Source organism: Mesorhizobium sp. Cs1299R1N1 (assembly GCF_037179655.1).
GTDB classification, from domain to species: Bacteria; Pseudomonadota; Alphaproteobacteria; order Rhizobiales; family Rhizobiaceae; genus Mesorhizobium; species Mesorhizobium salmacidum.
The window spans coordinates 168,380-223,635 of the sequence record NZ_JAPYKR010000010.1 but is presented as its reverse complement, the minus strand read 5'-3'; the positions used below and the strand labels follow the sequence as shown (position 1 = coordinate 223,635).

At 64.0% G+C, this 55,256-nt stretch carries 59 protein-coding genes and 1 tRNA gene (2 of these 60 running past the window's edge); 33 read left to right on the top strand and 27 right to left on the bottom strand.

Translation table 11 applies throughout. The annotated features are described in order from the left end of the window. The 4 genes from O7A70_RS22760 to O7A70_RS22745 form a co-directional block, all read right to left on the bottom strand. A protein-coding gene (locus O7A70_RS22760) for an ABC transporter ATP-binding protein (protein WP_337142439.1) crosses the window boundary here: on the bottom strand, window positions 1–160 show its beginning. It extends 914 nt beyond the left edge of the window; 160 of the gene's 1,074 nt are visible here — the first part of the coding sequence; its start codon is at window positions 158–160; its stop codon lies beyond the left edge, outside the window. Next, entirely contained in the window at window positions 157–951 is a 795-nt protein-coding gene (locus O7A70_RS22755; protein ID WP_337142438.1) for an ABC transporter permease, read from the bottom strand. Before O7A70_RS22755 ends, O7A70_RS22760 begins: the two co-directional genes overlap by 4 nt. Further along, window positions 944–1,786 carry an ABC transporter permease gene (locus tag O7A70_RS22750; RefSeq protein ID WP_337142500.1) on the bottom strand — a complete coding sequence of 281 codons (843 nt, stop codon included), beginning with the start codon at window positions 1,784–1,786 and terminating at the stop codon, window positions 944–946. The genes O7A70_RS22755 and O7A70_RS22750 overlap by 8 nt, the downstream gene beginning before the upstream one ends. A 100-nt stretch (window positions 1,787–1,886) precedes the next feature. After that, window positions 1,887–2,951: a polyamine ABC transporter substrate-binding protein gene (locus O7A70_RS22745; protein WP_337142437.1), complete on the bottom strand. Its 1,065-nt coding sequence runs from the start codon at window positions 2,949–2,951 to the stop codon at window positions 1,887–1,889. Window positions 2,952–3,181: 230 nt separating this feature from the next. Between O7A70_RS22745 and O7A70_RS22740 the strand changes: the two genes are divergently transcribed. The 12 genes from O7A70_RS22740 to O7A70_RS22685 all read left to right on the top strand — a co-directional run bounded on the left by O7A70_RS22740 (window position 3,182) and on the right by O7A70_RS22685 (window position 16,201). After that, a complete protein-coding gene (locus O7A70_RS22740; protein ID WP_337142436.1) occupies window positions 3,182–4,120 on the top strand; it encodes a GntR family transcriptional regulator in 939 nt (312 codons plus the stop codon). A gap of 10 nt (window positions 4,121–4,130) precedes the next feature. Next, on the top strand, window positions 4,131–5,414 hold the full coding sequence (locus tag O7A70_RS22735) for a glycosyltransferase (RefSeq protein WP_337142435.1): 1,284 nt from the start codon (window positions 4,131–4,133) through the stop codon (window positions 5,412–5,414). Between the two features lie 5 nt (window positions 5,415–5,419). After that, complete coding sequence (locus O7A70_RS22730) at window positions 5,420–6,790, top strand: glutamine synthetase family protein (protein WP_337142499.1); 1,371 nt, start codon at window positions 5,420–5,422, stop codon at window positions 6,788–6,790. A gap of 2 nt (window positions 6,791–6,792) precedes the next feature. Next, window positions 6,793–8,091 (top strand): NAD(P)/FAD-dependent oxidoreductase, encoded by a 1,299-nt coding sequence (locus O7A70_RS22725; protein ID WP_027144566.1) that lies wholly within the window; start codon window positions 6,793–6,795, stop codon window positions 8,089–8,091. Continuing rightward, on the top strand, window positions 8,088–8,390 hold the full coding sequence (locus O7A70_RS22720) for a hypothetical protein (RefSeq protein WP_337142434.1): 303 nt from the start codon (window positions 8,088–8,090) through the stop codon (window positions 8,388–8,390). The genes O7A70_RS22725 and O7A70_RS22720 overlap by 4 nt, the downstream gene beginning before the upstream one ends. Before the next feature lie 11 nt (window positions 8,391–8,401). After that, window positions 8,402–9,259 (top strand): CoA transferase subunit A, encoded by an 858-nt coding sequence (locus tag O7A70_RS22715; protein ID WP_337142433.1) that lies wholly within the window; start codon window positions 8,402–8,404, stop codon window positions 9,257–9,259. Continuing rightward, window positions 9,256–10,050 carry a CoA-transferase subunit beta gene (locus O7A70_RS22710; RefSeq protein WP_337142432.1) on the top strand — a complete coding sequence of 265 codons (795 nt, stop codon included), beginning with the start codon at window positions 9,256–9,258 and terminating at the stop codon, window positions 10,048–10,050. Before O7A70_RS22715 ends, O7A70_RS22710 begins: the two co-directional genes overlap by 4 nt. Window position 10,051: 1 nt before the next feature. Continuing rightward, window positions 10,052–11,257: a 3-oxoadipyl-CoA thiolase gene (pcaF, locus tag O7A70_RS22705; RefSeq protein ID WP_337142498.1), complete on the top strand. Its 1,206-nt coding sequence runs from the start codon at window positions 10,052–10,054 to the stop codon at window positions 11,255–11,257. A 151-nt stretch (window positions 11,258–11,408) separates the two neighbouring features. Beyond that, a complete protein-coding gene (locus O7A70_RS22700; RefSeq protein ID WP_337142431.1) occupies window positions 11,409–12,440 on the top strand; it encodes a BMP family protein in 1,032 nt (343 codons plus the stop codon). A gap of 253 nt (window positions 12,441–12,693) precedes the next feature. Beyond that, window positions 12,694–14,205, top strand: coding sequence for an ABC transporter ATP-binding protein (locus O7A70_RS22695; RefSeq protein ID WP_337142430.1), 1,512 nt, complete (start codon window positions 12,694–12,696; stop codon window positions 14,203–14,205). Beyond that, a complete protein-coding gene (locus O7A70_RS22690) occupies window positions 14,205–15,260 on the top strand; it encodes an ABC transporter permease (protein ID WP_027144560.1) in 1,056 nt (351 codons plus the stop codon). The genes O7A70_RS22695 and O7A70_RS22690 overlap by 1 nt, the downstream gene beginning before the upstream one ends. After that, window positions 15,257–16,201 (top strand): ABC transporter permease, encoded by a 945-nt coding sequence (locus O7A70_RS22685; protein WP_027144559.1) that lies wholly within the window; start codon window positions 15,257–15,259, stop codon window positions 16,199–16,201. The genes O7A70_RS22690 and O7A70_RS22685 overlap by 4 nt, the downstream gene beginning before the upstream one ends. 97 nt (window positions 16,202–16,298) lie before the next feature. On the opposite strand, the gene O7A70_RS22680 is transcribed toward O7A70_RS22685, so the two are convergent. Further along, complete coding sequence (locus O7A70_RS22680; RefSeq protein ID WP_337142429.1) at window positions 16,299–17,066, bottom strand: SDR family NAD(P)-dependent oxidoreductase; 768 nt, start codon at window positions 17,064–17,066, stop codon at window positions 16,299–16,301. Window positions 17,067–17,364: 298 nt separating this feature from the next. Between O7A70_RS22680 and O7A70_RS22675 the strand changes: the two genes are divergently transcribed. Together O7A70_RS22675 and O7A70_RS22670 are read left to right on the top strand one after the other, a co-directional pair. After that, window positions 17,365–17,520, top strand: a complete 156-nt coding sequence (locus O7A70_RS22675) for a hypothetical protein (protein ID WP_140510795.1) — start codon at window positions 17,365–17,367, stop codon at window positions 17,518–17,520. 133 nt (window positions 17,521–17,653) lie between these two features. Further along, window positions 17,654–18,595 carry an LLM class flavin-dependent oxidoreductase gene (locus tag O7A70_RS22670; protein WP_337142428.1) on the top strand — a complete coding sequence of 314 codons (942 nt, stop codon included), beginning with the start codon at window positions 17,654–17,656 and terminating at the stop codon, window positions 18,593–18,595. Between the two features lie 6 nt (window positions 18,596–18,601). On the opposite strand, the gene O7A70_RS22665 is transcribed toward O7A70_RS22670, so the two are convergent. Beyond that, window positions 18,602–19,288 (bottom strand): cysteine hydrolase family protein, encoded by a 687-nt coding sequence (locus tag O7A70_RS22665; protein WP_337142427.1) that lies wholly within the window; start codon window positions 19,286–19,288, stop codon window positions 18,602–18,604. Between the two features lie 297 nt (window positions 19,289–19,585). Between O7A70_RS22665 and exbB the strand changes: the two genes are divergently transcribed. From exbB to O7A70_RS22650, 3 genes are read left to right on the top strand one after another with little or no spacing between them, the layout of a single operon-like run. Beyond that, window positions 19,586–20,527, top strand: coding sequence for a tonB-system energizer ExbB (exbB, locus tag O7A70_RS22660; RefSeq protein ID WP_337142426.1), 942 nt, complete (start codon window positions 19,586–19,588; stop codon window positions 20,525–20,527). A gap of 12 nt (window positions 20,528–20,539) precedes the next feature. Beyond that, on the top strand, window positions 20,540–21,007 hold the full coding sequence (exbD, locus tag O7A70_RS22655) for a TonB system transport protein ExbD (protein ID WP_337142425.1): 468 nt from the start codon (window positions 20,540–20,542) through the stop codon (window positions 21,005–21,007). After that, on the top strand, window positions 21,004–21,942 hold the full coding sequence (locus tag O7A70_RS22650) for an energy transducer TonB family protein (protein ID WP_337142424.1): 939 nt from the start codon (window positions 21,004–21,006) through the stop codon (window positions 21,940–21,942). The genes exbD and O7A70_RS22650 overlap by 4 nt, the downstream gene beginning before the upstream one ends. Window positions 21,943–21,967: 25 nt before the next feature. Here O7A70_RS22650 and O7A70_RS22645 read toward each other — a convergent pair whose 3' ends face one another. The 5 genes from O7A70_RS22645 to O7A70_RS22625 form a co-directional block, all read right to left on the bottom strand. Next, window positions 21,968–22,291 (bottom strand): hypothetical protein, encoded by a 324-nt coding sequence (locus O7A70_RS22645; protein ID WP_337142423.1) that lies wholly within the window; start codon window positions 22,289–22,291, stop codon window positions 21,968–21,970. Between the two features lie 116 nt (window positions 22,292–22,407). Continuing rightward, window positions 22,408–22,659, bottom strand: coding sequence for a hypothetical protein (locus O7A70_RS22640; RefSeq protein WP_140510785.1), 252 nt, complete (start codon window positions 22,657–22,659; stop codon window positions 22,408–22,410). A gap of 67 nt (window positions 22,660–22,726) precedes the next feature. Continuing rightward, on the bottom strand, window positions 22,727–23,785 hold the full coding sequence (locus tag O7A70_RS22635) for a SagB/ThcOx family dehydrogenase (RefSeq protein WP_337142422.1): 1,059 nt from the start codon (window positions 23,783–23,785) through the stop codon (window positions 22,727–22,729). A gap of 410 nt (window positions 23,786–24,195) precedes the next feature. Continuing rightward, window positions 24,196–24,945, bottom strand: a complete 750-nt coding sequence (locus O7A70_RS22630; RefSeq protein WP_337105570.1) for a helix-turn-helix transcriptional regulator — start codon at window positions 24,943–24,945, stop codon at window positions 24,196–24,198. Window positions 24,946–25,264: 319 nt separating this feature from the next. Then, a tRNA-Ala gene (locus tag O7A70_RS22625) sits at window positions 25,265–25,340 on the bottom strand. Window positions 25,341–25,487: 147 nt separating this feature from the next. On the opposite strand from O7A70_RS22625, the gene O7A70_RS22620 reads away from it, so the two are divergent. Then, window positions 25,488–25,781: a YggT family protein gene (locus O7A70_RS22620; protein WP_015315112.1), complete on the top strand. Its 294-nt coding sequence runs from the start codon at window positions 25,488–25,490 to the stop codon at window positions 25,779–25,781. 7 nt (window positions 25,782–25,788) lie between these two features. Then, a complete protein-coding gene (locus tag O7A70_RS22615; protein ID WP_337142421.1) occupies window positions 25,789–26,112 on the top strand; it encodes a DUF167 family protein in 324 nt (107 codons plus the stop codon). 7 nt (window positions 26,113–26,119) lie between these two features. Here O7A70_RS22615 and O7A70_RS22610 read toward each other — a convergent pair whose 3' ends face one another. From O7A70_RS22610 to O7A70_RS22600, 3 genes are read right to left on the bottom strand one after another with little or no spacing between them, the layout of a single operon-like run. Then, entirely contained in the window at window positions 26,120–27,001 is an 882-nt protein-coding gene (locus tag O7A70_RS22610) for a MurR/RpiR family transcriptional regulator (RefSeq protein WP_337142420.1), read from the bottom strand. Between the two features lie 16 nt (window positions 27,002–27,017). Then, window positions 27,018–28,088, bottom strand: coding sequence for an ABC transporter ATP-binding protein (locus O7A70_RS22605; RefSeq protein WP_337142419.1), 1,071 nt, complete (start codon window positions 28,086–28,088; stop codon window positions 27,018–27,020). A gap of 2 nt (window positions 28,089–28,090) precedes the next feature. Further along, complete coding sequence (locus tag O7A70_RS22600) at window positions 28,091–28,861, bottom strand: SDR family NAD(P)-dependent oxidoreductase (protein ID WP_337105573.1); 771 nt, start codon at window positions 28,859–28,861, stop codon at window positions 28,091–28,093. Between the two features lie 181 nt (window positions 28,862–29,042). On the opposite strand from O7A70_RS22600, the gene O7A70_RS22595 reads away from it, so the two are divergent. From O7A70_RS22595 to O7A70_RS22580, 4 genes are all read left to right on the top strand, one after another. Next, entirely contained in the window at window positions 29,043–30,269 is a 1,227-nt protein-coding gene (locus tag O7A70_RS22595) for an ABC transporter substrate-binding protein (protein ID WP_337142418.1), read from the top strand. A 139-nt stretch (window positions 30,270–30,408) separates the two neighbouring features. Continuing rightward, window positions 30,409–31,278 carry a carbohydrate ABC transporter permease gene (locus O7A70_RS22590; RefSeq protein WP_140510780.1) on the top strand — a complete coding sequence of 290 codons (870 nt, stop codon included), beginning with the start codon at window positions 30,409–30,411 and terminating at the stop codon, window positions 31,276–31,278. After that, on the top strand, window positions 31,275–32,099 hold the full coding sequence (locus tag O7A70_RS22585; protein ID WP_337142417.1) for a carbohydrate ABC transporter permease: 825 nt from the start codon (window positions 31,275–31,277) through the stop codon (window positions 32,097–32,099). Before O7A70_RS22590 ends, O7A70_RS22585 begins: the two co-directional genes overlap by 4 nt. Window positions 32,100–32,178: 79 nt before the next feature. After that, complete coding sequence (locus O7A70_RS22580) at window positions 32,179–33,738, top strand: M81 family metallopeptidase (protein ID WP_337142416.1); 1,560 nt, start codon at window positions 32,179–32,181, stop codon at window positions 33,736–33,738. A gap of 116 nt (window positions 33,739–33,854) precedes the next feature. Here O7A70_RS22580 and O7A70_RS22575 read toward each other — a convergent pair whose 3' ends face one another. The 6 genes from O7A70_RS22575 to O7A70_RS22550 form a co-directional block, all read right to left on the bottom strand. After that, on the bottom strand, window positions 33,855–35,909 hold the full coding sequence (locus O7A70_RS22575) for a M3 family metallopeptidase (protein ID WP_337142415.1): 2,055 nt from the start codon (window positions 35,907–35,909) through the stop codon (window positions 33,855–33,857). A gap of 90 nt (window positions 35,910–35,999) precedes the next feature. Further along, complete coding sequence (locus O7A70_RS22570) at window positions 36,000–36,434, bottom strand: nuclear transport factor 2 family protein (protein ID WP_337142414.1); 435 nt, start codon at window positions 36,432–36,434, stop codon at window positions 36,000–36,002. Further along, the gene (locus tag O7A70_RS22565; RefSeq protein ID WP_337131869.1) at window positions 36,431–37,075 is read right to left on the bottom strand and encodes a carbonic anhydrase; all 645 of its coding nucleotides are present in this window, start codon (window positions 37,073–37,075) and stop codon (window positions 36,431–36,433) included. Before O7A70_RS22565 ends, O7A70_RS22570 begins: the two co-directional genes overlap by 4 nt. A gap of 147 nt (window positions 37,076–37,222) precedes the next feature. Further along, the gene (locus O7A70_RS22560) at window positions 37,223–38,014 is read right to left on the bottom strand and encodes a DUF429 domain-containing protein (RefSeq protein ID WP_337142413.1); all 792 of its coding nucleotides are present in this window, start codon (window positions 38,012–38,014) and stop codon (window positions 37,223–37,225) included. Next, the gene (pdxY, locus tag O7A70_RS22555) at window positions 38,011–38,895 is read right to left on the bottom strand and encodes a pyridoxal kinase PdxY (protein WP_337142412.1); all 885 of its coding nucleotides are present in this window, start codon (window positions 38,893–38,895) and stop codon (window positions 38,011–38,013) included. Before pdxY ends, O7A70_RS22560 begins: the two co-directional genes overlap by 4 nt. Before the next feature lie 14 nt (window positions 38,896–38,909). Beyond that, window positions 38,910–39,161, bottom strand: a complete 252-nt coding sequence (locus O7A70_RS22550; RefSeq protein ID WP_337105581.1) for a hypothetical protein — start codon at window positions 39,159–39,161, stop codon at window positions 38,910–38,912. Between the two features lie 164 nt (window positions 39,162–39,325). Between O7A70_RS22550 and O7A70_RS22545 the strand changes: the two genes are divergently transcribed. From O7A70_RS22545 to ppa, 6 genes are all read left to right on the top strand, one after another. Next, window positions 39,326–39,964, top strand: a complete 639-nt coding sequence (locus O7A70_RS22545) for a LemA family protein (RefSeq protein WP_027144535.1) — start codon at window positions 39,326–39,328, stop codon at window positions 39,962–39,964. 228 nt (window positions 39,965–40,192) lie between these two features. Then, on the top strand, window positions 40,193–40,996 hold the full coding sequence (locus tag O7A70_RS22540) for a TPM domain-containing protein (RefSeq protein ID WP_337142497.1): 804 nt from the start codon (window positions 40,193–40,195) through the stop codon (window positions 40,994–40,996). A 4-nt stretch (window positions 40,997–41,000) separates the two neighbouring features. Further along, window positions 41,001–41,888: a TPM domain-containing protein gene (locus tag O7A70_RS22535; RefSeq protein WP_337142411.1), complete on the top strand. Its 888-nt coding sequence runs from the start codon at window positions 41,001–41,003 to the stop codon at window positions 41,886–41,888. 9 nt (window positions 41,889–41,897) lie between these two features. Continuing rightward, complete coding sequence (locus O7A70_RS22530; protein WP_337142410.1) at window positions 41,898–42,536, top strand: TPM domain-containing protein; 639 nt, start codon at window positions 41,898–41,900, stop codon at window positions 42,534–42,536. A gap of 143 nt (window positions 42,537–42,679) precedes the next feature. Continuing rightward, entirely contained in the window at window positions 42,680–43,186 is a 507-nt protein-coding gene (locus O7A70_RS22525) for a GNAT family N-acetyltransferase (protein WP_027146749.1), read from the top strand. Window positions 43,187–43,375: 189 nt separating this feature from the next. Then, window positions 43,376–43,909 carry an inorganic diphosphatase gene (gene ppa / locus O7A70_RS22520; RefSeq protein WP_140503932.1) on the top strand — a complete coding sequence of 178 codons (534 nt, stop codon included), beginning with the start codon at window positions 43,376–43,378 and terminating at the stop codon, window positions 43,907–43,909. A 61-nt stretch (window positions 43,910–43,970) separates the two neighbouring features. Here ppa and O7A70_RS22515 read toward each other — a convergent pair whose 3' ends face one another. Next, window positions 43,971–44,564, bottom strand: coding sequence for a hypothetical protein (locus tag O7A70_RS22515; RefSeq protein WP_337142409.1), 594 nt, complete (start codon window positions 44,562–44,564; stop codon window positions 43,971–43,973). 44 nt (window positions 44,565–44,608) lie between these two features. After that, window positions 44,609–45,226, bottom strand: a complete 618-nt coding sequence (locus O7A70_RS22510) for a TetR/AcrR family transcriptional regulator (RefSeq protein WP_337142408.1) — start codon at window positions 45,224–45,226, stop codon at window positions 44,609–44,611. A gap of 73 nt (window positions 45,227–45,299) precedes the next feature. Between O7A70_RS22510 and O7A70_RS22505 the strand changes: the two genes are divergently transcribed. Further along, entirely contained in the window at window positions 45,300–46,583 is a 1,284-nt protein-coding gene (locus tag O7A70_RS22505) for an MFS transporter (protein ID WP_337142407.1), read from the top strand. Between the two features lie 79 nt (window positions 46,584–46,662). Here O7A70_RS22505 and O7A70_RS22500 read toward each other — a convergent pair whose 3' ends face one another. Then, a complete protein-coding gene (locus O7A70_RS22500; protein ID WP_337142406.1) occupies window positions 46,663–46,944 on the bottom strand; it encodes a hypothetical protein in 282 nt (93 codons plus the stop codon). 198 nt (window positions 46,945–47,142) lie between these two features. Here O7A70_RS22500 and typA point away from each other — a divergent pair, with 198 nt between their 5' ends. Continuing rightward, window positions 47,143–48,972: a translational GTPase TypA gene (gene typA, locus O7A70_RS22495; RefSeq protein ID WP_027145159.1), complete on the top strand. Its 1,830-nt coding sequence runs from the start codon at window positions 47,143–47,145 to the stop codon at window positions 48,970–48,972. A gap of 57 nt (window positions 48,973–49,029) precedes the next feature. On the opposite strand, the gene O7A70_RS22490 is transcribed toward typA, so the two are convergent. Beyond that, complete coding sequence (locus O7A70_RS22490; protein WP_337142405.1) at window positions 49,030–49,656, bottom strand: DUF1062 domain-containing protein; 627 nt, start codon at window positions 49,654–49,656, stop codon at window positions 49,030–49,032. Window positions 49,657–50,090: 434 nt separating this feature from the next. Between O7A70_RS22490 and O7A70_RS22485 the strand changes: the two genes are divergently transcribed. After that, window positions 50,091–50,705, top strand: a complete 615-nt coding sequence (locus O7A70_RS22485; RefSeq protein ID WP_337142404.1) for a LysE family translocator — start codon at window positions 50,091–50,093, stop codon at window positions 50,703–50,705. Between the two features lie 128 nt (window positions 50,706–50,833). Here O7A70_RS22485 and O7A70_RS22480 read toward each other — a convergent pair whose 3' ends face one another. The 3 genes from O7A70_RS22480 to O7A70_RS22470 all read right to left on the bottom strand — a co-directional run bounded on the left by O7A70_RS22480 (window position 50,834) and on the right by O7A70_RS22470 (window position 53,839). After that, entirely contained in the window at window positions 50,834–51,160 is a 327-nt protein-coding gene (locus tag O7A70_RS22480; RefSeq protein WP_337142403.1) for a hypothetical protein, read from the bottom strand. Between the two features lie 154 nt (window positions 51,161–51,314). After that, window positions 51,315–53,135: an aromatic amino acid ammonia-lyase gene (locus O7A70_RS22475; RefSeq protein WP_337142402.1), complete on the bottom strand. Its 1,821-nt coding sequence runs from the start codon at window positions 53,133–53,135 to the stop codon at window positions 51,315–51,317. Window positions 53,136–53,275: 140 nt separating this feature from the next. Then, complete coding sequence (locus tag O7A70_RS22470; RefSeq protein WP_027145154.1) at window positions 53,276–53,839, bottom strand: peroxidase-related enzyme; 564 nt, start codon at window positions 53,837–53,839, stop codon at window positions 53,276–53,278. 137 nt (window positions 53,840–53,976) lie between these two features. Here O7A70_RS22470 and O7A70_RS22465 point away from each other — a divergent pair, with 137 nt between their 5' ends. Further along, window positions 53,977–55,256, top strand: the 5' portion of a protein-coding gene (locus O7A70_RS22465) for an NAD-glutamate dehydrogenase (RefSeq protein WP_337142401.1). The gene runs 3,580 nt beyond the window's last position; only the first 1,280 of its 4,860 coding nucleotides appear in the window; the start codon lies at window positions 53,977–53,979; the stop codon falls past the right edge of the window.

Below are 55,256 nucleotides of genomic sequence, written 5' to 3'. Positions count from 1 at the left end.
CCAGCATGCGCAAGAGCGTGGTCTTGCCGCAGCCCGAGGGACCGAGCAGCGCGAAGAACTCGTTCTCGCGGATATCCAGCGAGATGCCGTCGACGGCGGTGACCCGGCCGAAATTCTTCGACACGTGATCGATGGCCAGCAGCGTGCGCGGTTCGCTCATTGGCCAATGATCCCACGGTTGAGCCGCTGCGACAGGGTCAGCGCGGTGACGGAGACAGCCATGACGATGGTCGCCAGGGCGTTGATCTCCGGTGTGATTCCGAAGCGGATCATGGCGTAGATCTGCATCGGCAGCGTGGTCGAGGCGCGGCCGGCGCCCGCGGTGAAGAAGGCGATGATGAACTCGTCGACCGAGAGCGTGAAGGCAAGCAGCGCGCCGGCAATCACCGCCGGCAGGATCACCGGCAGTGTCACCCGCCGGAAGGTGGTGATGGCCGAGGCACCGAGGTCGGTGGAAGCCTCGACGATCGACCAGTCGAAGCTTTTCAATCGGGCACGCACCACCGAACAGACGAAGGCGAGATTGAACACGACATGGGCGAGGATGATGGTGTGCAGGCCCATGGTGAGGTTGAGCATCGAAAAGAACGACAGCAGCGCGATCGCCAGCACGATGTCGGGAATAATCATCGGCGCGAAGATCAGCGCCTCAAGCCCCTTGCCATATTGCCGGCGCATCTCGATGCCGATCGCCAGCAAGGTGCCGAGCAAGGTCGCGATGGCTGTGGAGACCAGTGCCACGATCAGCGTGTTGAGCGCTGCCGAGAGGATGGCGGAATTGCCGGCCAGCGAGACGTACCATTTCAAGGAAAAGCCGGACCATGCCGTCGGCAACCCGCCTTCGTTGAAGGACAGCGTCACCAGCACGGCGATCGGGATGTAGAGGAAGGCGAAGACGAGGGCGAGCACGAACCAGAGCGTGCGCCGCGTGGCAGGGGAGCGCTCAGCCATTGGCGTCGCTCCTGACTTCGGCGGCACTGCCAGAGGCGCGATTGGCGACCAACGCCTGCGCCATCAGCACCAAGAGCATGATGGCGATCAGCGCCATCGCCAAGGCCGCACCGAACGGCCAGTCATTGGCGGTCAGGAACTGGTCATAGACAAGGTTGCCGATCATCTGGAAACGGCCGCCGCCGAGCAGCGCCGGGGTGACGAAATTGCCGATCGACAGCACGAAGACGAAGACGGCGCCGGCGGCGATGCCGGGCACGGTCAGCGGCAGGATGACGCGGCGAAACGTCGTCATGGCGGACGCGCCGAGATCGCGCGAGGCTTCGGCCAGTTCCGGGTTGAGCCGCGACAGCGGCGCGTAGCAGGCGAGGATGACGAAGGGCAGATAGTTGTAGACCAGGCCGGCGATGACGGCGCCTTCGGTATAAAGCATCGAGGGCGGCTCACCGGTATAGCCGAACCAGCCCAGGAGCTGGGTGACAAGCCCTTCGCGATTGAGCAGCACGATCCAGGCGTAGGTGCGGATCAGGTAGTTCGACCAGAACGGCAGCACGGCGAAGAACAGGAACACCGGCTGCCAGCGGCGTGGGGCCGCCGCGATGGCATAGGCAGCGGCATAGCCGATCACCACCGCGACCAGCGTGGCGGTGCCGGCTATACGTGCCGAGTTGAGGAAGATGCCGGCATAGAGCGGGTCGAAGACCAGCCCGAAATTCTCCAGCGTGAAGGTGTACTCGATGCCGCCATAGATGCCGCGCCGGAAGAAGGCGAGCGCCAGCACCAGCGCGCACGGCACCACCATCAGCGCGGTCAGCCAGACCAGCGCCGGGGCCATCAGCAAGGAGGAGCGAAGTCGGGGCTGTGACAATCTTTAAGGCACCGTTCAGGGCCGGCGACGGAAGCGCCGTCGGCCGTGATCTCTGGTTTGGGGCCGCTTACTGCGCGGCCTTGATCTCGCTGACGATCTTGGAATAGTCGCGCTGGGCCTCGCCGACGTCGCGCAGTTGTTCGAATTTGACGAGGTCGGCCACCGGCATCGCCATGTTGGGGAATTTTGCCAGGAAGTCGGCCGGCAGGCTTTCCATGGCCGGTTTGTTCGGCACCTTGTAGTCGATGTTCTGGGCCGCCCAGGCGTGGTTCTTGGCGTCGAGCATGAAGTTGATGAACTGGAAGGCGGCGTCCTTATGCTCGGAGGCCTTCATCACCACCATCGTGTCGACCCAGAGGTCCGACCCTTCCTTCGGGATGACGTATTTGATCTCGGGCTTATCGGCGATGCCGTAATTGCACCAGCCGTCCCAGGCCTGCACCATCAGCGCTTCGCCCGAGACCAGCTTCGAATAGAATGTGGTGTCATCATAGGCGAGCAGGGTTTTCTTGGCCGAGATCAAGAGGTCCTTGACCTCGGCCATCTTGGCCGGGTCGGTCTCGTTGACGGAGAAACCCTTGTCTAGCTGGCCGGCGGCAAGCAGCCAGCGATCGGTCGCCAGCATGGTGGTCTTGCCCTTGAGCTCAGCGGACGGCGCCAGCAGGTCGCTCCAGCTCGTAGGGGCCGTCTTGACCAGGTCGGAGCGGTAGCAGAGGCCGGTCGTGCCCCAGGTATAAGGCACGGAGAAAATGTTGCCGACATCGTGCGGCAGCTTGGTCGCTTCCGGATAGAGGTTGGCGAGGTTGGGGATCCTGGCGTGGTCCATCGGCTCGGTCAGGCCGAGCTTGTTCAGCACCTCGGCGAAGGGCGAGGAGACGAAGACCACGTCGTAGCCCTTGCCGCCGGCGGCAATCAGCTTGCCCATGATCTCTTCATTGGTGGCGTGCACCACGACTTCGCCGGAGACGCCCGTCGCCGTCTTGAAAGACGCCATGGCGTCGGGCGCCATGTATCCGTCCCAGTTGGAAATGACGAGGTCGGCGGCCATCGCCTGCGCGGACAGCGCCATGGCAAACCCCAGGGCGATCGAAGGCATTCTCAGCGCATGGCGCCGCAGGCTGGTTGCAGTCATGGCGGACTCCCATTCCGGTTGGTTCGTCGAATTCATGCCGGACCCGCGACATGCGCCGCTGCATCGGTCCTGTTCCCTCGGTCTTTTTGTCGCCGATTGCGTGGACAGTACTATTGCAGAAAAAAGTACGTCAATCCATAATTTGCCAACAGGCCGAGGAATCTGGCCGATTGCGCTGCAAAGGCCGATCGGTCAAACCAGTGCTGTCACGTCCGTTCACGAGCCCAGCCATGCAAACCGCAGCCCGACGACCTCGCACCAACCATCTCGATCTGGCCCAGCGTATCCTGGATGTGGCGCGGCAGCGCGGCTTCGCGCCAGGCGCGCGCCTGCCCGAGCAGCAGATCGCCTCGCTCTGCAATGTTTCACGCACCCCGGTGCGGGCGGCGCTCAGCCTGCTCACGGAACAGGGTGTCGTGCGCTGGGAGGCCGACACCGGTTATGTCCTGGCGATCGACCTCGCCGCGCAGCCGACGATGTCAGCCGAATTGCCCGCCGCCGAGGAAGACGAGCTTGCCGAAGCCATCCTGCGTGACCGGTCGGCGCGGCGCCTGGACCAGACAGTGACCGTCGCCGGGCTGATGCGACGCTACAGTGCCGAACGGAAGACGGTACTAAAATCTCTGAACAGACTGACGGAAGAAAACTTTCTCGACCGTGCGCCGGGGCAATCCTGGCTGTTCCGCCGCGCGCCGGACGATCCGGGGGTGCAAGGCGAAAGCTACGAGTTCCGGCTTTTGCTGGAGCCGGCGGCGATCCTGATGCCGGGCTTCAGGCTGGACGGCGCGCGCGCCGCGATGTTGCGCCAGGGCATGGAGGCGCTTTCGGCGCTGCCCGACGCCGCCTTCGACACACGCGAATTCCAGCGGCTCGACATCGATTTCCACGGCATGATCGCCGAGGGCTGCGCCAACCGCTTCGTCGCCGACGCGCTGGCCGATCACCTCAGGCTGCGGCGGCTGCCGGGCATCTATGCCGGCGTCAACGTCTTCCGGCTGAAGCAATCGCTGCGCGAGCACCTGAACATACTCGACCATCTCGAAAGCCGGCAGTATGAGGTGGCTGCCGATCTGCTTCGCATCCACCTGCGGCTCTCCCGCAGCCAGCGACCGCAAGCTGCCAGCCGCGGCGCCCCGGCACTGTTCGGCATGATCAGCCGGCCGGAATGAAGAGGATTAATTGACGCGTAAGGCGAGCCCGACCATCGCGCTGTTTCCCGAAGCCAGTTTCGGGGCGGCGTTGAATTGCGTCGGCATCGCGCAGGCGCTACGCGCGAAGGGCGCGCGGCCGGTGTTCATTTGCCATGCCGGGTTTTCCGGTGTCTTTGCCGACTACGGTTTCCAGGAATACCAGCTACCGACCGAGGAGCCGCTGAGCGACAGCGAGCGCCAGAGCTACTGGCAGGCCTTCGTGCGCCGGCACCTGCCGCATTTCAGGCTGAGCCCGATCGACCAGCTCGAAACCTACGTCGCGCCGACCTGGCAGGCGATCGTCGACACGGCGGTCAATGCCGAGGCGCCGCTGCGCCAATTGCTGGCGCGGCTGAAGCCCGACGCCGTGGTGCTCGACAACGTCATCATGTTCCCGGCGATAGCCGCAGCCGGCTGCCCATGGGTGCGCGTCGTTTCCTGCGCCGAGACGGAGCTGCCCGACGCCGAAGTGCCGCCCTATCTGTCCGGGCTTGCCGCCGATGACCCGCAACGCGGGGCCTTCGAGGCCCGCTATCTCCAGGCCTCGGCTCCGGCGCATGACCGCTTCAACCGTTTTCGCGCGGATTGCGGCGTGGCGCCGCTGCCCAAGGGCCTTTTTCTGGAAACCTCGCCCGATCTCAATCTGCTCCTGACGCCTTCGATCGTGCGCCGCGAACGCGCCGAGCCGCTCGACCCCGAGCGCTTCGTCTATCTCGAAGGCTGCGTGCGTTCGGAGGGGCCCTTCGAGGTGCCGGTTTTCCCGCGCAATGGCGGGCCGCTGGTCTATGTCAGCTTCGGCAGTCTCGGCGCCATGGATGTCGGCCTGATCGAGCGCATGCTTGCCGTCTTCGACCGGCTGCCGGCGCGCTTCATCGTCAATGTCGGCGGCCTGCGTGACGCCTATCGGGCGGTGCCCGACAATGTCTATCTCGACGCCTGGTTTCCGCAGCCTTCCGTGGTGGCGAAGTCGGACCTGTTCATCCACCACGGCGGCAACAACAGCTTTTGCGAGGCGCTGCGTTTCGGCGTGCCGTCGCTGATCATGCCCTATTGCTGGGACGGACACGACAATGCGCAACGCGCCGGAGAGACCGGCGTCGGCGACCATATCGGCCGTGACGGCTGGACCGAAGGAGGATTGGAGAGAGTCATTCTCGGCCTGCTGGCCGATGACGCCATGCGCGCCCGCCTCAGGAACAATGCAGCCGAGATGGCGCTGAAACCCGGAACGGACGTGGCCGCGCAAGCCATACTCTCCCTGATACGGACATGAACGAAATGCTCGATAAGAACACGAATACCGCAATCAACGACCCCAAGGCCTGGCTCACGCAGCACGGCATCAACGAGGTCGAGTGCCTGGTGCCGGACATGAATGGCGTGCTGCGCGGCAAGGCGCTGCCGACGGCCAAATTCCTCAAGGCGCTGGAAGACCGCGCGCTCTATTTGCCGAGCAGCGCCTTCCTGGTCAGCATCGATGGCCGCTATTCCGGCTCTATCGACGAGGGTTTTGCCTATTCGGACCCCGACATGCGCATGGTGCCCGATGTCTCGACGCTGTGCCTGGCGCCGGGCGCTGGCGCTGGCAAGGCCTATGTCTTTGCCGACGCCTTCCACATGGACGGCAGGCCGTGGATGGCCTCGCCACGCCATGTGCTGCGCGCCGTGCTCGATCTCTACCGCAAGCGCGGCTGGCGCGCGGTGGTGGCGCCGGAGCTCGAATTCTACCTCACCGCGCGCAATCCCGATCCGGACAGACCGCTGACCGCCCCGCTCGGCGCCAATGGCCGCGCCGAGGGCGTGCAGCATCCCTATGACATGGCGGCGCTCGAGGAGTTCGAGCCGGTGATCCGGCGTATCTATGATTATTCAGCGGCGGCCGGCCTGCCGCTCGACACGCTGATTCATGAATCGGGCACGGCGCAGCTGGAAATCAACCTGCTGCATGGCGACGCGCTGCCGCTGGCCGACCAGGTGCTTTTGTTCAAGCGGTTTACGCGCCAGGCCGCGCAGCAATGCGGCATGCATGCGACCTTCATGGCCAAGCCGATCGCGGCCCAGGCCGGCAGTTCGATGCACCTCCACATGTCCGTCGTCGACGAGGCCGGCAACGCGCTTTTCGCCAGCGCTGACGATGCCGACACCACGATGTTCGGCCACTTCATCGGCGGTCTGCAGAAATACATTCCCGAAATCATGCCACTGTTCGCGCCCAACGTGAACTCGTTCCGCCGCATCCGGCCCAACCACAGCGCGCCGGCCAACATCGAGTGGTCGCATGACAACCGGTCCTGCGGGCTGCGCGTGCCGGCGGGAGGGCGCGCCGCAAGGCGGGTGGAGAACCGGTTGCCGGGCGCTGATTGCAATCCCTATCTGGCGATCGCCGGCTCGCTGCTTGCCGGCTATCTCGGCGTCGAGCAGAAGCTGGCGCGCTCGGCCGAAGCCTCGGGCAACGCCTACAAGATCAGGAGCACGCTGCCGAAGACCATGGAGGAAGCGCTCGACCGCTTCACCGCCTGCGACCCGGTGCGTGAATTGCTCGGCGAGGACTTCTTCCAGACCTATCTGCGCGTCAAGAGTGTCGAGCTCGACCTGTTCCAGAGCGTGGTGACGAGCTGGGAGCGCGACCACCTCTTGCTGAAGGTGTGACCGTGGCATCTTCAACGGGTTTCAATTCCGGTCTCGATATCGGCAAATCCTACTACGTCGCCACCGCCAATCCGGCACCGGACCATCCGGCGCTCGCCGGCGATGTCGATGCGGACCTAGTCGTCGTCGGTGGCGGCTGCACCGGGCTGTCGGCCGCCCTTCACGCCGCCGAGCGCGGCCTGAAGGTGGTGCTGCTCGAAGGCGGCAGGATCGGTTGGGGTGCGTCGGGGCGCAATGGCGGCCAGATGATCCCCGGCCTGCGCAAGGGCGCCAAGGGTCTGGTCAAGCTCTATGGGCCTGAGCGGGCCAAGGTGCTGTTCGACCTTGCCTTCGAGGCGCGCGGACTGGTGCTCGACATCATCGAGCGCAACGCCATCGATTGCGATCTCAGGCTGACCGGCCATCTGGTCGGCGCGGTCAATGGCTCCGACCTCAGGGATCTGGAAGAGGAGGCCAAGTGCCTCGAGAGCGTGATGAAATTCCGCGATGTCGAGATACTCTCGGCGGCGGAGGCGCGGGCCAAGGTCGACACGCCTTATCATGGCGCCATGTACGAGCCGCTCGGCGGCCACATGCATCCCTTGAACTACACGCTCGGGCTTGCCCGCGCGGCCGTCGCGGCCGGCGTCACCATCCACGAGAATTCAGTGGCCGTGAAGCTGGAGCGGGAGCCGTCGATCCGGGTTTCGACGGCAAAGGGATCGGTCCGTGCCAGACATGTCGTGCTGGCGGGCGATGCGCTGCTCAACGGGCTGGAGCCGCGCGTCAACAGCCGCATCATGCCGGTCGGCAACTACATCGTCGCCACCGAGCCGCTGGAGGGCGCTCGCAACGTCATCCCCGCCAATGTCGCGGTGTCCGACACACGCTTCGTCGTCAACTATTACCGCATGTCGGCGGATGGACGCCTGCTGTTCGGCGGCGGCGAGCGCTATACGCCGTCACCGCCGGCCGACATTGCCGGCTTCGTGCGACCGCACATGGAAAGCACCTTCCCGCAGTTGAAGGGATGCCGCATCGACCACGCCTGGGGCGGACTGGTGTCGGTGACAACGTCGCGGCTGCCGCATGTCGGGCACTATGGCGAGGTCTATTTCGCGCATGGCTATTCCGGCAAAGGCGTCATCCTGTCTACGCTGTCGGGCAAGCTGCTCGCCGAAGCGATCACCGGCGATGCGTCGCGGCTCGACCTGTTCTCGACGCTGACACCAATGCCGTTCCCAGGTGGGACGGCCTTGCGCGGGCCGCTCTATGTGCTGGGAATGCTGTGGTACGCGATGCGGGATAGGCTCAAGCATTGAGGGGCGCTTATTTAGAAGCTGGCGGGCCGGCGCCCCCCTCTGTCCTGCCGGACATCTCCCCCTCAAGGGGGGAGATTGGCAGTTTTGACTTCAGCGCCTCTTCTTCGGCGGTGAAAATTGGCGAGGCGATCGCGACATCCGATCTCCCCCTTGAGGGGGAGATGCCCGGCAGGGCAGAGGGGGGCGCTGACCCGCCGACTTTGGAAGTTCAACAAGGCCCCTTAGACCACAAAGAAATCCTGCTAGAAAATATCACCTACGGTACTTTTGTTCGCGATGCGAACTTTGTTGAATCCTGAGGGCCGCTGTGATGGTCAAGTTCCTGCCGCTAAAACAAGCCGTGGCCGAGAACCTCAGCAATGGCGACACGGTTGCCTTCGAAGGCTTCACCCATCTGATCCCGACAGCCGCCGCGCATGAGGCGATCCGCCAGGGCTTTCGCGACCTGACGCTGATTCGCATGACGCCCGACCTGATCTACGACCAGATGATCGGCATGGGCATGGCGAAAAAAATCGTCTTCTCCTATGTCGGCAACCCCGGCGTCGGCCTGCTGCGGCGCGCCCGCGATGCGATCGAGAACGGTTTCCCCCGGTCGATCGAGATCGAGGAACACAGCCATGCCGGCATGGCCAACGCCTATGAAGCGGGTGCCGCCGGCCTGCCCTGTGCCGTGTTTCGCGGCTATCGCGGTGCGGGGCTGGCTGACGTCAATCCCAACATCAGGTCGGTCACCTGTCCGTTCACCGGCGAGGTGCTGGCGGCGGTGCCTTCGATCCGGCCCGACGTCACCTTCATCCATGCGCAGAAGGCCGACAGGAAAGGCAATGTGCTGGTCGAGGGCATCATCGGCATCCAGAAGGAAGCCGTGCTGGCGGCGAGGCGCGCTGTGGTGACGGTCGAGGAAGTCGTCGACAATTTCGACGACCTGCACCCCAATTTGACCGTGCTGCCGCGCTGGACGATTTCGGCGATCTCGGTCGTGCCCGGCGGCTCGCATCCGTCCTATGCGCACGGCTACTACGTCAGGGACAATACCGCCTATCTCGAATGGGACGAGATTGCCGCCGACCGCGAAAAGTTCCAGGCGTGGATGCAGGCGAACGTCATCGAAAGAACCGCCGACGATTTCGCGGCCCGCGTCGAACATCTGAGGAAATCGGCATGAGCGAGGTTGCCTTTACCCCCAACGAGATGATGACGATCGCCGCCAGCCGGGCGTTGAAGAACGACGATGTCTGTTTCGTCGGCATCGGCGCGCCGTCGGCCGCCTGCAACGTCGCGCGGCTGACGCATGCGCCTGATATAACGCTGATCTATGAGAGCGGCACGATCGGCACCGCGCCCGACGTGTTGCCGCTTTCGATCGGCGACGGCGAATTGTGCGAAACCGCCGTCACCACCGTCGCGGTGCCGGAGATGTTCCGCTACTGGCTGCAGGGCGGCCGCATTTCCATAGGTTTCCTCGGTGCCGCTCAGCTCGACAAATTCGGCAACATCAACACCACCGTCATCGGCGACTATTTCCATCCCAAGACGCGTCTGCCCGGCGGCGGCGGCGCACCGGAGATCGCGACATCGTCGAAGGAGATCTACATAACCATGGCGCAGACCAAGCGCGGCATGGTCGAAAAGATCGACTTCTTCACCTCCTTCGGCCATGGCGAGGGTGGCGACCACCGCAAGCGGCTCGGCATCGACACAGCTGGCCCGACATTGCTCATCACCGATCTCGCCATCTGGAAGCCGGATCCGGTGACCAAGGAATTCACGGTCGTTTCGCTGCATCCCGGTGTCACCCGCAAGCAGGTGCAGGAGAGCTGTGGCTGGGTGGTTAAGTTCGCCGAGGCGCTTGACGAAACACCGGCGCCAAGCGAACTCGAACTCAAGACATTGCGCGACCTGCAGGCCCGCACCAAGGCGGCGCATGAAGGAACCGGAAAAGGGAAGGCTGCCTGACATGGCCGAGGCCTATATCTGCGACTACATTCGCACGCCGATCGGTCGCTTCGGCGGTTCGCTATCTTCGGTACGGACCGACGACCTCGCCGCAATCCCGCTGAAGGCTTTGCTTGAGCGCAATCCCGGCATCGACTGGCAGGCGGTCAATGACGTCGTCTATGGCTGCGCTAACCAGGCCGGCGAGGACAACCGCAACGTCGCGCGCATGGCGCTACTGCTGGCCGGCCTGCCCAAGGAAGTCCCCGGCTCGACCGTCAATCGGCTGTGCGGCTCGGGCATGGATGCGCTGACCATCGCCGCGCGTGCCATCAAGGCCGGCGAAGCGGAGCTGATGATCGCGGGCGGGGTGGAATCGATGAGCCGTGCGCCTTTCGTCATGCCCAAGGCCGACACCGCGTTTTCGCGCAATGCCGAGATTTACGACACCACCATCGGCTGGCGCTTCGTCAATCCGCTGATGAAGAAGCAGTATGGCGTGGATTCCATGCCGGAAACGGGCGAGAACGTGGCGGAAGACTTCGCTGTTTCCCGCGCGGACCAGGATGCCTTTGCCGTGCGCAGCCAGGACAAGGCGGTCGCGGCCCAAGCCAATGGCCGGCTGTCGAAGGAGATCACCCCGGTGACGATCCCGCAGCGCAAGGGCGATCCGGTCGTGGCCTCGAAGGATGAACATCCCCGCGCCGGCACCACGGCCGAGACCCTGGCCAAATTGCCGACGCCGTTCCGGCAAGGCGGCACGGTGACGGCGGGCAATGCCTCCGGCGTCAATGACGGCGCGGCGGCACTGATCGTTGCCTCGGAAGCGGCTGTCAGGAAATACGGGCTGACGCCGATCGCCCGTATCCTTGGTGGGGCCGCCGCCGGGGTCGCGCCGCGCATCATGGGCATCGGCCCGGCGCCGGCGACGCAGAAGCTGTGCGCGCGACTTGGCCTGACGCCAAGACAGTTCGATGTCATCGAACTCAACGAAGCCTTCGCCTCGCAAGGCATCGCCGTGCTGCGCGAGCTCGGCATCGCCGAGGATGCGCCGCACGTCAACCCGAATGGCGGCGCCATCGCACTTGGCCATCCCCTGGGCATGTCAGGCGCCCGCATTTCGGGGACGGCGGCACTGGAGCTTCGGGAGCGCGACGGCCGCTATGCGCTGGCCACCATGTGCATCGGCGTCGGCCAAGGCATTGCCGTCGCGCTCGAACGGGCCTGATCGTCGGTTCTCGGCTCGACAAGACCATGGTCAGATTCGGCGCTCCGCCAAATTTGACCATGTGGACAAAAGTGCTGACCCGTTCCATAGTTCCCCGTCTGATTTTTGGAACAGCCGGCTCGACACGGCTGTCGAACAGAGGGGCACTTCAATGGAAAACCGGAAGAACAAATCCCAATCGACGCGTGAAGGACTTTCGCGGCGCAACGTGCTGGAGCTGGGCGCTCTTGGCCTGGCGGCGGCGATGCTGCCCAGTGCGGCCTTCGCGGCGGGCAAAAAACTGAAGGTGGCGGCGATCTTCGCCACGCCGATCGAGGAGCCTTGGGACAACCAGATCCACGTCGCGCTGCAGAAGGCCGAGAAGGAACTCGGTATCGAATACAAATGGTCCGAGAAGGTGCAGACCGCCGACTTCAGCCGCGTCATGCGCGAATATGCGCAAGGCGGCTACCAGCTGGTGCTGGGCGATGCCTTCGCCGCCGAGCGTGAATCGCGCCGCACCGCCAAGCAGTTCCCCAAGACTGCCTGGCTGTTCGGCTCGGGTGCCGGGCCGGCCGAACCCAATTTCGGCGTGTTCGACAACTGGATCCATGAGCCGGCTTATCTCTCAGGCATGATCGCCGGCAAGATGTCGAAGTCGGGCACGGTCGGCGCGGTGGCGGCGATGGGCATCCCGGAAGTGAACCGGCTGGTCAACGCCTTCTTCGCCGGGGCCAAGGAGGTCAATCCGAACGTCAAGAAGAAGGTCGCCTTCATCGGCTCCTTCTTCGACCCGCCGAAGGCCAAGGAGGCCGCGGTGGCGCAGATCGATGCCGGCGTCGACGTCATCTATGCAGAACGCTTCGGCGTCATCGAGGCGGCGGTGGAGAAGAAGATCTTCGCCATTTCCAACATGTCCGACCAGTCGAGCCTCGGTCCCGACACGGTCATCACCGGCCCGGTCTGGGACATGTACCCGACGGTCGAGCAAGCGATCAAGCTGGTCAAGGCCGGCGTCTACACGGCGCAGGATTACGGCGATTTCTCGCGCATGGCCAAGGGCGGCTCGTATCTGGCGCCCTTGCACAAGTTCGACAAGACCTTGCCCGCCGAGGTCAAGGATCTGGTCGAGAAGAAGAAGGCCGAGATCCTGGAAGGCAATTTCCGGGTGGATGTGGACGAGAACACGCCGGTTTCGGATTGAGGGTTGGTTGCGAGGGGCCGGTGCGTGGCGCCCCCTCTGTCCTGCCGGACGCTGGTCACTCCTCAACCTCTCTAGGGGGAGATCGGCGGTTTCTCCGGCAGTGCTTGTTCTTAGAGGTTGGAGATTGGCGAAAGCCGAAATGACATCCGATCTCCCCCCTTGAGGGGGAGATGGGCGGCAGGCCAGAGGGGGGTGCAGCGCATCCCTCTCAATCAAAGCTGCCATGGTAAAGCCAATCCTCTCAGGAGCGCCCTTGTCCGCCCCCCTCATCGAAATGCGCGGCATCACCAAGACCTTCGGCGCCCTCAAGGCGAACGAGGCCGTGGATCTCAGCGTGGCGCCGGGCGAAATCCTCGGTCTGCTCGGCGAGAACGGCGCCGGCAAGACGACATTGATGAACGTGCTGTTCGGCGCTTACGCGCCGGATGCCGGCGAGATCCTGATCCAGGGCCGGCCGGTACGGATCACGAGCTCGGCCGATGCGCTGGCCGCCGGCATCGGCATGGTGCACCAGCATTTCCATCTGGCGCCACGGCTGACGGTGCTGGAAAACCTGCTCATCGGTATTCCGGGCAAGTCGGGGCGGATCGATCGCGCCGGCGGGCTGGCCCGGCTTGCTGAAATCAGCAGCCAGCACGGGCTGACGCTTGATCCCGATCTGCCGGTCTCGGCGCTGTCGGTCGGCGAGCAGCAGCGGCTGGAAATCGTCAAGGCGCTGTTTCGCGGCGCCAGGCTCTTGATCCTCGACGAACCGACGGCGGTGCTGGCGCCGAGCGAGGTCGACGGTTTGTTTTCGGCGTTGCGGTCGATGGCGGCGCAAGGGCTCGGCATCATCTTCATCTCGCACAAGCTCAACGAGGTGCGGGCACTGACGCATCGCTGCACCGTACTGCGGCATGGCCGCGTCGCCGGCCGTGTCGACGATCCGGCCAACACGACGTCGGCCGAAATGGCGCAATTGATGTGCGGCCATGAGATCGTGCCGCCGGCGAGGGGGCCGTCGACGCCCGGCGCCGGTGTGCTGACGCTCGATGGCATTTCAACCTCGCGGCATTCCGGCACGGCGCTGCGCGATGTGTCGCTTGCGGTTCGTGCCGGCGAAATCCTCGGCATTGCCGGCGTCTCCGGCAATGGCCAGCGGGCGCTGGCGGAGGTCATCTCCGGTGTGCGCGCGCCCGATGCCGGCCGGATGACCATCGCCGGCCAGACCGTATCGCGGTTCTCGCCGCGCGAGGTGCAGGCGCTGGGCCTTGGCCGCATCCCGGAGGACCGCATGACGACGGGGCTGGTCACCAATCTGCCGCTCGCCGATTCCATGGTGCTGCCGCGCATCGGCACATCGGCCTTCTCCGCCAGGGGGCTGCTCAAGGCGGATGCGATCCGCGCTTTCGCCGAAGAACAGATCAAGGCCTATGATATCAGATGTCCCGGGCCGATGACGCGCGCCGGTGCGCTGTCCGGCGGCAATCTGCAGAAGGCGCTGCTGGCGCGCGAGCTTGCCTTCGACCCAAAGGTGCTGATCGTGTCGCAGCCGACGCGTGGCCTCGACATTGGCGCCGCCCGTTTCATCCACGAAAAATTCCTCGACATGCGCGCCAAGGGGTGCGGCATCATCGTCATCGGCGAGGATCTGGAAGAACTGCTGGTGCTCTGCGACCGCATCGCGGTGATGTATGAGGGCCGCATCGCCGGCACGCTGGACAGCGCCGACGCGACCGTCGCGCGGCTCGGCCTGCTGATGACCGGCGCGGAGGGGCACAGCTGATGTTCCGCCTCGAAGTCCGCACCTCGACACCCGCCTGGTTCAACCTCGCCCTACCGCTGCTGGCGATCGCCGCCACGCTCATCCTGTGCAGCGGGCTGATCGCGCTGGCCGGCGCGGGTGTCCTCGAATCCTACGGGGTTATGTTCACGGCTTCGCTCGGCGACAGCTATGCCATCACCGAAACACTAGTGCGGGCCGCACCGATGATCTTCACCGGGCTGGCGGTGGCTGTCGCCTTCCGTGCCAAATTCTGGAACATCGGCGCCGAGGGGCAATTGCTTGCCGGCGCGGTGGCGAGCTGTTTTGTTGGCGCCATCCCCATGCCGGGGCCGCTCGCCATGCTGCTGATGGCGCTGGCGGGTGCGGCCGCAGGCGCCGCGGTCGCGCTGGTGCCGGCGACGCTGCGCGTAAAATTCAAGGTCGATGATGTGGTGAGCTCCTTGTTGCTCAACTCGGTCATCTACTACGCCTTGATGGCGTTGATCGAAGGGCCGTGGAAGGATAGCTTCAGCGGCTACCCGATTTCGCCGCCGATCGAGGATTCGGCGAACTTTCCGGTGTTGATCGAAGGCACGCGACTGCATCTCGGTGTCGTCGCGGCGCTGGTCGCGGCCCCATTGATCTGGTTCCTGATCGTGCGCACGACGCTCGGCTTCCGGATCAGGGTTACCGGCGAAAACCCGGAAGCGGCCAGATATGGCGGCATCCATGTCGAGCGAGTGCTGATCTCGACGGCGCTGCTGTCGGGCGCGCTGGCTGGTCTTGCCGGCGTCGGCGAGGTCGGCGGCGTGCACTTCCAGGTGATGAGCGACATCTCGCCGGGCTACGGCTATTCCGGCATCGTCGTCGCCATGCTGGCGCGGCTCAACCCGCTCGGCGTCGTGCCTGCGGCGATCTTCCTGGCCGCCGTGATGACCGGCGCCGAGGCGATGTCGCGGGCGACCGGCGTGCCGGCCTTCCTCAGCGACGTCATCCAGGGCACGGCGCTGCTCGCCATGCTGGTGGCGCTGCTGTTCACCGCCTATCGCATCCGCCGCGTTGGAGCCATCGGATGAGCGCGGTGTTCGAACAGATTTTTCAGGTCGGCTTTCTCGCCGCCATCATCCGCATCGCCACGCCGCTGGCCTTTGCCACGCTCGGCGAAATGTTCTCCGAACGGGCCGGCGTGCTCAATCTCGGCATCGAAGGCATCATGCTGCTCTGCGCGATGACCGGCTTCACCGCCACCAGCCTCAGTGGCAGCCTGTGGCTCGGCGTGCTGGTGGCGGTGCTGACCGGCATGCTGATGGGCGCGCTGCATGCGCTGTTCACGGTGGCGCTCGGCCTCAGCCAGCATGTCTGCGGCATCGGCGTCACGCTGTTCTCGTCGGGCCTTGCCTATTTCCTCTACCGGCTGATCTTCGGCCAGCAATCGGTGCCGCCGAGCATCAAGGGTTTTCAGACGCTGCCGATCCCGGTCCTCTCAGATATTCCAGTGCTGGGACCTGCGGTGTTCAACCAGTTCGCGCTGGTCTACATGGCGATCATTGCCATCCCGCTCGCCGCCTTCGTGCTCTACCGCACGCCCTGGGGCCTGTCGGTGCGCATGGTCGGTGAAAACCCGCGCGCCGCCGATTCGGCCGGCGTCAGCGTCATTGCCACGCGTTTCCAGGCCGTCATTCTCGGCGGCGCCCTGATGGGGCTAGCCGGCGCCTTCCTGTCGATGGCGCAATTCAATGCGTTCACCTTCGGCGTGGTGTCCGGGCGCGGCTGGGTGGCGATCGCGCTGGTCGTGTTCGGCCGCTGGGACCCGTGGCGCTCAGCCGGGGCCGCGCTGCTGTTCGCCTTCGTCGATGCCTTGCAACTCCGCATGCAGGCGAGCGGTTTGGGGCATATCCCCTACGAGGCGTTCCTGATGCTGCCGTTCATCTTTACCATAGTCGCCATGGCGGTCATGTCGCGCAACGCGGTGGCACCCTCGGCACTGCTGAAGCCGTTTCGGCGGGAAGAGCGGTAAGCGAATAGGACTTGGCATCCTTTCCTCTCCCCCGATCGACGGGGTAGAGGAAGGGCGCCAGGCTGTCCCTGGGTCGAAGACCCAAAACCCGAACCCCTCACATCGCGGTAAACCCATTGTCCACGAACAGATGCGTGCCGTTGACGAAACTGGACTCGTCGCTCGCCAGGTAAAGCGCTGCCTTCGCGACTTCCTCCGGCTCGCCGATGCGGCCCTGCTGCGCGGCCAGTGCGGCGTCCGAGACATCGACGCCGAGCCTGCCAAGGTCGGCGACCTCGCGCAGGCCGTGCGGCGTTCTGATGAAGCCGGGACAGACCGCGTTGCAACGGATGTTGCGGTCACGGAACTCCACCGCGATGGCGCGCGCGAACATGTGGCAGCCGCCCTTGGTGGTGTCGTAGAGCACTTCATTCGGCGTCGCCGCTACCGCCGAGATCGACGAGGTGCAGACGATCGATCCGCCGCCGGCGGCGATCATGCCGGGCAGCACGGCGCGTGTCATCAGGAACATCGAACGCACATTGACGGCGTGCAGCCAATCCCATTCCTGCAGCGTCGTCTCCAGGAACGGCTTTATCACGATGGTGCCGGCATGGTTGAACAGCACGGTGACGGGCCCGAGTTTTTCGGTCGCCCCTATAACCGCAGCTGCGACCTGGGCCTCATCAGAGACGTCGGCCACCCAGTGTTCGGCTATGTGTCCCCGCGCGCGTATCGCGGCCGCGGTTGCAGCGGCTGCTTCACCGTTGCGGTCGATGATCGCGACCCTGGCGCCTTCGGCGGCGAACAGTTCCGAAGCCGCGCCGCCCATTCCCGTCGCGCCGCCCGAAATGATGGCGACCTTGCCGGCCAGTCGTTCGCCCATTTTTCTGCTCCCAACGTCCTGTTGGACGATTTCATGTTGCCACCGGCAGCGATGCTATCCTTCCTGCATCGAGTGGCCAATGCAGGAAATAGGCGCAGCGGCGACAAGCACATAGGTTCATTCAAAGCGCGTGAAGCGATGCCGCCATCCATTTCCGTCGATCGCCTGGATTTGCCTCCACAGCAATTTCGTACCAATTTTCGGCGATCGATCAGAAAATAATTCTGCCCATGGCGCAAAAATAGCAATCGACAAAGTCTACAAGTTTTATAGATTAACCGGCGAGACGGAGGTCGATATGTCCTATATCCAGAACGCCCAGACCGACAGCAACGGCCAGAAGCTGGCCAATGCCCAGGGCTTTCGCCCGGCCTATGCCGGCGCTTTCGCTTATCTCGTCTTTGCCCTCGCGTTCGTGTTCACCGGGGCAGTCGTGCTGGGCCTTATTCCCTAAGGGATCGACAGGGGCTGTTGCCCCACAGCTTTCAGGCAATCGGAGTTGAATGAACCGGATCCCGGAGCGCTTTCGCGCGCCTGAGGGGCCGCATTTCACAGCATCAGTGATTCCAGAGATGGAGGAGATGACAATGCCGATAGAATTCACGCATATTCCCGGCAAGACCGCCGACGCGGCGGTTCCTTTTTTCTATGACTTCGCCGAGACCGCGACGAAACTCGGGCTGATCGAGGACAGCGGTTTCCAGAAGATCGTCGTCGACGATTCGGCCGGGCTGCTGACCAACATGGATCTTGCGTCCCAGGTGCTCAACCGCACCGCTTCGCTGGAAGTGGTGCTCACTCATTGGGCCGGGGTGATCGACCCGACGGTGGCTGCCCGCCAGCTGGCGTCCATCGACAGGGAGAGCGGCGGACGGCTGGCGCTCAGGATGATCAGCGAGCCGCTGAACGATGACGATGCCGAGACACGGCCGGTCGGCCATGGCGTCGTCTGGCAGCGCATCGATGAATATCTGGTGCTGTTGAAGCGGCTGTGGTCGAACGACCGGCCCTTCGATCACGAAGGCGCGTTCTACAGCGTCAAGGGCGGTTACGTGCCGCGCAAGGGTCCGCATGGCGCCGACCTCGTGATCCGCATGGGCGGGCAATCCGGAACGGCGCTGAAGGTGGCCGGCCGGCATGCCGATCTCTTCGAGCTGGCGCCCGGCCCGATCGACGATATCAGGCAATTGATGGAGCGGGCGCGTGGCGCCGCAGCCGAATATGGCCGTGCCGGCAAACTGCGCTTCGCGCTTCCGGTCAGGATCCACCAAGGTGTTTCCGCCGCTGGCCACAAGGCGGTCGACCTCTCCGGGCCACCGGCCCAGGTCGCGCTGTCGTTGCTTGCCTATGCGGCTCTCGGCATCGATGAGTTCATGGTCGTCGGCGTCGACACGCCACACGAGATCGCGACAGTTGGCCGGGAAACACTGGCGCTGCTGCGCAACTCCCTGGCGCGCCGGGAGGCCTGCGAATTCCAGCCTGGAGCTTATGCGCCTGGCGCAAGGTTGGAGACGCGGGCAGTGGGCTGAGACCCGTCAATCGTCTGTTGCTTCATGTCTGCCGGAAAGCCGCGACAGCCCTTCTATGACGGCGTCCGAATCGGCCAGCACGCCGAAGACGCCGTCCTCGACCGTCACCATGTGCAACGCCGCTTCATGCGCTTGCCTGTCGCCGCTGGCGCAGGCGTCGGAGATCGTCAGGCACTGGAAATTGCGGTCACAGGCTTCGCGCAACGTGGTGTGAACGCAGACATCCGTCGTGCACCCGGAAAACATCAGATGGGTGATGCCTTGCGCGCGCAGCACAAGCTCGAAATCCGTATAGGTGAAAGCGCTGTTGCAGGTTTTGTCGACGATGATGTCGCGCGGGACGACATCGATCTCCGGAACGATCTGGAACCCTGCGCCCGAGCGCAGCAGGACGTCGGTGCCGTCGAGGCCGGCGCGCTTGCGGCGCCATTTCTCGTAGGGCGTCATGTCGGCCATGTCGGCGCGGTAGCCCTGTCTGGTGTGGATGACCGTGACGCCGGCTTCGCGTGCGGCCGCGATCAGGCGGTTCACCGTCGGCAGGATCGCCCGCAGCGGCGAGGGGTCATACCCTTTCCTGGCGAAATAGCCCGATGTCGATAGGAAATCCTGTTGCAGGTCGATGACGATCAACGCAGTGTTTTCGGCAACCAGCCTGCCGTCATAGGGGTAGTCGAAAGGTATTGCCTTGATCATCCGGAACTCCTTGCTGCCGGATCAGTATAGCGAGTCCGCATCGACACAGCGACACCGGATGCCTGTCATCGTATAGCCCGGGGCGGATATCGCAGACCACCGGCGCCGTAGCGTTTCAGGGATTTTGCGGCGCATTCCCAAATTGTTGAGCATTGCAGTCATCTTTAATGTTGACTAATAAGTTCATGTTTCATAGTCAGCCGGGCAGCTTGCCTGGCGCAGCCGGGGTTGGAATGCGGCGGCCGCGCTGGAGAAATGCCATGACCGGGGGCCGCTGTGAGGACAAGGAAGAAGCTCGTGTCGAGACATGGTTTGTTGGTGGCATTTGTCGCATCGCTGATCCTGGCGGCGACCGGCGCGATGGCCCAGGAGCAACCGGCCGGCGCTGCTCCAGCAGTCGAGGCACCAGCCGCGGCGACCGAAGCGGCACAAGCTGCTCCAGCCGCACCGGCACCCGCCACGACGGCCGCACCGGCGACGCCTGCGCCCGCGCTGCCGGCGGGGGCGGCACCTGCGGGGGCGATGGAGTTGAACCTGCCGCACGACCTGTCGCCATGGGGCATGTTCATGGCCGCCGACAGCATCGTGAAGGCGGTGATGATCGGATTGGCCTTCGCGTCGCTCGTCACCTGGACGATATGGCTGGCCAAATCGCTGGAGATTTTCGGCGGCAAGCTGCGCATCCGTCGTGCCGTTCGCGCGATCGGCGATGCCGCGACGCTGAAGCAGGCGAGCCGTGCGCTCGACAGCGGTGGCGGCCCCGGCGCGCTCCTGGTGCGGGCGGCGGAGGAAGAGACCGCGCTTTCGGCCGGTGCGCTCGACCATGTCGGGGGAGACGGCCTGAAGGAACGGGTCAATTCGCGCCTGTCGCGCATCGAGGCGGCGGCGTCGCGGCGGATGTCGCGCGGCACCGGCCTGCTGGCGACGATCGGTTCCACCGCGCCTTTCGTCGGCCTGTTCGGCACCGTCTGGGGTATCATGAACGCCTTCATTGGCATTTCGCAGGCGCAGACCACCAATCTCGCCGTGGTCGCGCCAGGCATCGCCGAGGCGCTGCTGGCCACCGCGATGGGTCTGGTCGCGGCGATTCCGGCGGTGGTGATCTACAACGTCTTCGCCCGCTCCATAGCCGGCTACCGGCAGATCCTGGCCGACGCCTCGGCGGGCGTCGAACGGCTAGTCAGCCGCGACCTCGATTTCCGCTCCGTCGCATCCGCGACGGCGCTGGCGGCCGAATAGCGGAGCAAGACCATGGGCAGCCGGATCCGCCAGACCGTGGATGACGACCTCGAGGAGAGCCACGAGATCAACGTCACGCCGTTCATCGATGTCATCCTGGTGCTCCTGATCATCTTCATGGTCGCGGCGCCGCTGGCGACGGTGGATGTCAATGTCGACCTGCCCGGGTCGACCGCGACACCGGCGCCGCGGCCGGAGACCCCGCTTTTCCTGACATTGAAGGATGATCTCACTCTCTCGATCGGCAATGACACCGTGCCGCGCCCGGCTTTTGCCGCCACACTCGACAGCCGCACCAAGGGCGACAAGCAGACGCGCATCTTCCTGCGCGCCGACAAGGCGGTCGCCTATGGCGACCTGATGGAGGCGATGAACCTGCTGCGTACAGCCGGCTATCTGAAGGTCGCCCTGGTCGGCCTGGAGGCCGCTCCCGCCGGTGATGCCGCCGCACCGGTGCCTGGCGCGACGGCTGCCCCATGACATGCTCCGCCGCCTCGCCCACGATGGTCCTGTCGCGCTTCGGCTGGTGCGATCTTGGCCTGTGGGCATGTGCGGCCGTGCTGATGCTTGGGGCGCATGTCGCGGTCGCCTATGCCGTGCAGAATTTCAGTCCAGCCGACCTGCCGGATGGCGGACCGCCGCCAGCCCTGATGATCGAAATGGCGCCGATGATGGTGACGCCGGCGTTACCTGAACAGGCCGCGATGCTCGGTGCGGCCATTCCCCACCAGACCGAGCCGGTTGAAGAGACCGAAAAGGTCACCAAAGCCGAACCCGACAAGGTGATCGAGCAAGCGGAGCCTGCTTCCGAGCCGGAGACGGTGCCGCCGGACGAGCCAACGGAGATGACGAAAGTCGAACCAGTCGACCAGCCGCCGCTGGACGAGGTCGTCCCCGATATCGTCGAGACCGTCGCGCCGGAGGTTGTCGTTCCGCTGCCGCAGGCAAAGCCGACGGAGCGGCGCAAGGAAAAGGAACCGGCCGAAGCCAAGGTCAAAAGGCCTGTCGACATGCCCAAGCCAAAGCCGAAGAAGCAAAAGGCGGAACCGCCGAAGACGGCAAGTGCCGCGAGCGCCGAGATCAAGCCCGCCGCCAAGACAGCGACGCCGGCGGCCGGGATTTCGGGTGTCGGCCCAGCCAAATGGGAATCGCGGCTGACGGCGTGGATCAACCGCCACAAGCGCTACCCGAGTGCCGCGAAATCACGACGCGCGCAGGGCAATGCCAATGTGGCCTTCACCGTGGATGCCTCAGGCCGGGTGATCTCGGCGCACGTGGTCCGTTCGTCAGGCGATGCCGAACTCGACCGTGCCGCGCTCGCGGTGCTGCAGGGCGCCACCGTGCCGGCGCCGCCGTCGGAACTAGGCTCGCGCGTCAGCCGTACGGCGCCATTTGTGTTCAGTTTGCGGGACTAGCAGCCGCCCAGGAGTTGAACGGTGTCTATCGCCGGCTCATCGACTGGCAGAGCGCCTCGACCTGTTCCAGGTAGAAGCGGCATTTGGTGCGCAGGATTCTAAGGTTGGGATCGCCAGCGCCATTGATGTCGATGGTCTGCATCATGAAGTCGAAATGGACGTGAAAGGCATCCGCCGCACCCCAGAGGCTGTCGGCCTGCCAGGTATCGGCCATTGCCATGGAAATCAGCTGCCGGGCCTCGAAGCGGGCAGCATCCGGCGAGGCCGGCCGGCTGGAGATCAGGGCCTTCAGCCGGGCAAAGATGCTTTCGCCGGCGTCGGCGCTCCTGATGGTCGCGATCATGTTCATTTGCTGGTTCCCCTCAAATCTGTGCGCATGAATGTCGGTGTCGCGGGCTGCCGGCGATCAGGCCGAGGTCCGCGGCGACCTTTTCCAGCAGCGGCAGCAAGTCTTGCAGCACCGCGCTAGGCTGTCCTTGGCTGAGCGTGGTTGCCTTTCGCGTGTGCCTTGGGGTGCATAGGGTTGCCGCTGAGCTGCGCATGTCTGGCCGGCCGTGCACCGCGCAAGACATCGAAGGCCTCGGCATAGGCCATGCCGAGCAGATAGGAGATCATGGGAAAACGGCTTGCTTCGGCCATCTGCACCAGCTCATTGGTCATCGTCGCGATATATTGGAGACTATCGAGCTCTGACTGACGTAAGGAATGATTTGACACGTGCTGCTCCTGTCATCGGATGGAACTCTGGGAAGGCGTATTGGCTACATCGGACATGTTAAGTCGGCTAATTGATCGACCAAGCCGCCGAATGCGGATCAAGTTCCGGGGTTGAGAGGGTCAACGCATAGATGGGCGCGTCGGTGAGACGGTCGAGGCCCAGAAGGCGCTTGATCGCCGAATGGCTCAGCGCCGCTGTCGGGCAGGCCGACAGGCCATGCCTGGTCGCCGCGAGCATCATGTTCTGGCCGATATGGCCGGCCTCGATCAGCACGACGCGGTAGGCGTTGGCGTCCTCATATTTCCACATGGTGCGGTCGAGCCTGGCGCAAAGCAGAATGAGGCACGGCATGGCGTCAGCCCATTCCTGTCCGCCGATCAGTTCCGAAATCTTCGGCATATGGTTGGCCGAGATCCTGCCGAGGTCATGATCGGCGGCGGAATAGTGATAGACGCCGGGCTCCAGCCCTTCGACGCCGAGTGCAACCACATAGGCCTCGTAGGGGTTTCGCGCACCGCCCGAAGGGGTCATGCCGAGCGGCAGGGCGCCGACGCAGTTGCCGGTCTCGCCGGTAATGCCCATGCCCGCGAACAGGCAATCGGAGAGCTGCCGCGAGGTGATGGTGGGTGCGGCCGCGGTGCGGTTGGTGCGGCGGCGGGCCATCAGGGCCAGAAGGTCGTTGTCTGCCAGCGCGTCCGGCAGCCGGATGGCGCCCGGATCATTCCTCAGCAGCAGGTCTGGCTGCGCGACATGGCCGGCGCGTTCGATCTGCCGAGCCTCCGCTTGTTCGATGGTCATGAACTCTGAGTCCTGGACGCAGAAATGCATCAGCGCGGTCGGCAGGCCCCAACCCCATTGCCCGGAGAATTGTGTTTCCTGTTCGGCCAGCGGCGAGCCGGCGGTGACGAGGGCGGAGAAATCGAGCAGTTGCGGGACGACGGCATTCAGGTCGGCCTTCGACCAGCCGTGGGCGCGCGCGATCTCCGCGGGGGAAGCCCATTCATCCCAGGAAGCGAGGAGGCCGACCACTTCGGGGCTGCATTCGAAGACGCTTCTGGTCAGGAAGTTGCAGGCCGTGACCTTGTTGGTCCCAGGGTAGAAGACGAGCGTTTTTGAAGAGCGCATTTTCATGATGCTGTATGCCGTTCGTGGATGTGGAGCGCCGACAGGCGAATGCCCGTCGGCGCCGAACGACTTCAGCGCTTGTTGTAGTGCATGCCCTGCGAGAAGAAGGCGGTCTGCGTGCCAGCGGCAACCGTCAGCTTCGGGGCATTGTTGACTTTCTTGGCCATTTTCGTCCCTTTCCCGACCCCCCAATGGGATCTGTTGAAGGATCCCCAAAAGGGATCCGCGAGAAGAAAGGTATGGTCCGAGGAGTTAATGCTTTGTTAAAATTGTAGTAAATCAAATATGATCTAAAATATCTTTCTTGACGGCAAAGTCTAAAAAATCGATTTTACTCAGATATGGAGTAGGCAAACGCCAGCATACGCTTTTTCGGGATATTCTTGTTCTTATTTAGCGTAAGCAAGTGGCTAGCCCAGCCCATCCCGGGCGAGGCTGACGACGAGCTGATCGATACCGGGATCATCGAGCCTGATGACGTGCGCCATGCGGATCGCACGCCTGGGCGGGATATTGGACATGTCCTGCCGCATGATGACCGACACGAATGCCGGTCCGGTTTCGGTCAGAAGCATGGCCTTGCCTGTCAGCACCGGTTCGGAGATAGGCGCCCATTGCACCGAGATCAGCGACGGCTCGCCTGTCTGGCGGCGGTTGACGCCGCTGAAATAGATCCAGTTGAGACGCGAGATCGCCACGCCATAGTGATTGCCGCGCGCCCGCGCCCATGTCGAGCCGCGGCGCTCCGACCATCCGGTAACCCTGCGGAATGTGACCAATTCGGCCTCGCGACGCACGAAGGTCACCGAGCGCATCAGGAGGTCGGCGCGGGTCGGAATCGAAAAATAAGTGAAATAGGTGCCGCTCGCGATCGACGGGGCGGGGGGGCGGATCATCTGGGTGAACAGGCTTTCGGAAATCGGCGGCAGGCCGGGAGCCGAGAGCTCAGGCGTGCCGGGGTCCCGGTACAGTTCGGGTTCATCGACGCGGAAGTAGTCGCAGATCAGCTTGGCGGTGGTCTTGTTGGGAACGGTCTGCCCCTGCAGGTAACGCTCGAACTGCGTGCGGTTGATGCCCAGCTCGCGGCACACCGCGCTGACGGAAGCGTGGTCCTTGCAGAGCCGCCTGAGATTTGCAGCGAGATTCTCGCGAATGGACACTTTTTGCTTCCGCGGGCGGCTTCTTCATTTCGAGTCGGAATCCGTATAGCGCCTTCGGTCGCCCCTGCCGAAACGCCTTGTCACAACACACAGAAAAAACTGATTTGAGAACGCCAGTCTAATGGGGCTGCTTCCAAAAAAAATAGCGTCTACCGGACAGAGGCCATCGCCATAAGTCCAATTGACAACCATTTCGCCTTGGGAACGCGAAATCGCATCTGGCCATTTTTGGGGGCATTGACGCCGTGTGACGCATCGCAGGTATCGTGTGATGCTTGGGCGTTACCGCTCGGGAAAGGCGGACAATCGATTATTCCGCTGGTGGAGCTGAGGAGGATCGAACTCCTGACCTCGTCATTGCGAACGACGCGCTCTCCCAGCTGAGCTACAGCCCCGTCCAGCGGATGGCGCATTTATCGGGGGACGCGGTTTCCTGTCAAGGCGGCGCTTCATCGAAAACCCGGCCGCCGGTCGCATGGCGGAACCTGCCCTTGCCGGTTTGACGCGTAATGGCTACATGTCGGCAACAATTGGAGACCGGCATGCTCGCCCTCATTCAAACCATCGTCATGGCGCTCGATCTCTATTGGTGGGTCATCATCGCCTCGGCGATCTTTTCCTGGCTCTATGCATTCAACGTCGTCAACTCGCGCAACCAGTTCGTCGGCAGCATTGGCAACATGCTCTACCGGCTGACCGAGCCGGCGCTGCGGCCGATCCGGCGCTTCATGCCCGACCTTGGTGGCATCGACATCTCGCCGATCATCCTGCTGCTGATCCTGTTCTTCCTCAGGCAGTTCATTCTCACCACGGTGGCGCCGCTGCTGCTGGCCTGACGATCGCATGGGCGCGCCGTACCGCATTCGCGAGAACGGCATCGAGCTGTTTGTCCGGTTGACGCCAAAGTCTTCGGTGGACAGGCTCGAAAGTGTCGAGATATCGGCGGACGGACGAAGTCACGTGAAGGCGCGGGTCCGCGCCGTGCCGGAAAACGGCGCCGCCAATCAAGCGCTGGAGAAGGTGGTCGCCAAGGCGCTGGGCGTGCCGGCTTCGGCCGTTTCGGTCATTGCAGGCGGCACGGCCCGGCTCAAGACGCTGCGCATTGTTGGCGAACCGGCTGCGCTGGCAAGACGTGTCGAAGCGGTCTGCGATCAATCCTCTGCCTGAAGTTCAATCAATCGCCCAGCGGCAAACGCGGATCGTCGACCTTCAGCGTGTTCACGCTCTGCTTGATGCGGCGCAGGTTCTCCAGCACCTTCGGGCCGCGCGTCTCGGCGACCGATGTCACGATCATGTCGACGATCGCCAGCAGCGCGTAGCGCGACGATGTCGGCTTGTAGATGTTGCCGTCCTCGAGCGGCTGCAGGTGGATGACCGTGTCGGCGGCCTTGGCCAGTGCGGAGTCGGGCGCGGTGACGGCCACCGTGGCGGCGCCATATTGCTGGGCGACCTGCACCGCCTCGATGACCGAGCGGGCATAGCCGGAGACCGAGAAGGCGACCACGATGGTGTCCGGCGTGGCGACGGCGGCGTACATGCGCTGCAGTTGCCCGTCGATCTGCGCCAGAACCGGCAGGCCGAGCCTGAACAGCCGGTTCTGCATTTCGGTCGCCATCATCGAGGAAATGCCACCCGAACCGATGCACAGCACATTGCCTGACACAGCAAGGCGCGCGGCGACATCGACCAGCGTCGTCATGTCGAGATTCTCGCTGGCGCGCTGGATGGCTGTGACAGCCGCTTCGGTGATGGCCGACGCAATGCGCTGCTCGCGGGCGTCGCGGCTCAGCGGCTCCGGCGACAGATACTGGCCGCCGATGGCAATGGCCTGCGCCAGGTGGAACTTGAAGTCGCGCAGGCCCTCGCAGCCGAGATTGCGGCAAAAACGGGTCACCGTCGGCTCACTGACGCCGACGCGCGCGGCAATCTCGGAGATCGCGGCCTTCGAGGCGAAGTCGAGGTCGGACAGGACGAGGCTTGCCAGCCGGCGATCCGACTTGGTGCCGTCCTGCGACATAAGCTGCAGCCGGGTGATGATGTCGGCAGGCGTCTTCATATCCGAGTTTCCGTCGTCATCTCAGGGGCAGGCCCGTCGCCGTGTCGAACAGATGGATGTTGCCGGGATCGACGGAGACCGGCAGCAGGTCGCCTGGCCGGACCGGCAGCCGGTCGCGGAACACGGCGCGTACCGTATCAGTGCCAATGGCACCGTAGACATGGGTTTCGGAACCAGTCGGCTCGACGACGTCAACCTTGAGCGTCATGGCATCGGTGGCTTCACCGACGATGAAATGCTCGGGCCGGATGCCCGCCTCCACCGCACTGCCTGCCGGCACCGGCTTGCCGGCGAGCGCAAGCCGCCCGCCGCCGACCGACTCGAACCAGGTTTTCTCGGGCGTCGTCTTGAGAGCCCCGGACACAAAACTCATCGACGGCGAGCCGAGGAAGCCGGCGACGAACTTGTTGGCCGGCCGGTCATAGAGCTCCAGCGGCGCCCCGACCTGCTGGATCCTGCCGCGGTCCATCACCACGATGCGGTCGGCCATGGTCATGGCCTCGATCTGGTCGTGGGTGACGTAGACGATGGTCGATTTCAGCCGTTGGTGCAGCGCCTTGATCTCGGTGCGCATCTGCACGCGCAACTGTGCGTCGAGATTGCTGAGCGGCTCGTCGAACAGGAACACCGAGGGTTCGCGCACGATGGCGCGCCCCATGGCGACGCGCTGGCGTTGGCCGCCTGAGAGCTGGCGGGGGTACCGGTCGAGATAGGAGAACAGGTTGAGGACGCCGGACGCCTTCTTGACCTTCTGGTCGATGGCGGTGCGGTTCTCGCCCCGGATTTTCGGGCCGAAGCCGATATTGTCCGAGGCCTTCAGGTGCGGAAACAGCGCATAGGACTGGAACACCATGGCGATGTTGCGCTGCTGCGGCGGCAGGTCGTTGGCGCGCGTGCCGCCGATCAGGAGATCGCCGGAATTGATGGTCTCCAAGCCTGCCAGCATGCGCAGCAAGGTCGATTTGCCGCAGCCAGACGGGCCGACCAGCACCACGAACTCGCCGCTCTTGATGTCGAGGCTGATGTCCTCGAGGATCTTGTGCTGGCCAAAGGATTTCGACAGGTTGCGAAACTCGACGTCGGTCATGGTCACGCTCCCAATATGTCGTCGATGAACGGCAAGCAGCCGGCGGTCAATCCCGCATCCACGGGCATCACCACGCCTGTTACGCCCGAGGCCCGGTCGGAAGCAAGGAAAGCCACCGCTTCGGCGACTTCCGAGGCGTTGACGATGCGGCCGAGCGGATAGAGCCGCTGCAGCTTGCCCAAGATCTCAGGGTCCTTGGCAAGGCGATGGTCCCAGGCGGCGGTGCGGATCGATCCGGGGCAAACCACATTGGCGCGCACGCCGCGGCGGCCGAGCTCGACGGCGATCGATTTGGCATAGGCGTTGATGCCGGCCTTTGCGGCGGCATAGGCGGGGTTGCCGAAATGCGCGATGGCGTTGACGGAGGAAATGAAGACGACGCTGCCCGAACCGCGCGCGGCCATCGCCTTGGCAATGGGATCGGCGAACATCATCACGCCGGTCAGGTTGAGGTCGAGCTCATGCTCGATCCTGTCCGCCGTCAGCGCATCAAGCGTCTCGGCGCGGGTCCAGCCGGCATTGTTGATCAGGATGTCGGGGACGCCGTCCTTTTCTAGCACGGCGGCGATCGCGGCTTCGATGGAGGCCCGGTCGAGAAGGTCGAAGACATGGCGCGAGGCAAGGTGCGGGCTCGCCAGCGCCTCTTGCGACTGGTCGCAGCCGACCACCCGCGCGCCCCTGTCGGCCAGCAGTGCGACGATCGCCGAGCCAAGGCCGCCACCGGCGCCGGTGACTACGACGGTCCTGCCTTCGAATTCGGCTCTCGAAACCACGGCGCTTGCTCCTCCCGCAGGGTCAGGCAGATGCCGGGAGGCTAAAGAACACGATGTAATTAAGCAACATATTAATCCGCTTGCATGCGGCGAATTCATCGATAATGTAGGAAAGTCACATAAATCTTGTGTCAGCACCGGCACAAGGAGCGCGAATGCGCGAACAAATGGGAGAGATCGGATGAACCTTGCAAAATGGACTGCCGGCCTGATGGCCGGAATGGGCATGCTGGCCTTCGCGGCGCAGGCAGAGGCCGGCGAAGTGCGGGTTACCGTCGCTGAGTACAGCGCCAAGACCGGCCCCTATTTCGAGCAGGTCAAGAAGGAGTTCGAGGCGAAGAACCCCGGCATCACGGTCAAGTTCGAGGTGGTGCCGTGGGATGTGCTCTTGCAGAAGCTGACCACCGACATCACCGCCGGCACCAATGCGGATCTCTCCATCATAGGCACGCGCTGGCTGATCGATTTCGTCCAGCAGGATGTCGCCGAGCCGCTCGACAGCTATATCACGCCCGAATTCAAGGGCCGCTTCATCGACACCTTCCTGTCGCCCTCGATCATGGGCGGCAAGACCTACGGCCTGCCGATCGCCGCTTCGGCGCGCGCCATGTATTACAACAAGGAGCTGTTCGAGAAGGCCGGCATCGCCAAGCCGCCGGCAAGCTGGACCGAACTGCAGGAGGATGCGCGCAAGATCAAGGCGCAGGGTGCCTTCGGTTTCGGCCTGCAGGGCAAGGAGATCGAGACCGACGTCTATTACTATTACGCGATGTGGTCGCAGGGCACCGAGATCCTCAACAAGGACGGCACGTCGGGCCTCGGCACGCCGGGCGCGCTCGAAGCCGCCAAGCTCTACAAGTCGATGATCGACGAGGGGCTGACCGAGCCCGGCGTCACCTCCAACAACCGCGAGGACGTGCAGAACCTGTTCAAGCAGGGCAAGGTCGGCATGATGATCACGGCGCCCTTCCTGTCCAACCAGATCAAGGAGGAGGCGCCGAGCCTCAAATACGGCGTGGCCGCCATTCCGGCCGGTCCGACCGGCGCGCGCGGCACCTATGGCGTCACCGACTCCATGATCATGTTCAAGAACTCCAAGAACAAGGACGAGGCCTGGAAGCTGATGGACTTCCTGTTCACCACGGAGCAGCGCGCCAAGTTCACGCAAGGCGAAGGCTTCCTGCCGGTGAACAAGGAAGAGGCCAAGATGGATTATTACGTCAACAACGCCGATCTCGCCGCCTTCACCGCCCTGCTTCCGGATGCCCGTTTCGCGCCGGTCATCCCGGGCTGGGAAGAAGTTGCCCAGATCACCTCGGATGCCATGCAGAAGATCTATCTCGGCGGCGATCCCGAGGCAGGCTTGAAGGACGCCGCGGCCAAGGCCAATGCGGTGCTGAAGAAATAGGGCGTATCTCCCTGCGCCCGTGGCGCGCCCCCGACTCAGGCGGGGCGCGCCACGCCTTGATTTCCTGCCGGGTGCAGCGGATCCGAAATTCGCATAAGCAGAAACTCAGATCCAGCGCACCGGGACTCAACCCAAGCCGATGCAAAATCGCTTCCTGCCCTATCTCCTGACCTTGCCCAGCCTGTTCCTGGCGGCGGTGGTCATCTTCTGGCCGGTCTGGGACCTGATCCAGATTGCGACGCATGACGTCAACCGCTTCGGTCAGTTGCGCGAGTTCAGCGGCCTTGCCAATTTCGCCGCGCTGACGGCCGATCCCGATTTCGTCGCCGCGCTCTGGCGCACCGGGCTGTGGACCGTGCTGGTGGTCGGCGGCGCACTGCTGCTCTCGATCCCGGTGGCGATGATCCTCAACACCGATTTCTATGGCCGGGGCCTTGCCCGTGTCATCATCATGCTGCCCTGGGCGGTGTCGCTGACCATGACGGCGGTGGTCTGGCGCTGGGCGCTGAGCGGCGAAAGCGGCATGCTGAATTCGGCGCTGATCGGGCTTGGCCTGATCGACCACAACATCCAGTGGCTGGCACAGGCCGGAACCGCCTTTCCGATGCAGGTTCTGATCGGCATCTTGGTGACGGTGCCGTTCACCACCACGATCTTCCTCGGCGGCCTGTCGTCGATCCCGGACGATCTCTACGAGGCGGCCGCACTGGAGGGGGCAACGCCGCTGCAGCAGTTCCGCGAGATCACCTTTCCGCTGCTGAAGCCGTTCATCAACATCGCCATCGTGCTCAACACCATCTACGTCTTCAACTCGTTCCCGATCATCTGGGTGATGACGCAGGGCGGGCCGGCCAACTCGACCGACATCCTGGTCACCCATCTCTACAAGCTCGCGTTCCGCATCGGCAAACTCGGCGAGGCTTCGGCGGTGTCGCTGGTGATGTTCGCCATATTGCTGATCTTCACCATGATCTATGTGCGTCTCGCCATGCGGGAGCAGCGCGCATGACTGGCAAGCTGAAGCGCACCATCATCGCCTGGCTGTTGCTGGCGCCCTTGATCGTGGTGACGATCTTTCCCTTCGCGGTGATGTTCCTGACGGCGGTCAAGCCACGGACCGAGGTGCTGACACCCACATGGTGGCCGAGCGAGTTCCGCTGGTCGAATTTTTCCGACATGTGGGTGGCGACCGGCTTCGGCCAGGCGCTGGCCAATTCACTCTATGTCTCGGTGATCGCCACCGTCGGCGCGATCTTGATCTCGGTGCCGGCGGCTTATGCGATGTCGCGCTTTCGCTTTGCCGGTTACGGCGCCTTCCGCCAGTTCCTGCTGATCTCGCAGATGATCTCGCCGATCGTGCTGGTGCTCGGCCTGTTCCGGTTGATGGCCGCCTGGGGGCTGGTCGAATCGACCACCGCGCTCGGCTTCATCTACATGGCCTTCAACGTCGCCTTCACGGTCTGGATGCTGCAGAGCTATTTCGACACCATTCCGCGTGACCTCGAGGAGGCGGCCTGGATGGAAGGCGCCGGCCGCTGGCTGACGCTGCGCAAAGTGTTTCTGCCGCTCTGCCTGCCGGCGATCGCGGTGACGGCGATCTTCACCTTCATCAACGCCTGGAACGAATTCGTCGTGGCGCTGACCATGCTGCGCAGCCAGGAGAGCTACACGCTGCCGATCCAGGTGTTCTCGTTGGTCGCCGGCCGCTACACGATCGAATGGCATCACGTCATGGCCGCGACGCTGCTGGCAACTTTGCCGGTGGCGATCCTGTTCATCTGGTTGCAGCGTTATCTCGTCCGGGGGCTGGCGCTCGGGGCGGTCAAGTAGCGATCCCAGCAAGTCCAGGAAAAGTGCACAGCGGTTTTCCGTCCGGAATTGCGAAAAACAAGAAGTCTACGGAGCTTTCATGCGCGTCTTCACCGCCTCGCTGGCGACGGAAACAAACACTTTCTCGCCGGTGCCGACCGACCGGGCCTCGTTCGAAATGGCGTTCTATGCCGGGCCGGGCAAGCATCCGGAAACCCCGACCCTGTGTTCCTCGCCGATCGTGGCGCTGCGCCGTCGCGCGGCCGCGGAAGGTCTGACCGTGATCGAGGGCACCGCGACCTGGGCCGAGCCGGGCGGCCTGGTGCAGCGGCAGACTTATGAAGCGCTGCGCGACGAGATACTCGGCCAGCTCAAGGCGGCACTCCCGGTCGATGCCGTCATTTTGGGCCTGCATGGCGCCATGGTGGCGCAGGGTTATGATGATTGCGAGGGCGATCTGCTGGAGCGCGTGCGCGGCATCGTCGGGCCTGGCGTGGTGATCGCCTGCGAGTTCGATCCGCACAGCCATCTGACGCCGAAGCGCGTGGCGGCGTCCGACATCATGGCCTACTTCCTCGAATTCCCGCACACCGATTTCTACGAGCGCGGCGAGCACGTCGTCGAACTTGGACTTGCCGCGGCGCGCGGCGAGATCAAACCCGTCATCTCGACCTTCGACTGCCGCATGATCCAGGTGCTGCCGACCAGCCGCGAACCGATGCGCTCCTTCGTCGACCGCATCAAGGCGCTGCACGGCAAGGACGGCGTGCTGTCGGTCTCGGTCATCCATGGCTTCATGGCCGCGGACGTGCCCGAAATGGGCACGCGCATCCTTGTCGTCACCAGCGATGACAAGGCCAAAGGCGATGCGCTGGCCGAGCGGCTAGGACGCGAGCTCTATGCCATGCGCGAAACGACGGCGATGACGATGCTGAGTGCGGCCGACGGCATCGATCGGGCGCTGGCCGTTCGCGCCGAAAATCCCGGCAAGCCCGTGGTCATCGCCGACATCTGGGATAATCCCGGTGGCGGCGTTCCCGGCGACGGCACCATCGTGCTGCGCGAACTGCTGGCGCGGGGCATCACAAGCGTCGGCGTGGCGACGATCTGGGATCCGATCGCGGTGACTTTCTGCCAGGCAGCGGGCGAGGGCGCGGTCATCGACCTGCGCTTCGGCGGCAAGGCCGGGCCGCAGGCGGGCGAGCCGATCGACGCGCACGTCACTGTATTAAAGGCTGTCAGCGAAGGCTGGCAGAGTTTCGGGCCGAGCCGCGTGACATTGGGACCGTCAGCGGTGGTGCGCATCGAGGGCACCGAGATCGATGTGATCCTGAACACCAATCGCACGCAGACCTTCGAGCCGGATGTCTTTTCCAACATCGGCGTCGATCCGCTGACGAAGGACATACTGCTGATCAAATCAACGAATCATTTCTACGCCGGCTTCGAGCCGATCGCCGCCGAGATCATCTATGTCGCGGCGCCGAGTTCGTATCCCAGCAATCCGGCGGCGACGAATTACACGAAGCTGACCCGGCCAGTGTGGCCAAGGGTGGCTGACCCTTGGGCGGGTGCCGCGGGCGACGCTGCCAATCTCCCCCCTCGTGGGGGAGATGCCCGGCAGGGCAGAGGGGGGCGCGAAGGATCGCGGCACCGATAGTCTTGGGACAACAAGAAACCTGCGAAGGTCGAAATTGCAAACAGCGACAGGCTGGCGGGACAGCGCCCCCCTCTGGCCTGCCGGCCATCTCCCCCACGAGGGGGGAGATCGGCTAATCACACCAATCCGCGCTTGACCATCATTGCTTCCGGCGAAGGCATCTTGCCGCGAAACGTCGTGTAAAGCTCTTCGGGGTCCTTCGAGCCGCCGGCTGCATAGATGTTCTTCCTCAGCCGCTCGGCCAGCGCCGGGTTGAAGGGATCGCCTGTTTCCTCGAAGGCGGCGAAGGCATCGGCGTCGAGCACCTCGGACCACATGTAGGAATAATAGCCGGCCGAATAGCCCTCGCCCGCAAAGACATGGCCGAAATGCGGGGTGCGATGGCGCATGGCGATAATGTCGGGCATGTCGAGCCTTTCCAATGTTTCGGCCTCGAAACGAAGCGGCTCCTCCGGCGCATCGGGCCGTGCATGGTAGGCCATGTCGATCAAGGCAGAAGCGGTGAACTCGACGGTGGCGAAGCCGGCGCCGAAAGTGCGCGTGGCCAGCATCTTGTCGAGCAGCGCCTGCGGCATCGGCTTGCCGGTCTTGACATGCAGCGCGTGCTTTTCCAGCACCGCCGGCACCGTCAGCCAGTGCTCGTAGAGCTGCGAGGGCAATTCAACGAAGTCGCGGCTGACCGAGGTGCCGGACACCGACGGCCAGGTAACGTCGGTCAGCATGCCATGCAGCGCATGGCCAAACTCGTGGAACAAGGTCTTCGCTTCGTCGACCGACAGCAGGGCCGGTTCGCCCGCCGGCGGCTTGGCGAAGTTCATGATGTTGTAGATCACCGGCTGCGAGCCATGCCCGAGCTTGTAGCCGGACTTCAGCGCGCTCATCCAGGCGCCGGAACGCTTCGAGGGCCGCGCGAAATAGTCGGCCAGGAACAGGCCGCGCTCGCTGCCGTCGGCGTTCTTCACTACGAAGACGCGCGCGTCCGGATGCCAGGCGGCGATGCCTTTCTTCTCCTGGAAGGTGATGCCGAACAGCCGTGTCGCCACGTCGAAACAGGCATCGATGACGCGGTCGAGCTGCAGATAGGGTTTCAGCTCCGCCTCGTCGAAAGCGAACTTTTCCGCGCGCAGCTTCTCCTGGTAGAAACGCCAGTCCCAGGCAGCGAATTTTTCGTTGCTGCCGGCCTCGGCCGCCAGCCGCTCCAGCTCCTTCTGGTCGGCGGCGGCTTTTTCCAGCGCCTTTTCCCAGACCGGATCGAGCAGCGCATGCACCGCCATCGGCGTCTTGGCCATGGTGTCGTCGAGCTTGAGCGCGGCGAAGGAGGCGTAGCCGAGCAGCTTCGCCTTTTCGGCGCGCAGCTTCAGCATGTCGCGCACCACGGTCGTGTTGTCGGACGCGCCGCCATTCTGGCCGCGCATGGTGAAGGCGCGATAGGCGATTTCGCGCAGGTCGCGGCGTTCCGAGAAGGTCGTGAACGGCTCGTAGATCGAGCGCGACAGGGTGACGGCGTAGCGGCCCTTCTGGCCGCGCATCTCGGCGGCCTCGGCCATCGAACTTTTCACGAAATCCGGCAGGCCGGCGAGGTCGGCCTCGTCGAGGAACAGCGCCCAGTCGCGCTCGTCGGCCAGCACGTTCTGACCGAAAGTCGTGCCGAGCGACGACAGCTCCTCGTTGATCTTGGCCAATCGTATCTTGCCGTCGGCGTCGAGTTTGGCGCCGGAACGCACGAAGCCTTTCCAGGTCTTCTCCAGGACGCGCAGCGTCTCGGGATCGAGCTTAAGAGCTTCGCGGCGCTGGTAGAGGTCGTCGATGCGGGCAAACAGCTTCTCGTTCATAGAGATCGCTGAGAAGTGCCTCGACATCTTCGGCGAAATGTCGCGCTCCAGCGCCTGGATCGTCTCGTTGGTATAAGCGCCGGCGCGGCACCAGAAGATCGACGAGACATGATCGAGCGCCTCGCCGCCAAGTTCCAGCGCGGCAAGCGTGTTCTCGATGGTCGGTACTTCCTTGTTGGTGGCGATCGCGTCTATCTCCGCCTCATGCGCCTTCAGCGCGGCGTCGAAGACGGGGGAAAAATCACCGTCGCCAATATGGGCAAAATCGGGCAGACCGAGCGGGCCTCGCCACGCGGTCAACGGATGGGCGGCAAGATCGACGACTTTCGTGGAGGACATGGAGGGTCTTTCGCTGGCGTCAGGAAGGAGGGTATCACCGATGTAGGACGCGGCCCGCAGGCCCGCAATATACCAGTTGGCCGCTCCGTCTCAGTAGCCCTCGCAGGTTTCGGCGATCGCGGCTTGCGAGCTGGCGGTGATGCGGTTGTCGCTCACCGCGAAGGTTTCCTGCATCAGCATGTCATTGTTGGGGAAATCGTAGCAGGCGATCACGGTGGTGACCCCGCCTTCGCTCTTCTCGATGCGGTGGCGGATAGCAGCACCGGCAACCGCACCTTTCCATTCGTCGAGCGAAGCGATGAATTCCTGTTTGCTCTGGACGACGCCGAGGTCGTCGAGCTTGATGCGGACGTCGTCGGCGAGCAGGTCCGCCAGTTCGGTGCGATCGGCGACCAGCAGCGCCGAATACCAGCGGCTGATGATGGCGCGGTCATCGGCGCGCGCGGCCATGATCGCCAACAGCAACACGGCCGCCGTAAAAACGACCGGCCGGCCGTCCGTCAGCCGGCGCGCGGCCCCGTTCATTCAAGCACCGGCCGCTCGAAATCGCCGGTCTCCTTGTTCATCACCCAGAGCTCGCCGGTCGAAATGTCGAACCATGCTCCGTGCAGCGACAGCCGCCCCTTGCCCTCGAGGATCGAGACGCAGGGAAAGGTCCTGAGATTGGCGATGGAATAGCGGACCGAGATGCGCTCGAGTGCCGTCTGGCGCTCCGTCGCCGTCATGAAGGTGCTGGCCGATACCGTCTCGGCCGCCGGCGCGATCAGGCTCATCCATTTGCCGATGAAGTCGCCAGGAGACAGCGGCGCGGAATTGGGGTCGAGCGCGGCGCGGATGCCGCCGCAGCGGCCGTGGCCCATGACGACGATGTTCTTGACCTTGAGGCTCTGCACGGCGAATTCGAGCGCCGCCGAGGTCGAATGAAACTCGCCGTCCGGCTCGTAAGGCGGCACCAGGTTGCCGACATTGCGCAGCACGAAGAGTTCGCCGGGGCCGGCGTCGAAGATCGCCTCGGGGGCGGAGCGCGAATCGCAACAGGCGACGATCATTGTCTCGGGCGCCTGGCCTTCGCGGGCGAGCTCGCGATAGCGGCCGCTCTCGGTGGGGTAGCGGCCGTTCATGAAATTGCGGTAGCCGGCGAGGAGGTGGTCGGGAAGATGCGGCATGGGCGGCTAAGGCCTTTCCGGTTGGAGGCGGAAGCTCGTTGCGGTCGAGGAAAGGCTCTAACGGTAAAAGCCCGCAGCGAGCAATGCAGAATTGCGGGGGCTGGCCATAAATGCCATGCGCCAAAGCGGGAACGCCCGCCGACTTGGTCACGCCCAGATGGCGACCGGTATGCCAAAACCGTCAGCGAGCGGCGGGTTGGGAAACGGCTTTGCTTCGCCACTGGCGATGCGGCCGGCGATCAGCATCATGGCCGCCGCATCGAGGAAATCGTCGGCGGCCGCACCATTTGGCGGCGGCTGCTCGAGGAAATCCATGTCATAGCCGTGCCGGCAAAGCAGCGCCTTGCGTTCCGCCATGCCGGCTGGATTGACGCTGCCCTTGATCTTCTTCGGCAACAGCATGGCCCGATCGCCGTTCAGGCGGCAGAAGGCGACTTCCGGGTGCGATTCGAAGACACGGCCGCGCAGCTCGGGCCGCGCGATCAGCAGCTCGTCGATCTCGCGGATTTTCGAGAAGATGCCGAAGGCCTGGATGGAAACGCCGCGCGGAGGGTCCGATGTGATCCTGGCCACCTCGCTTGCCCTGATATGTGCCGCGTACCAGGCTTCGGTCGTGGTGAAGCCGCTGGTGTCGGCATAGAGCGCGGCTCGCGACGGGATCGAAAAGACGCTGGACTGGCGCGCACCGAGCAGCGGCCGCACCAGCGCTTCCGGCCCGCGCCCACCTTTGCTGGAAAATTCGGGCAGGCCGATCGGCATGTCGACGGCGACGATCGCGTCGTCGGGGATTGCCGCCAGCAGGGCGGCGAAGGTGGGGAAGACATCGACCGAAGGCGCGGCGTAGGGGTTACGAGGTGTCGAACCGGGTTCGCGCAGCACGGCGATCCAGCCGGCCTTGCAGCCATCGGCGCCGACGAGCACGACTTTGGCCGGGGTCACGCCCGGCGGTCCCGCCCCGGATGCGTGAGGTGGCGCAGCTGGACCATGGCCATCGGGTGCGACAGGCTCTGCGCATCGGTCTCCAGCTGCAGCTCGTCGCCGCCGCGTTTTGCCGTGCGCGCCAGGATCTCGTAGACCGCCGCCGTGGTCGACTGCAGCGCCTTGATCGCCGGCTGGCCGGACAGGATGCGCGCCAGGTAGACCGCCGCGGTCAGGTCGCCAAGGCCGTTCGGCGGCTTGTCGATCAGACGGTGTTCGGCGAGCAGCGCCTGGGTGCCGTCGAGCAGCAGATTGCCGGTGCCGCCTGAAATCATCGACGGTGCCGAGGTGACCAGCATGGTCGACGGTCCCGCATGGAGTGCCGCCGAGATCACCGATTTCAAGTCGGGCAGCGGCGCGCCGGCCATCCATTCCAGCTCATAGCGGTTGGGAGTGGCGATGTCGGCGATCGGCATCAGCCGGTCGCGCATGACGGCGGCGGTGGGCTCGGGCACATAGAGGCCACCGGAATCACCCATCACCGGATCGCAGATATAGACGGCGTCGGGCGTCCTCGCCTTGACCGCGGCGACCAGAGAGGCGACCGCCTCTGCCTGGCCGGCTTCGCCCAGATAGCCCGACAGCACGGCACCGACTTCACCGAGCCACGGCGCGCGCTCCAGATCGGCCATCAGCGCCTTGAACTGGTCGAGCGGCGGCACGATGCGGGTCGCGCGGCCATGGCCGGGATGCCAGGGCAGGATGATTGTCGGCACCGCCCAGACCGGAAAGCCCAGCGTCTCCAGCGCGAAGACGGCGGCACGGTTGCCGACCGAGCCACGCGCGACATGGCTGGAAATGACGATGACCGCGCGCGGCGCGTCGGTTTTTTTGGCGCTCATTGTTTTTTTGATTCCTAGCTGCCCCGGGTGAGGAAAAGCACGAGCCAGACCATCAAGCCCAGCGCCAGAAGCAGGCCGAGTATCCTGCCAACGCGCGTACCCCAGACTTCGATCGGGTCAGAGCGGTCGGCATCGGCCGCGGAGACGTGGTCGCGCATGCCTTTTGTCGTCCGTGCCACGAAAGAGTTGCCGGCCGGATCGGTCTCCTGCGCGACGCGCTGGAGGATACGGCGCGATTCCCTGTCGCTGTCCTGGCCTTCCGGCATGATGATGTCCCGTTTTGGTGGAACCTTATCGCGTTCGCGCGGCCAATCACAGGGCCTTGCGCGGGGGCGATCCATGCCGGGCCTGATGCAGAGGTCGTGGCCGTTTTCTTGCGCGCCGATTGTGGTAATGCTTCGGATGCAACTTCTATCGAGGGACCCCCATCATGCTTGCCCAGCGCCTTGCTCGACCATCGACATTCCGCACGCTGCCCGCCTTCCTGATGATGGCAATCGTGCTGCCGCTGCTTGCCGGCTGCGGCTACAACACGATCCCGACGGCGGAAGAAAACGCCAGGGCGGCATGGAGCGAGGTGTTGAACCAGTACCAGCGCCGCGCCGACCTCATCCCCAATCTGGTCGAGACGGTCAAAGGCTATGCCTCGCATGAAAAGGACACGCTCGACGCCGTTGTCCAGGCGCGGGCCAAGGCGACGCAGATCACGGTGACGCCGGAAACGCTGAAGGATCCGGAAGCGCTCAAGAAGTTCCAGGATGCCCAGGCAGGGCTGACCAGCGCGCTGTCGCGGCTGATCGCGGTGTCGGAGGCCTATCCCGACCTCAAGGCCAACCAGAATTTCCTGGCGCTGCAGGCGCAGCTCGAAGGCACGGAGAACCGCATCGCGGTGGCGCGTCGCGACTACATCCAGGCCGTCAGGGACTACAATCTGACGCTGAAGACGTTCCCGTCGGTGCTGTGGGCGACCTTCTGGTTCCGCGGCAGCGAGCCCTTCGCCAACTTCACCGTAGAGGAAGACAAGATGCAGCCGCCGAAAGTCGATTTCGGCACGAAACAGGGTGGGTGAACGGCGACTGTCATCGGAATAAATTCCGTGAAAAGACGGATCGCTGGCGTGCAAACACCCCCCTCTGCCCTGCCGGACACCTCTCCCTCAAAGGGGATTGGCAGCTTTGCGGCCGGCTTCCGCTCTCAATCCCTGGCGATTGGCGAAACCCTGTATGACATCCAATCTCTCCCCTTGAGGAGGGGGAGATGTCCGGCAGGACAGAGGGGGGCGCGACAGAACGCCAACCTGGCTGTTCTTGGTGCGTTATTCTATCTTTTCCTCCTCTTGCCCCTAACCGCCTTCGCTGCCGATCTGCCGGCGCTCACGGGCCGCGTGGTCGACAATGCCGGCATCATCGATGCCGCGACCAAGGCGGCGCTGACGCAGAAGCTGGCGGACTTCGAAACCAAGGGCTCGGACCAGATCGTCGTCGCCACCATCCCCAGCCTCGGCGGCGAGGAGATCGAACCCTATGCCAACCGGCTGTTCCGCTTCTGGAAACTGGGGCAGGCCAAGGAGAACAACGGCGTCCTGCTTCTGGTCGCGCCCAACGACCGCAGGATGCGCATCGAGGTCGGCTATGGGCTGGAAGGCACGCTGACCGACCTGCACACCAAGCTGATCATCGAGAACGACATGGTGCCGGCCTTCCGCGCCGGCGATTTCTCCGGCGGCATCTCGAAGGCCGTCGCCGACATGGTCATGGTGCTGGAAGGCAATCCCGAGGAGCTGGAGGCGCGCGGCAAGCGCAATCCCGCCGACAGCAGCACTCCCATCGACCCGATCGCCGCCATGTTCCTGATCCTGTGGGCGACGATGTTCTTCGGCGGCCTGGCAATGGCGTTCCTGCCGCCGATCTTCGGCCAGAAGCTTGGACCCGGACGCTATCGCTGGCTCGGCATGACCTTCGAGCCGCACCGGCGGTCCTCATCCGGGGGCGGCTGGTCCTCGGGCAGTTCCGGCGGCGGCTGGTCTTCGGGTGGCGGGGGTGGCGGTTTTTCGGGCGGCGGCGGTTCGTCCGGCGGCGGCGGCTCCTCGGGAGGCTGGTAAGGGCATGACGACGCGCAGCATCAGCCTGTTGAGGTCCGGCCGCCTTATCCCGGCAATCCATGCTGTCCTGATGGTTTTGGCGCTACTGCTGTCCAGCTTCGCGGGTTTCGCCGCCGAACTGCCTGTTCTGACCGGCCGCGTGGTCGACAATGCCGGCATCATCGACGCCGCGACCAAGGCGGCGCTGACGCAGAAGCTGGCGGACTTCGAAACCAAGGGCTCGGACCAGATCGTCGTCGCCACTATCCCCAGCCTCGGCGGCGAGGAGATCGAACCCTACGCCAACCGGCTGTTCCGCTTCTGGAAGCTCGGCCAGGCCAAGGAGAACAACGGCGTCCTGCTTCTGGTCGCGCCAAACGACCGCAGGATGCGCATCGAGGTCGGCTATGGGCTGGAAGGCACGCTGACCGACCTGCACACCAAGCTGATCATCGAGAACGACATGGTGCCGGCCTTCCGCGCCGGCGATTTCTCCGGCGGCATCTCGAAGGCCGTCGCCGACATGGTCATGGTGCTGGAAGGCAATCCCGAGGAGCTGGAGGCGCGCGGCAAGCGCAATCCCGCCGACAGCAGCACTCCCATCGACCCGATCGCCGCCATGTTCCTGATCCTGTGGGCGACGATGTTCTTCGGCGGCCTGGCAATGGCGTTCCTGCCGCCGATGTTCGGCACGAAGCTGTCGCCGGGCGTGTATAGATGGCTGGGCATGACGTTTCGTTATGGCCAGGGAGCGGGCGGATCCACGCGCGGCAGCGGCTGGACGACGGGGTCGGGCGGCGGCTGGTCCTCGGGCAGTTCCGGCGGCGGGTGGTCCTCGGGGTCAAGCAGCGGCGGCGGGTTTTCGGGTGGCGGCGGCTCGTCCGGCGGGGGCGGTTCTTCAGGAAGCTGGTGAGACAAGATCATGGCAACACGACCAATCAGCCCACAGGATCATGAGCGGATCGCCGCTGCGATCCGGTCGGCGGAATCCAGGACCGACGGCGAAATCTATTGCGTCGTGGCGCATGCCAGCGATGGCTATTTCGCCCCTGCGGCCTTGATGGCGACGCTCGGCATGCTGGTCGTCAGCCTCGTGGTCGCCTATGGGCTGGAGGCCTGGTGGCTCACCATCCGCCTGCCGCATTTCGTCATCGCTGAGTTGCTGGCGCTGGCCTGCGTGCTTGCCCTGCTGTGGACGCTGCCCGGTCTGCGCATCCATATGGTGCCGCGTCGGCTGCGCTATCAGGCCGCGCATGCCAATGCGGTCAAGCAGTTCCTCGCCCGCAACGTCCACCGCACCACGGCGCGCACGGGCGTGCTGATCTTCGTCTCGATCGCCGAACGCTATGCCGAGGTGGTCGCCGATGCAGGCATCGACGCCAAAGTCGGCCAGCATGTCTGGGACGGAGTGGTGCGTGATCTCACCGCGCATGCCGGCGACGACCGGCTCGCCGACGGCTTCGCCAAGGCGATCGAGCAGGTGGGGTCGGTGCTGGCCGAGCACTTCCCGGTCACGCAAGGCGATACCAACGAGCTGGACGACCATCTGGTCGAGATCTGAAAGCTCGCGCGCAAACGCTCCTCAGCCGGATTCCTGACAGGCTTTGCTGGATGTCACCAGCGTCATGATCGTCTGTGCGAAAGCGCACCATCGGCCGCCCGGACTCTTGCAATCGGGCAATGCGGGTTTATGGTTAACAAATCATGAATACGCTGACGATCGACATTCGGAAGGCAGACCCGCGCGATGCCGGCGCCATTGCCGAGGTGCATCTGGAAGCCTGGCGGGGCGCCTATTCCGGCATCATTCCGCACCGCACGCTGACATCGATGATCAACCGCCGTGGCGCCGACTGGTGGGCGAATGCCATCCGCCGCGCGGCCACCGTGCTGGTCGTCGAGATCGGCGGCAAGATCGCCGGCTATGCGACGATCGGCAAGAACCGCGCCAAGGAACTCAAGCAGCAGGGCGAGATCTACGAATTGTACCTGCGCCCGGAATATCAGGGGATCGGGCTTGGCAGGCGGCTGTTTTCGGCGGCAAGGGCACGGCTCGCCGACCACGGGCTGAAAGGCATGGTGGTGTGGGCGCTGGAAGACAACCAGAACGCACTTGCCTTCTATGCCGGGGCCGGCGGCCGCGACATCGCCGAAGGCGTCGAGATTTTCGAGCAGAAGGCGCTCAAGAAGGTCGCCTTCGTCTGGGAGTGACCGCCGGGGGATAATCGGAAGGCGAAGTCCCCGACTCACGCAAAATCACGGCGCTGAAACATCTTGTGCCGATGATTGAACGCGTAGAACGCCATCGCGTCTCTCCGGATGCATCTAAGCACCATTCGCCGCATTGCACCATTTTGCGCCGCCCGCTATCTCCTGCCAATCGAGAGAGGGACAAAAGCCATGCGCATCGAAGCCATAGCCACTGGAAAGAATCCGCCTGACGACGTCAACGTCATCATCGAGGTGCCGATCGGCGGCGAGCCGATCAAGTACGAGATGGACAAGGAGGCCGGCACGCTGTTCGTCGACCGCTTCCTGCACACCTCGATGCGCTATCCCGGCAATTACGGCTTCGTGCCGCACACGCTGTCGGGCGATGGCGACCCGATCGACGTGCTGGTCTGCAACACGCGCGCTTTGGTGCCGGGCTGCGTCATCAACGTGCGACCTATCGGCGTGCTGATCATGGAAGACAATGCCGGCCAGGACGAGAAGATCATCGCGGTGCCGTCACCGAAGCTGACGCTGCGCTACGAGAACGTCACCGAATACACACAGCTGCCCGACATCACGCGCCAGCAGGTGCAGCACTTCTTCGAGCACTACAAGGATCTCGAACCCGGAAAATGGGTCAAGATCGAGGGCTGGCACGATTCCAAATACGCCAAGAAGATGATCATGGACGCGATCGACCGGGCGAAGGCGAGCAAGTAGGCAACCCGACTTCGTCATGCCAGGGCGGAGCAGCCGCGAAGCGGCGCTTCGGCGAACGTCCTCAGTTATCGACCCGGCCGAAAGCCGGCACGTTGCCGACCACCACGCGCTTGTCCTTGCCACAGGCGAAGCCCTTCGCCTTCTCGTCGGCGATCTTGCGTGCCTGGTCGTTGGCGGTGGGGTTGCCGGTGGCCAGAACCAGGCCGACGGTACAGCCGTCACGGGCGTCCATCTGGGCGACCTTGGCGACGAGCAGCACCTCGGTCTTCTTGGTCTCGTCCTCGGGATCGCTGATCGAGCGGCGGTGGATGACCGCGAACGGCACGGCTTTGTCGCCATTGGTTTCGATGCGCCACTCGACCTTGGTTCCGGACGAATTCAAGGCCGAAAAACTTTCCCAGGCGGACGTCATGTCGCCGCCGGGCGGAAAACCGTAGAACAGCGATTCGCGGGCGTCGTCATATCCGATCAGCACGGAATAGCCGCGATAACCGGAGCAGGCGAGGTCGGCCCAGTCGCCGTCGCCCTGCTCGGCCTGCGCATAGGTCACGCAGTCCTTCTTCCAGTCGAGGTCGGTGTAGGCGCTGGATATCTCGCCGGCTTGTGCGGCCTGGCAGAGGCCGGCGAAGGTGAGTGGGATCAACAAGCTGCGCATCGCGGAGATCTCCGTTGGAGGTCGTCCCAGCGTATCGCCAATGGCTATTTCTTCAAGCTCGCTTCGATCAGCAGGTCGGCGTTGCGGGCAACCGACTGCGCCGGTCCGCCGAGGCCGAACAGCTGGCCGCTGATATAGGCGCCTTCGATCAGCAGCAGCAGCCCGTCGCCCAGCGTGTCAGGGTCTTGCGCGCCCATCGCAGCCGCCATGGCGCGCAGGCGGCGGCGCAATTCCTGCTTGTTGGCCTCACTGACGACGCGGGCCGGATGGCTGTGGTCGGGATATTCGACCGCCGCATTGGTCATGCCGCAGCCGCGATAGTCCGCCACTTGCGTTCGCTTGCCGATCCGGGTCAGGAAAGCCTTGATCTGCGCGCGCGGCTCACCGGGATGGGCGGCAACGGCTTCATCGAAACGCTCCCAGTATTCAAGGTCGTATTGCCTGAGGTAGGAGGCGGCCAGTTCGTCCTTGGAGGGAAAGCTGCGATAGAGGCTGGGCTTGGTGACGCCGGCGCGCTTGACGATTTCGTCGACGCCGATCGCCCTGATACCTCGCCGGTAGAACAGGTCATAGGCCACGTCGAGGATCTTCTTGGCGGCTTTGGGTGGCGCGGATGCATGACCGTCTCTGATGGTCAGTTCAATATTTTTGTCGCTTGGCATCATGGGACTCGATTGACAATGTTACCGATCGGTACGATACATACTTCCACCTTGCAACGTACCGGTCAGTAACATGATAGCTCAGTCCCGTCCATTTGGCCAGCGCTACGCTTTCGTCGTGGTTGGCGTCATCTTCCTTTGCCTGCTGATTGCCGCCGGTCTGCGCTCGGCGCCTTCCGTCATGATGCTGCCGCTGGAAAACAGTTTCGGCTGGCGACGCGACGTCATTTCGCTGGCCGCGGGCGTCGGCATCCTGCTCTATGGGCTGACCGGTCCGTTCGCAGCCGCGCTGATGGAGCGCATCGGGCTGCGCCGCACGCTGCTTGCATCGCTGGTGGTGATGTCAGGTTCGACCACGCTCAGCCTGCTGATGACCAAGCCCTGGCATCTGTTCATCACCTGGGGCGTTTTTTCCGGCATCGGATCCGGCGCCGTCGCCAGCGTGCTCGGCGCCACCATCGTCAACCGCTGGTTCAAGACCAATCGCGGCCTTGTGATGGGGCTGATGTCGGCCTCCAGCGCCACCGGCATGCTGGTGTTCCTGCCGCTGATCGCCTCGCTGGCGCAGGCCGGCGGCTGGCAGCCCGTTGTCATCGCCGTCGCGATCGCCACCGCGGCGTTGATCCCCCTGGTCTGGCTGCTGGTGCCGGAGCGCCCGGCCTCGATCGGCATGGTGCGCTATGGCGCCGAGGCGGATGATGTGCCGCCGACTTCGCCCGCGTCACAAGGCAATTTCCTGGCGCATACGCTCAACACGTTGCGCCGCGCCGCCGGCACGCGGGTGTTCTGGTACCTGTTCGCCACCTTCTTCGTCTGCGGCTTCACCACCAACGGGCTGGTTGGCACGCATCTGATCGCGTTCTGCGGCGACATGGGCATTGGCGAGGTGCAGGCCGCCGGCCTGCTGTCGATGATGGGCATTTTCGACCTGATCGGCACCACGCTGTCAGGCTGGCTCACCGACCGTTTCGATCCGCGCAAGCTGCTCGGCGTCTACTATGGCATCCGTGGCCTGTCGCTGATCTACCTGCCCTATTCCGGGTTTTCGGCGACCAGCCTGATCATCTTCGCCGTGCTCTACGGCCTCGACTGGATCGCCACAGTGCCGCCGACGCTGCGGCTGGCCAACGAAGCCTTCGGCGACCGCAGCGGGCCGATCGTTTTCGGCTGGATCGTCGCCGGCCACCAGGTGGGTGCCGCGACCGCCGCCGCCTTCGGCGGCACCATGCGTGAACTGCAGGGCAATTACGAACTGGCGTTCCTGATTGCCGGCATGACGGCAATCGCGGCGGCCTGTATTTCGCTCCTGATCAACACCAGCCGACCGGCCTTCGATCCGGAACCGCAGGCGGCTTGAGGCGCGTCGATATTCAGGTGAGGCCGGCCTCACCTGAATCTCAACACGCCTCAGCGTGTAAGAACAGATGCGAGGCGTCTCAGTCGGGGTAGCAGACCATTGGAATGTTGGGCCAAACCGCCGCATCGCAGTTGGCGCTGGCCTGTCTCTGCTTGAAGGCGGCGCTGACCGGGCCGGTGACCACCGGATCGACGCCGTCGGGCGCGTCGGCAAAGGCCTGCTGCGCGGAAGGCGTATTGTCAGGCAGGACGGACCGCGCTTCCTTCAGCGTCGCGGCCGACTGCGCGACGTTGGCCGCCAGCAGGACGGCAAAGGCGGCGGACGCGATCAGCGGCCAAAATCGGTTGAGTTTATCGGTCATGACGTTCGAACTGCCCGGGGCCTGAAAAGGTTCCCGCCTTGGTTAACAAAATCATTTCACACGCAGATGCTTAAGATTTGATGAGTATTTGGTGGCGCGCGTCCCCTTTCGCAACTGCGAAAAACCCTGTATGAGCCGCGCAACCGAAAGAGGCAGCGCCTTTGGCCTGCTGCCTGCAACGCTTCCGAGACCAGAATCATGAACCTCCGTAATATCGCGATCATCGCGCACGTCGACCATGGAAAGACCACCCTGGTCGACCAGCTTTTGAAACAGTCCGGTTCCTTCCGCGACAATCAGCGCGTCGCCGAGCGCGCCATGGATTCCAACGATCTCGAAAAGGAACGCGGCATCACCATCCTGGCCAAGGCGACCTCGGTCGACTGGAAGGACACCCGCATCAACATCGTCGATACCCCCGGCCACGCCGATTTCGGCGGTGAGGTCGAGCGCATCCTGTCGATGGTGGATTCGGCCATCGTGCTGGTCGACGCCGCCGAAGGGCCGATGCCGCAGACCAAGTTCGTCGTCGGCAAGGCGCTCAAGGTCGGCTTGAAGCCGATCGTCGTCATCAACAAGATCGACCGTCCCGACGCGCGCCATGTCGAGGTGGTCAACGAGGTGTTCGACCTGTTCGCCGCGCTCGACGCCACCGACGAGCAGCTCGACTTCCCGATCCTCTATGGTTCGGGCCGCGACGGCTGGGTGTCGGAAAACCCGGAAGGGCCCAAGGACCAGCAGCTCGCGCCGTTGTTCGACCTCGTCATCAAGCATGTGCCGGCGCCGACCGTCCATCCCGGTCCGTTCCGCATGATCGGCACCATCCTGGAAGCCAACCCCTTCCTCGGCCGTATCATCACCGGCCGCATCGAGAGCGGCACGCTGAAGTCCAACCAGGCGGTCAAGGTGCTGCACAATGACGGCACCCAGATCGAAACCGGCCGCATCTCCAAGATCCTCGCTTTCCGAGGCCTCGAGCGCCAGCCGATCGAAGAAGCGCAGGCGGGTGACATCGTCGCCATTGCCGGCCTGTCCAAGGGGACCGTCGCCGACACGTTCTGCGACCTGGCGGTGACCGAGGCGCTGCATGCACAGCCGATCGACCCGCCGACCGTGACCATGTCCTTCCTCGTCAACGACAGCCCGCTGGCCGGCACCGAAGGCGACAAGGTGACCAGCCGCGTCATTCGCGACCGGTTGCTTCGGGAAGCCGAAGGCAATGTCGCGCTCAAGATCGAGGAATCGCCCGACAAGGATTCGTTCTTCGTCTCCGGACGTGGCGAATTGCAGCTCGCCGTGCTGATCGAGACCATGCGCCGCGAAGGGTTCGAGATCGCCGTCTCGCGTCCGCGCGTCGTTATGCAGAAGGGCGAGAACGGCGAATTGCTGGAGCCGGTCGAGGAAGTCGTGATCGACGTCGACGAGGAGCATGCCGGCGTCGTCGTGCAGAAGATGTCGGAGCGCAAGGCCGAAATGGTCGAGTTGCGTCCCTCGGGCGGCAACCGCCAGCGTATCGTCTTCCACGCGCCGACGCGCGGCCTGATCGGTTACCAGTCGGAACTTTTGACCGATACGCGCGGCACCGCCGTGATGAACCGGCTGTTCCATGCCTACGAGCCCTACAAGGGCGAATTGCCCGGCCGCACCAACGGCGTGCTGATCTCCAACGAGCAGGGTGAGTCGGTCGCCTACGCCATGTGGAACCTGGAAGACCGTGGCCCGATGGTCATCGATCCGGGCGTCAAGGTCTATCAGGGCATGATCATCGGCATCCACAGCCGGGACAACGATCTCGAAGTGAACGTGCTGAAGGGCAAGAAACTGACCAACATCCGCGCCGCCGGCAAGGATGAAGCGGTCAAGCTCACCCCGCCGATCCGCATGACGCTGGAGCGCGCGCTGGCCTGGATCCAGGATGACGAGCTGGTCGAGGTGACGCCGAAGACCATTCGCCTGCGCAAGCTCTATCTCGATCCCAACGAGCGCAAGCGTTTCGAGAAGTCGTCCAAGGCGGTCGGCGCGGCGTAGGGGTTTCCTTTTTCGAGAGTTGAGAGGGCGGAGCACCTGTGCTCCGCCCTCTTTCGTTCATCCGCCGGCAGCCGAGATGATGATCCGCCGGTCAGGCTCGCCGGCGAGATCGATGCGGATTGTCGCTCCCTCTCGGGCCGGTTTGCGCAGGGCCTTTGCTCCATCCGGCTCGACGGTCAGCAACCTCCGTTCGTCCAGCGCCTGAAGCCGCGACCGCGAGATGCCGAGTTCGTTGGCAAGCAGCCGGTCGAGCCTCAGCGATACCGGCATTTCCAGACCGAGCTGGAGTTCCAGCGCCGTCGCGTCTTCCTTCATCTCGCCGATCACCTGCTTGCGCACGGCGGCGTCAGGGAACTCCTCGACGCGTCCCACTTGGTTGCGCAGGGCAACGATGTCGAAGGCATGGCTCCGGACCAGCACCGGATCATTGCTTTCGAGCGCCGCCAGCAGCGCCGGCGCGATATCGCGGCGGTTGCAGCGCTCGAAAATGCCGAAATTCCAGGAATTGTCGCAATCGACGCAACGATAGATCAGCCACACGTCGATGCGCTTGCCGTTGGCGTTGACGCGGAATTTCCCGCCGCAGCGATAGGCTTTCACGCAGCCGCAGCGATTGCAGTTGATCAGGGGGCGTGGTGCGATTTCAGGCGCGATCGTCCAGTGGATGCGCAGGGCCGAAGACATGCCGGTAAGTCCTTCCCGTCGGGAAGCTCATCCGGTCGGCGATGTCGAGATGCCCATGCGGGCGCGGCGTGGCGGGTGGCTGCGGAGAATGTGAATACAGGTGTCGCTAGCAAAAAGCGCGCGACAGCGGTTCAGCAGTGCCAAACCGGTCTCGAACCGCCGCCCAGAAGAACACATGAAAACGAAACAGGCGCTGCTGATGCGGCGCCATGCAGGTGTGTCGGGGGAGTTTGACGAGACCGGCGGTTACTGGGGCAAAGTGAGGCTCGAAATTGTTTCGCGGCGGCCCTTCTAGCGGCGTGACGCCGGGTCTGCAAGGGGCTCCGCAAGCACGCGGCAGGTCAGCGCCCATGGCCCATATTGTCTTGCCTTTGCCAGAGCCGCAGCTGTCGGGTTATTGTGGCTGATCGAGCCCCGACGCAGAGACCCTCGCCATGCACCTCGCCTCACTGCTGATCTTCGCCGCCGCCTTGTTCGTGGCCGCCGGTTCGCCCGGTCCGTCGATCGCGGCGCTCGTCGCGCGCGTCATCTCGAAAGGGTTTCGCGATGTGTTTCCGTTCCTGCTTGCCATGTGGATCGGCGAAGGCATCTGGCTGTCGCTGGCTGTGTTCGGGCTGGCGGTGGTGGCGCAGACCTTCCATCTCGCTTTCGTCATGGTGAAATGGGTTGGCGTCGCCTATCTCGCCTACCTCGCCTGGAAGATGTGGACGGCGCCCATCGACGCCAAGGAAGGCGAGATGCCGCGCGAGGATTCGGCCGGCAAGCTGTTCTTCGCCGGCATGGCCGTCACGCTCGGCAATCCCAAGATCATGATGTTCTATCTGGCGCTGTTGCCGACCATCATAGACCTCGCTTCGGTCAGCCTCGTCGGCTGGGTCGAACTGACGGCGACCATGGCGGTGGTGCTGATCGCCATCGATCTCGCCTGGGTGCTTGCCGCCTCGCAGGCGCGTAAGCTGCTCAGGAGCAAGCGCGCCATGAAGATCGCCAACCGCGTCAGCGCCACGACAATGGCCGGTGCCGCGGCGGCCATCGCGGCGCGGTCCTAGGGCAGTTCGCTGTTCCATGGAAACGTCGAACCGCTCTAGCTCTTTGTTTTAACGCAATTCCCTAGGGAAAGCGCTACGCGCTTTTCCGGGGAAAACCGCTTCACACCTTTCCTGGAATTGCTCAGGCGTCAGCCCATCATATTGATGATCGGCGCGATCTCGACGTTGCAGTTCGGCTCCATCAGGATCGGACACTCCCTGGCCTTGCTGGCAGCGTCATCGATGTCCTTCGCCTCGATGATCGAATAGCCGCCGGTCGGGTTGCTGCCGCCATTGTTCTCGACCTTGCCGCCGGGCAGCACCGTCTTCGACATGCCGACAGGATTGGCGCGCTCGACCACGGCCGAGCCGAGTTTTCCGAACCAGCCTGTCCAGGCGTCGGTCATCGCTTTGCGGTCCGCTTCGTTCGCCGGCATCTTGCCCGAGCCATGATAGATGTAGAGAAACTTTGCCATGCTCTCCTCCCTGATCAGCGGCATCGAACCGACATGCGGTCATGCCGCCTGCCGATCATTGGACCAAAATGACCGGCAGGCAATGAAAATTCGCCAGCGCTAATATTCCTCTCCGCGAGGTGATCGCCATAGGATACCCGCCTTGCGGCGGCGTTCACTTGGGCAGAACGCCGGCCGTCGGAAATGCGGCACTCTTCGGCGCCTGCGGTCCGCCGGGATAGAATTTCGAGGCGGGGTTCTCCTGCATGAAATCATAGGCGACCATGCCGAGCGGCCGCTTTTGCCGTTCCGATGCCGCCTGATGCCAGGGGATCACCTGGCGCAGCGCCTCGAGTGCCGCGGTTGGCGCCTCGCCGAATTTCCGCTGCGGGTTCTGCGCCTTGCGGATTTCCATCCAATAGCTTGCCGTCAACAGATCCTGCGCCAGCAGATGGAAGGATACGTCGACCGCCTCGCGGGCACGTTGCGTCTTGATGCGGGTCTGCGCTTCGAGGTCCTCGACGGTGGCGACGATGGCCTGGCCATTCGGCGTCACCGGCGTGCCGAGGTCGGCCAGTTCCTGCCAAAGATCGGTCGGCAGATAGCCGTCGAAGGTCGGGATATCGTTACGCTCTTCGGGCTTCAGCACATCGGCCGGCTTGACCACGGTGAAGAAGGGATTGCGGAAGCGCTCGATGCGCTGCGCCACCGCGACGCCAAGATTGGTGAGAGAGATGGTGAAAGCCTCGACCTGATTGGCCATGGGATAAGGATCCCAGTTGGCGTTGGAGAAGATATAGCCGGACTTGCCGTTACTCAGCGGTCCGCCCTTGATGTAATATTTCATGAATTGCGGCGTGCTCAACTCGGGCGAGCTCTGCGGCGTCAGGCCCGGCAGCACGGCCGGATTGTGATCCGACGAATTGATGGAGAGCAGCACGGATTGGCGCAGATCCGCCCAGGCCTGCCAGGCCGAGCCCTGGCGCTGGCTGGAGGCGCGCATGCTTTCCGGATCCTGGATGATGCGGGCCGCATCCTCATCGAAGAGATAGCTGCCCTTGATCATGTCCATGATCCTCGCCGCATCCCATGTCAGCCACGGGTAGGGCCGCATGGATTGCACCGGCACCGATATCGGCGTCACGCTGGAATTCATGCCGTTCAGCCCCATGGCGTAACTGAGGTCGGTCCATTCCAGCAGTTTTCGCGCGTCCTCCAGCAAAAGCACCGCCTGTGCTTGCGCGTAGGCATTGCTGCTGATCAGCGCGGCCTGGTCGGCGGCAAACGGTTCGAGCGGCTTCAGGCCGGCCTGCGAAAGGGCCTGCGCGGCCGGCATGCGAACGCCGTTGAGGTAGGCCTCGCCTTCGCCGACCATGGCCGCGCCGATATTGCCGAGTGTCGCGAGGTCACCTTCGCCGAGCGTGCCGCGCGATTGCACGACCGGCGTCACCCGCTTGTTCAGCATGTCGAGGAGCATATGCGTCAGCTGCGGGCTGGCGGCTTCGTAGGACATGGTGTTGGCGCGGATCGCCATGATCGCGCGCACGAGCGCCTCCTCCTGCAGCTCCGGCCCGTAGCCTCTGTTGACCCCGCCCTTGAAGCGGGCGAGCTGCTGATCCTTGAGGAGCTTGCTGTTTTCCGGCGTCGTCGGGTCGCCGGAGAAGATCACCGTCTCGCGCTGGTCGCCGGCGCCACGGTTGAACCAGTAGATCGTGATACCTTCGGCGGCACCCTCGAGCAGCAGGCCGTAGGCATCCGCCGAGCGCTGCAGCGCTTCCGGGCTGAGTTCGACCTTGGCACCGTTGCGGGCGATGTCGATGACCTGGTCGATGGTCAGGTCGTGGCCGGTCAACGTTACTGTCTTGGCCGCCGCCGTCTCGAAAATGGGCTGGTAGGCTGTCGCCGCCTCAAATGCGTGGGCGGGTGGGGATGCGAGCGCCAGCGTCATGGTCAGGGCGCAGAGAACAATCCTGGGTTTGGCAATTCGGTCAAGCATAAGGGCTCCCATTCTCGAAGCGTTAGCCTCGGGCACGAAGTTTCACCCCTCGGAAATTTTGTTTCCCGGAAACCTAGCCGGCAGTGTCTGCCTGTCAACGCTTGATGAGAACCAGGACCGATGGTGGAGCGCGCGTGGTCCTATCGCGCCATGGCGTGGTATTCGTCGTTCGGCCGCATGTCGATCGCGGCCGCGACACGATTCGACATGTTGAAAAAGGCCGCGGTCGAGGCGATGTCCCAGATGTCGCGATCACTGAAGCCCGCCTGGCGTAGCGCCGCGCGGTCGGCCTCGACGATCCTGGCCGGCTCTTGCGTCAGCTTGACAGCGAATTCGAGCATCGCCGTTTGCTTCGGGGAAAGGTCGGCGGCGCGGAAATTCATCACCATCATTTCGCCGAGCAAGGGATCGCCCGAGAGCTGGCGCACCGCCGCACCATGCGCGGTCAGGCAATAGTAGCAGTGGTTGATGGAGGAGACGGCGACAGCGATCATCTCGCGTTCCAGCTTCGACAGGCCGGATTCGCCCAGCATCAGGTCGTTATACATGTCGGTGAAGGCGCGCAGCTTCTTGTCGTCGAAGGCATAGGCCCTGAGCACGTTGGGGACGAGGCCGAGCTTTTCCTCGCATTTGGCGAAATAGGCTTTTGTCGGCTCGCTCGGCTCTCCCGAGGCCAGGTCAAGCGCGGTGATTTTGCCGGTCATGGATCATTTCTCCTCGTCAGGCGATGCCTCGCCGCCGAATTCCGACAATTCTTGGCAAGCCGTCAAACCTTTGTCGCCAAACAGCGGTCATCTGCTACCATAGTCGCAAAAGCATGCGACGGGAGGGAAGAAGCGTCATGGCCAGTGTGAAGTCCGCAGCCAAGTCGAAGAAGAAGGCACCTGCGGCGAAGATCGAGGACAGACCAGCCAGGCTCGCCGATTACCTGCTCGCCCGCGCGCCGGCGGAGGATATCGCCGCCTATGACGTGACGGACCTCGAACGTGCCGCCGATCTCGCCGGCCAGGCGGTCGCCGTTCACAAAAAGGGTGAGTGCGTCGTCGCCGTCGAAGCCGATTCGGGCGTCGTTCGCGAAGGCCGCCCGGTGACCGTCATCACGGTCGTCAACGACAACATGCCGTTCCTGTTCGATTCCATCCTCGGCGAGGTCACAGAGACATCAGGTGAACCGACCCTGGTCACCCATCCGGTGATCACGGTTCGCCATGGCAAGACGGGTGTGGACGAAATCCTCGGCGACGGCAATTTCGCCAGGGATGACGGAAACCATGACCGGCTGAGCGTGATCCATGTCCACATTCCCCGGCTGACGCCGGAACAGGCAAATGGCTTGACCGAGCGGCTGCGCAAGATGCTTGGACAGGTCCACGCCGCGGTCAACGACTGGCGGCCGATGCTGGCCCGGCTCGATCAGGCAATCTCCGAATTCCGCTATTCGGCGGTGCCGCTCGACAAGAAGAGCGTCGCCGAGGCCATCGCCTTCCTGGAGTGGCTGCGCGACGACAACTTCACCTTCCTCGGCATGCGTGAATTCAAATACACCGGCGGCGAGGAAAGCGGCAATCTGGAACGCGCCGAAAAGCCCGGCCTCGGCATCCTGACCGACCCGGACGTGCTGGTGCTGAGGCGCGGGACCGAGGCGGTGACGACGACGCCGGAAATCCGTGCTTTCCTGCACGGACCGGAGCCGCTGATCGTCACCAAGGCCAATGCCAAGTCGCTGGTGCATCGGCGCATCTATCTCGACTACATCGGCGTCAAGACCTACACCGCCAAGGGCGCGTTGGCGGGCGAACTGCGCATCGTCGGCCTGTTCACCTCGACCGCCTATACGCGGTCGGTGATGAAGATCCCGTATCTCAGGTCGAAGGCCGAAACCATCATCGCCAAGTCCGGGTTCGACCGCCATGACCACTCCGGCAAGGCGCTGATCAACGTGCTGGAAAGCTACCCGCGCGACGAGCTGTTCCAGGTGCCGGTGCCGATCCTGCGCAAGCATGCCGCTGCCATTCTCGGCCTGGTCGAACGGCCGCGCGTGCGAGCGCTGGTGCGCGCCGACCAGTTCGACCGCTTCGTCTCGATCCTCGTCTTCGTGCCGCGCGACCGCTACGACAGCGT

Bases quoted from the DNA above. Each gene is read 5' to 3' on its own strand.
- O7A70_RS22710 (WP_337142432.1), top strand. From the start codon at position 9,256: ATGAGCGAGGTTGCCTTTACCCCCAACGAGATGATGACGATCGCCGCC.
- O7A70_RS22530 (WP_337142410.1), top strand. From the start codon at position 41,898: ATGGCAACACGACCAATCAGCCCACAGGATCATGAGCGGATCGCCGCT.
- O7A70_RS22545 (WP_027144535.1), top strand. From the start codon at position 39,326: ATGCTTGCCCAGCGCCTTGCTCGACCATCGACATTCCGCACGCTGCCC.
- ppa (WP_140503932.1), top strand. From the start codon at position 43,376: ATGCGCATCGAAGCCATAGCCACTGGAAAGAATCCGCCTGACGACGTC.
- O7A70_RS22755 (WP_337142438.1), bottom strand. From the start codon at position 951: ATGGCTGAGCGCTCCCCTGCCACGCGGCGCACGCTCTGGTTCGTGCTC.
- O7A70_RS22700 (WP_337142431.1), top strand. From the start codon at position 11,409: ATGGAAAACCGGAAGAACAAATCCCAATCGACGCGTGAAGGACTTTCG.
- O7A70_RS22580 (WP_337142416.1), top strand. From the start codon at position 32,179: ATGCGCGTCTTCACCGCCTCGCTGGCGACGGAAACAAACACTTTCTCG.
- O7A70_RS22615 (WP_337142421.1), top strand. From the start codon at position 25,789: ATGGGCGCGCCGTACCGCATTCGCGAGAACGGCATCGAGCTGTTTGTC.
- O7A70_RS22500 (WP_337142406.1), bottom strand. From the start codon at position 46,944: ATGACCGATAAACTCAACCGATTTTGGCCGCTGATCGCGTCCGCCGCC.
- O7A70_RS22595 (WP_337142418.1), top strand. From the start codon at position 29,043: ATGAACCTTGCAAAATGGACTGCCGGCCTGATGGCCGGAATGGGCATG.
- O7A70_RS22685 (WP_027144559.1), top strand. From the start codon at position 15,257: ATGAGCGCGGTGTTCGAACAGATTTTTCAGGTCGGCTTTCTCGCCGCC.
- O7A70_RS22470 (WP_027145154.1), bottom strand. From the start codon at position 53,839: ATGACCGGCAAAATCACCGCGCTTGACCTGGCCTCGGGAGAGCCGAGC.
- O7A70_RS22525 (WP_027146749.1), top strand. From the start codon at position 42,680: ATGAATACGCTGACGATCGACATTCGGAAGGCAGACCCGCGCGATGCC.
- O7A70_RS22750 (WP_337142500.1), bottom strand. From the start codon at position 1,786: ATGGCCCCGGCGCTGGTCTGGCTGACCGCGCTGATGGTGGTGCCGTGC.
- O7A70_RS22680 (WP_337142429.1), bottom strand. From the start codon at position 17,066: ATGGGCGAACGACTGGCCGGCAAGGTCGCCATCATTTCGGGCGGCGCG.
- O7A70_RS22570 (WP_337142414.1), bottom strand. From the start codon at position 36,434: ATGAACGGGGCCGCGCGCCGGCTGACGGACGGCCGGCCGGTCGTTTTT.
- O7A70_RS22510 (WP_337142408.1), bottom strand. From the start codon at position 45,226: ATGCCAAGCGACAAAAATATTGAACTGACCATCAGAGACGGTCATGCA.
- O7A70_RS22645 (WP_337142423.1), bottom strand. From the start codon at position 22,291: ATGAACATGATCGCGACCATCAGGAGCGCCGACGCCGGCGAAAGCATC.
- O7A70_RS22575 (WP_337142415.1), bottom strand. From the start codon at position 35,909: ATGTCCTCCACGAAAGTCGTCGATCTTGCCGCCCATCCGTTGACCGCG.
- O7A70_RS22475 (WP_337142402.1), bottom strand. From the start codon at position 53,135: ATGCTTGACCGAATTGCCAAACCCAGGATTGTTCTCTGCGCCCTGACC.
- O7A70_RS22515 (WP_337142409.1), bottom strand. From the start codon at position 44,564: ATGCGCAGCTTGTTGATCCCACTCACCTTCGCCGGCCTCTGCCAGGCC.
- O7A70_RS22605 (WP_337142419.1), bottom strand. From the start codon at position 28,088: ATGACCGACGTCGAGTTTCGCAACCTGTCGAAATCCTTTGGCCAGCAC.
- O7A70_RS22485 (WP_337142404.1), top strand. From the start codon at position 50,091: ATGCACCTCGCCTCACTGCTGATCTTCGCCGCCGCCTTGTTCGTGGCC.
- O7A70_RS22635 (WP_337142422.1), bottom strand. From the start codon at position 23,785: ATGCGCTCTTCAAAAACGCTCGTCTTCTACCCTGGGACCAACAAGGTC.
- O7A70_RS22650 (WP_337142424.1), top strand. From the start codon at position 21,004: ATGACATGCTCCGCCGCCTCGCCCACGATGGTCCTGTCGCGCTTCGGC.
- O7A70_RS22490 (WP_337142405.1), bottom strand. From the start codon at position 49,656: ATGTCTTCGGCCCTGCGCATCCACTGGACGATCGCGCCTGAAATCGCA.
- O7A70_RS22535 (WP_337142411.1), top strand. From the start codon at position 41,001: ATGACGACGCGCAGCATCAGCCTGTTGAGGTCCGGCCGCCTTATCCCG.
- O7A70_RS22740 (WP_337142436.1), top strand. From the start codon at position 3,182: ATGCAAACCGCAGCCCGACGACCTCGCACCAACCATCTCGATCTGGCC.
- O7A70_RS22620 (WP_015315112.1), top strand. From the start codon at position 25,488: ATGCTCGCCCTCATTCAAACCATCGTCATGGCGCTCGATCTCTATTGG.
- O7A70_RS22670 (WP_337142428.1), top strand. From the start codon at position 17,654: ATGCCGATAGAATTCACGCATATTCCCGGCAAGACCGCCGACGCGGCG.
- O7A70_RS22665 (WP_337142427.1), bottom strand. From the start codon at position 19,288: ATGATCAAGGCAATACCTTTCGACTACCCCTATGACGGCAGGCTGGTT.
- O7A70_RS22745 (WP_337142437.1), bottom strand. From the start codon at position 2,951: ATGACTGCAACCAGCCTGCGGCGCCATGCGCTGAGAATGCCTTCGATC.
- O7A70_RS22690 (WP_027144560.1), top strand. From the start codon at position 14,205: ATGTTCCGCCTCGAAGTCCGCACCTCGACACCCGCCTGGTTCAACCTC.
- O7A70_RS22585 (WP_337142417.1), top strand. From the start codon at position 31,275: ATGACTGGCAAGCTGAAGCGCACCATCATCGCCTGGCTGTTGCTGGCG.
- O7A70_RS22610 (WP_337142420.1), bottom strand. From the start codon at position 27,001: ATGAAGACGCCTGCCGACATCATCACCCGGCTGCAGCTTATGTCGCAG.
- O7A70_RS22505 (WP_337142407.1), top strand. From the start codon at position 45,300: ATGATAGCTCAGTCCCGTCCATTTGGCCAGCGCTACGCTTTCGTCGTG.
- O7A70_RS22675 (WP_140510795.1), top strand. From the start codon at position 17,365: ATGTCCTATATCCAGAACGCCCAGACCGACAGCAACGGCCAGAAGCTG.
- O7A70_RS22565 (WP_337131869.1), bottom strand. From the start codon at position 37,075: ATGCCGCATCTTCCCGACCACCTCCTCGCCGGCTACCGCAATTTCATG.
- O7A70_RS22480 (WP_337142403.1), bottom strand. From the start codon at position 51,160: ATGGCAAAGTTTCTCTACATCTATCATGGCTCGGGCAAGATGCCGGCG.
- pcaF (WP_337142498.1), top strand. From the start codon at position 10,052: ATGGCCGAGGCCTATATCTGCGACTACATTCGCACGCCGATCGGTCGC.
- exbD (WP_337142425.1), top strand. From the start codon at position 20,540: ATGGGCAGCCGGATCCGCCAGACCGTGGATGACGACCTCGAGGAGAGC.
- pdxY (WP_337142412.1), bottom strand. From the start codon at position 38,895: ATGAGCGCCAAAAAAACCGACGCGCCGCGCGCGGTCATCGTCATTTCC.
- O7A70_RS22550 (WP_337105581.1), bottom strand. From the start codon at position 39,161: ATGCCGGAAGGCCAGGACAGCGACAGGGAATCGCGCCGTATCCTCCAG.
- typA (WP_027145159.1), top strand. From the start codon at position 47,143: ATGAACCTCCGTAATATCGCGATCATCGCGCACGTCGACCATGGAAAG.
- O7A70_RS22715 (WP_337142433.1), top strand. From the start codon at position 8,402: ATGGTCAAGTTCCTGCCGCTAAAACAAGCCGTGGCCGAGAACCTCAGC.
- O7A70_RS22590 (WP_140510780.1), top strand. From the start codon at position 30,409: ATGCAAAATCGCTTCCTGCCCTATCTCCTGACCTTGCCCAGCCTGTTC.
- O7A70_RS22730 (WP_337142499.1), top strand. From the start codon at position 5,420: ATGCTCGATAAGAACACGAATACCGCAATCAACGACCCCAAGGCCTGG.